This is a genomic window from Bartonella sp. AP36NXGY, from assembly GCF_042195865.1.
Lineage (GTDB): Bacteria > Pseudomonadota > Alphaproteobacteria > Rhizobiales > Rhizobiaceae > Bartonella.
This window is the reverse complement of record NZ_JBHIPD010000013.1, coordinates 1-57671: the sequence shown is the minus strand read 5'-3', so window position 1 is coordinate 57671 and position 57671 is coordinate 1. Positions and strand designations below refer to the sequence as shown.

The 57671-nt window shown below is 38.4% G+C and carries 46 protein-coding genes, 1 tRNA gene and 1 pseudogene (1 of these 48 running past the window's edge); 15 read left to right on the top strand and 33 right to left on the bottom strand.

Translation table 11 applies throughout. The features are described 5' to 3' along the window. The 6 genes from sdhA to rimM all read right to left on the bottom strand — a co-directional run. On the bottom strand, positions 1-167 hold the 5' portion of the coding sequence (sdhA, locus tag ACFINX_RS06770) for a succinate dehydrogenase flavoprotein subunit (RefSeq protein WP_375668536.1). The gene continues 1678 nt to the left of window position 1, outside the view; 167 of the gene's 1845 nt are visible here — the first part of the coding sequence; the start codon lies at positions 165-167; its stop codon lies off the left edge, out of view. A 6-nt stretch (positions 168-173) separates the two neighbouring features. Next, the gene (gene sdhD / locus ACFINX_RS06765) at positions 174-560 is read right to left on the bottom strand and encodes a succinate dehydrogenase, hydrophobic membrane anchor protein (protein WP_375628616.1); all 387 of its coding nucleotides are present in this window, start codon (positions 558-560) and stop codon (positions 174-176) included. 18 nt (positions 561-578) lie between these two features. Beyond that, on the bottom strand, positions 579-980 hold the full coding sequence (gene sdhC / locus ACFINX_RS06760; protein WP_375606014.1) for a succinate dehydrogenase, cytochrome b556 subunit: 402 nt from the start codon (positions 978-980) through the stop codon (positions 579-581). A gap of 495 nt (positions 981-1475) precedes the next feature. Next, positions 1476-1916: a 50S ribosomal protein L19 gene (rplS, locus tag ACFINX_RS06755; protein ID WP_375612245.1), complete on the bottom strand. Its 441-nt coding sequence runs from the start codon at positions 1914-1916 to the stop codon at positions 1476-1478. 209 nt (positions 1917-2125) lie between these two features. Then, positions 2126-2824, bottom strand: coding sequence for a tRNA (guanosine(37)-N1)-methyltransferase TrmD (gene trmD / locus ACFINX_RS06750; protein WP_375612244.1), 699 nt, complete (start codon positions 2822-2824; stop codon positions 2126-2128). 284 nt (positions 2825-3108) lie between these two features. Then, the gene (gene rimM / locus ACFINX_RS06745) at positions 3109-3666 is read right to left on the bottom strand and encodes a ribosome maturation factor RimM (protein ID WP_375618306.1); all 558 of its coding nucleotides are present in this window, start codon (positions 3664-3666) and stop codon (positions 3109-3111) included. 132 nt (positions 3667-3798) lie between these two features. Here rimM and ACFINX_RS06740 point away from each other — a divergent pair, with 132 nt between their 5' ends. Then, positions 3799-4620, top strand: a complete 822-nt coding sequence (locus ACFINX_RS06740) for a SapC family protein (RefSeq protein WP_375612242.1) — start codon at positions 3799-3801, stop codon at positions 4618-4620. Positions 4621-4623: 3 nt separating this feature from the next. Next, positions 4624-5592, top strand: a complete 969-nt coding sequence (locus ACFINX_RS06735) for a tyrosine recombinase XerC (RefSeq protein WP_375668535.1) — start codon at positions 4624-4626, stop codon at positions 5590-5592. An 18-nt stretch (positions 5593-5610) separates the two neighbouring features. Here the strand turns inward: ACFINX_RS06735 and ACFINX_RS06730 are convergent, their stop codons facing one another. Then, on the bottom strand, positions 5611-5883 hold the full coding sequence (locus tag ACFINX_RS06730) for a BolA family protein (protein WP_375668534.1): 273 nt from the start codon (positions 5881-5883) through the stop codon (positions 5611-5613). A gap of 125 nt (positions 5884-6008) precedes the next feature. Between ACFINX_RS06730 and ACFINX_RS06725 the strand changes: the two genes are divergently transcribed. From ACFINX_RS06725 to cobT, 3 genes are all read left to right on the top strand, one after another. Continuing rightward, the gene (locus ACFINX_RS06725; RefSeq protein WP_375606021.1) at positions 6009-6629 is read left to right on the top strand and encodes a J domain-containing protein; all 621 of its coding nucleotides are present in this window, start codon (positions 6009-6011) and stop codon (positions 6627-6629) included. Positions 6630-6831: 202 nt separating this feature from the next. Beyond that, on the top strand, positions 6832-7812 hold the full coding sequence (gene cobS, locus ACFINX_RS06720; RefSeq protein ID WP_375668533.1) for a cobaltochelatase subunit CobS: 981 nt from the start codon (positions 6832-6834) through the stop codon (positions 7810-7812). Between the two features lie 14 nt (positions 7813-7826). After that, positions 7827-9722: a cobaltochelatase subunit CobT gene (cobT, locus tag ACFINX_RS06715; RefSeq protein ID WP_375668532.1), complete on the top strand. Its 1896-nt coding sequence runs from the start codon at positions 7827-7829 to the stop codon at positions 9720-9722. A 48-nt stretch (positions 9723-9770) separates the two neighbouring features. Here cobT and ACFINX_RS06710 read toward each other — a convergent pair. The 3 genes and pseudogenes from ACFINX_RS06710 to rpmB all read right to left on the bottom strand — a co-directional run. Further along, positions 9771-9917 (bottom strand): annotated as a pseudogene (locus tag ACFINX_RS06710) (HaeIII family restriction endonuclease); the annotation flags it as partial. Between the two features lie 1162 nt (positions 9918-11079). Continuing rightward, on the bottom strand, positions 11080-11763 hold the full coding sequence (locus ACFINX_RS06705; RefSeq protein WP_375668531.1) for a VUT family protein: 684 nt from the start codon (positions 11761-11763) through the stop codon (positions 11080-11082). Between the two features lie 121 nt (positions 11764-11884). Continuing rightward, a complete protein-coding gene (gene rpmB / locus ACFINX_RS06700; protein ID WP_273787609.1) occupies positions 11885-12202 on the bottom strand; it encodes a 50S ribosomal protein L28 in 318 nt (105 codons plus the stop codon). A 297-nt stretch (positions 12203-12499) separates the two neighbouring features. Between rpmB and ACFINX_RS06695 the strand changes: the two genes are divergently transcribed. From ACFINX_RS06695 to ACFINX_RS06685, 3 genes are all read left to right on the top strand, one after another. After that, positions 12500-13282, top strand: coding sequence for an SURF1 family protein (locus tag ACFINX_RS06695; protein WP_375668530.1), 783 nt, complete (start codon positions 12500-12502; stop codon positions 13280-13282). A gap of 620 nt (positions 13283-13902) precedes the next feature. Next, positions 13903-15522, top strand: coding sequence for a bifunctional phosphoribosylaminoimidazolecarboxamide formyltransferase/IMP cyclohydrolase (gene purH, locus ACFINX_RS06690; RefSeq protein WP_375668529.1), 1620 nt, complete (start codon positions 13903-13905; stop codon positions 15520-15522). A 364-nt stretch (positions 15523-15886) separates the two neighbouring features. Then, positions 15887-16039 (top strand): DUF1127 domain-containing protein, encoded by a 153-nt coding sequence (locus ACFINX_RS06685; RefSeq protein WP_375612232.1) that lies wholly within the window; start codon positions 15887-15889, stop codon positions 16037-16039. Between the two features lie 925 nt (positions 16040-16964). Here the strand turns inward: ACFINX_RS06685 and ACFINX_RS06680 are convergent. From ACFINX_RS06680 to htpX, 3 genes are all read right to left on the bottom strand, one after another. After that, positions 16965-18710 (bottom strand): heparinase II/III family protein, encoded by a 1746-nt coding sequence (locus ACFINX_RS06680; RefSeq protein WP_375668528.1) that lies wholly within the window; start codon positions 18708-18710, stop codon positions 16965-16967. A 64-nt stretch (positions 18711-18774) separates the two neighbouring features. Further along, positions 18775-20139 (bottom strand): RsmB/NOP family class I SAM-dependent RNA methyltransferase, encoded by a 1365-nt coding sequence (locus ACFINX_RS06675; RefSeq protein WP_375612722.1) that lies wholly within the window; start codon positions 20137-20139, stop codon positions 18775-18777. Between the two features lie 47 nt (positions 20140-20186). After that, positions 20187-21233 (bottom strand): zinc metalloprotease HtpX, encoded by a 1047-nt coding sequence (gene htpX / locus ACFINX_RS06670; RefSeq protein WP_375612723.1) that lies wholly within the window; start codon positions 21231-21233, stop codon positions 20187-20189. An 83-nt stretch (positions 21234-21316) separates the two neighbouring features. Between htpX and ACFINX_RS06665 the strand changes: the two genes are divergently transcribed. After that, complete coding sequence (locus tag ACFINX_RS06665) at positions 21317-21532, top strand: DUF1674 domain-containing protein (RefSeq protein ID WP_273790074.1); 216 nt, start codon at positions 21317-21319, stop codon at positions 21530-21532. Positions 21533-21667: 135 nt separating this feature from the next. Here ACFINX_RS06665 and rpsP read toward each other — a convergent pair whose 3' ends face one another. From rpsP to ACFINX_RS06645, 4 genes are all read right to left on the bottom strand, one after another. Continuing rightward, positions 21668-22042 (bottom strand): 30S ribosomal protein S16, encoded by a 375-nt coding sequence (gene rpsP / locus ACFINX_RS06660; protein WP_273787601.1) that lies wholly within the window; start codon positions 22040-22042, stop codon positions 21668-21670. 16 nt (positions 22043-22058) lie between these two features. Further along, positions 22059-22388 (bottom strand): chorismate mutase, encoded by a 330-nt coding sequence (locus ACFINX_RS06655; protein ID WP_273790075.1) that lies wholly within the window; start codon positions 22386-22388, stop codon positions 22059-22061. Positions 22389-22412: 24 nt separating this feature from the next. Then, positions 22413-23981, bottom strand: coding sequence for a signal recognition particle protein (ffh, locus tag ACFINX_RS06650; RefSeq protein WP_273790300.1), 1569 nt, complete (start codon positions 23979-23981; stop codon positions 22413-22415). A gap of 230 nt (positions 23982-24211) precedes the next feature. Beyond that, positions 24212-24868 (bottom strand): carbonic anhydrase, encoded by a 657-nt coding sequence (locus ACFINX_RS06645; protein WP_375612226.1) that lies wholly within the window; start codon positions 24866-24868, stop codon positions 24212-24214. 266 nt (positions 24869-25134) lie between these two features. Here ACFINX_RS06645 and ACFINX_RS06640 point away from each other — a divergent pair, with 266 nt between their 5' ends. After that, complete coding sequence (locus tag ACFINX_RS06640; protein ID WP_375668527.1) at positions 25135-29844, top strand: NAD-glutamate dehydrogenase; 4710 nt, start codon at positions 25135-25137, stop codon at positions 29842-29844. Positions 29845-31158: 1314 nt separating this feature from the next. Here ACFINX_RS06640 and ACFINX_RS06635 read toward each other — a convergent pair. From ACFINX_RS06635 to ACFINX_RS06620, 4 genes are all read right to left on the bottom strand, one after another. Further along, on the bottom strand, positions 31159-32145 hold the full coding sequence (locus ACFINX_RS06635) for a DUF2125 domain-containing protein (protein WP_375668526.1): 987 nt from the start codon (positions 32143-32145) through the stop codon (positions 31159-31161). A gap of 797 nt (positions 32146-32942) precedes the next feature. Continuing rightward, entirely contained in the window at positions 32943-33689 is a 747-nt protein-coding gene (locus ACFINX_RS06630; protein WP_375606037.1) for a glutamine amidotransferase, read from the bottom strand. Positions 33690-33836: 147 nt separating this feature from the next. Further along, positions 33837-35396 (bottom strand): heme biosynthesis protein HemY, encoded by a 1560-nt coding sequence (locus ACFINX_RS06625; protein ID WP_375642816.1) that lies wholly within the window; start codon positions 35394-35396, stop codon positions 33837-33839. 11 nt (positions 35397-35407) lie between these two features. Continuing rightward, the gene (locus ACFINX_RS06620; RefSeq protein WP_375668525.1) at positions 35408-36592 is read right to left on the bottom strand and encodes a COG4223 family protein; all 1185 of its coding nucleotides are present in this window, start codon (positions 36590-36592) and stop codon (positions 35408-35410) included. 307 nt (positions 36593-36899) lie between these two features. On the opposite strand from ACFINX_RS06620, the gene tsaD reads away from it, so the two are divergent. The 3 genes from tsaD to ACFINX_RS06605 all read left to right on the top strand — a co-directional run bounded on the left by tsaD (position 36900) and on the right by ACFINX_RS06605 (position 40693). Further along, a complete protein-coding gene (gene tsaD / locus ACFINX_RS06615; protein WP_375668524.1) occupies positions 36900-37994 on the top strand; it encodes a tRNA (adenosine(37)-N6)-threonylcarbamoyltransferase complex transferase subunit TsaD in 1095 nt (364 codons plus the stop codon). Between the two features lie 677 nt (positions 37995-38671). Beyond that, a complete protein-coding gene (locus ACFINX_RS06610; RefSeq protein WP_375632425.1) occupies positions 38672-39106 on the top strand; it encodes an EVE domain-containing protein in 435 nt (144 codons plus the stop codon). Between the two features lie 906 nt (positions 39107-40012). After that, on the top strand, positions 40013-40693 hold the full coding sequence (locus ACFINX_RS06605; RefSeq protein ID WP_375612220.1) for a response regulator transcription factor: 681 nt from the start codon (positions 40013-40015) through the stop codon (positions 40691-40693). 901 nt (positions 40694-41594) lie between these two features. Here the strand turns inward: ACFINX_RS06605 and ACFINX_RS06600 are convergent. The 5 genes from ACFINX_RS06600 to argH all read right to left on the bottom strand — a co-directional run bounded on the left by ACFINX_RS06600 (position 41595) and on the right by argH (position 48055). Further along, positions 41595-42365 carry a class I SAM-dependent methyltransferase gene (locus ACFINX_RS06600; RefSeq protein WP_375668523.1) on the bottom strand — a complete coding sequence of 257 codons (771 nt, stop codon included), beginning with the start codon at positions 42363-42365 and terminating at the stop codon, positions 41595-41597. Positions 42366-42587: 222 nt separating this feature from the next. After that, on the bottom strand, positions 42588-45008 hold the full coding sequence (locus tag ACFINX_RS06595; RefSeq protein WP_375668522.1) for a TIGR02302 family protein: 2421 nt from the start codon (positions 45006-45008) through the stop codon (positions 42588-42590). Positions 45009-45134: 126 nt separating this feature from the next. Then, positions 45135-46415, bottom strand: a complete 1281-nt coding sequence (gene lysA / locus ACFINX_RS06590; RefSeq protein WP_375629071.1) for a diaminopimelate decarboxylase — start codon at positions 46413-46415, stop codon at positions 45135-45137. Positions 46416-46423: 8 nt separating this feature from the next. Next, entirely contained in the window at positions 46424-46603 is a 180-nt protein-coding gene (locus ACFINX_RS06585) for an LPS translocon maturation chaperone LptM (protein ID WP_375668521.1), read from the bottom strand. 51 nt (positions 46604-46654) lie between these two features. Continuing rightward, positions 46655-48055 carry an argininosuccinate lyase gene (gene argH, locus ACFINX_RS06580; protein WP_375668520.1) on the bottom strand — a complete coding sequence of 467 codons (1401 nt, stop codon included), beginning with the start codon at positions 48053-48055 and terminating at the stop codon, positions 46655-46657. 32 nt (positions 48056-48087) lie between these two features. Between argH and ACFINX_RS06575 the strand changes: the two genes are divergently transcribed. After that, positions 48088-48783, top strand: a complete 696-nt coding sequence (locus ACFINX_RS06575; protein ID WP_375668519.1) for a TlpA disulfide reductase family protein — start codon at positions 48088-48090, stop codon at positions 48781-48783. A 2-nt stretch (positions 48784-48785) separates the two neighbouring features. On the opposite strand, the gene ACFINX_RS06570 is transcribed toward ACFINX_RS06575, so the two are convergent. From ACFINX_RS06570 to ACFINX_RS06540, 7 genes are all read right to left on the bottom strand, one after another. Next, positions 48786-49262 carry a YaiI/YqxD family protein gene (locus ACFINX_RS06570; RefSeq protein WP_375612882.1) on the bottom strand — a complete coding sequence of 159 codons (477 nt, stop codon included), beginning with the start codon at positions 49260-49262 and terminating at the stop codon, positions 48786-48788. A gap of 30 nt (positions 49263-49292) precedes the next feature. Further along, a complete protein-coding gene (locus ACFINX_RS06565) occupies positions 49293-50147 on the bottom strand; it encodes a YihY/virulence factor BrkB family protein (RefSeq protein WP_375645317.1) in 855 nt (284 codons plus the stop codon). Between the two features lie 410 nt (positions 50148-50557). Next, positions 50558-51487 (bottom strand): prephenate/arogenate dehydrogenase family protein, encoded by a 930-nt coding sequence (locus ACFINX_RS06560; RefSeq protein ID WP_375612737.1) that lies wholly within the window; start codon positions 51485-51487, stop codon positions 50558-50560. A 1937-nt stretch (positions 51488-53424) separates the two neighbouring features. Beyond that, positions 53425-54465 carry a DNA polymerase III subunit delta gene (gene holA, locus ACFINX_RS06555; protein WP_375648870.1) on the bottom strand — a complete coding sequence of 347 codons (1041 nt, stop codon included), beginning with the start codon at positions 54463-54465 and terminating at the stop codon, positions 53425-53427. A gap of 4 nt (positions 54466-54469) precedes the next feature. Continuing rightward, positions 54470-55264, bottom strand: a complete 795-nt coding sequence (locus ACFINX_RS06550; RefSeq protein WP_375618340.1) for an ABC transporter ATP-binding protein — start codon at positions 55262-55264, stop codon at positions 54470-54472. Continuing rightward, the gene (locus ACFINX_RS06545) at positions 55257-56153 is read right to left on the bottom strand and encodes an ABC transporter permease (RefSeq protein WP_375639923.1); all 897 of its coding nucleotides are present in this window, start codon (positions 56151-56153) and stop codon (positions 55257-55259) included. Before ACFINX_RS06545 ends, ACFINX_RS06550 begins: the two co-directional genes overlap by 8 nt. A gap of 63 nt (positions 56154-56216) precedes the next feature. Next, entirely contained in the window at positions 56217-57194 is a 978-nt protein-coding gene (locus tag ACFINX_RS06540; protein WP_375668518.1) for an ABC transporter substrate-binding protein, read from the bottom strand. A 186-nt stretch (positions 57195-57380) separates the two neighbouring features. Here ACFINX_RS06540 and ACFINX_RS06535 point away from each other — a divergent pair. After that, a tRNA-Gly gene (locus ACFINX_RS06535) sits at positions 57381-57455 on the top strand. Positions 57456-57671 lie beyond the last annotated feature (216 nt).

Genomic DNA, 57671 nt, shown 5'->3' with positions numbered 1-57671 from the left:
AAAACCTTCGTAATACAAGCTGTCTTTAATCCTTGTTCTGCCATACCCAGTGTCGCACGTAATCCTGCACCACCTGCCCCAACAACAACAACATCAAATTTATGATCCACAGTGCGATAAGGGGCGTTACCTGCTTTAGCACCCAGAGATGATCCTGTACCCGCCATACTTGTTTAACCCCCTAATGCAATTTTCAAAAGAGAAAAAATAATGATACCACCTATGAGAAAACAAAATAAAATATTTAACGTCAAAAAGAATATCCGAAAACCTTCACGTGGAATATAATCTTCAATCACTACCTGCATACCAAGTTTCATATGATAAAGGACCGAAAAAGTCATCAATCCCATCAAAACAGCAACAATAGGATGTGCAAGTCTTGCACGCACAATACTATAATCCTTTCCCACAAGCGAAAGAATAAGAACAATAAAAAATATCAAAAGTGGTAGATTGATAAACCCCGTCAAACGTTCTAGCCAAAAATGCTCTGTTCCTTCATGAGCACTGCCACGCCCCCGTACTTTTCCAAGTTCCGTTCGAAAATCTTTTTTCATGTCTCTTTTCACCCCCAGCTAAACAACGGTATATCCAATAATCCAAATCGCAAAAGTAACAATAAGAGAAATAAACACTGTCGCCCAAGCAGTGACTGTTGCCTTTTCTTTTGCCAAAAGGCAAGGCTTCAGATCCCAAACAATGTGGCGAACACCACCAACCATGTGATGAACCCCTGCCAAAGTATAAAGAAACAAAATACACAATCCAAACCAAGAACTATAAATTTCGTAAACTGTTCTAAATGTCTCCTCGCCACACGCAATAGCAATTAACCAAACAGCAAGAAAAACCGTTCCAACATAAAGTGCCATACCCGTAATGCGGTGTGCAATGGACATGGCCATAGTAATTGTCCAACGATAAATACTTATATGAGGGGAACGAGGGCGCTCTTTTATCCTAGTTGTCTCTATCATAAAATATCCTGACCTGGTTTATCATAAAATATCCTGACCTAGTTTTTGCAACCGCAATGAACGAGAAAGTTCGCGCAAAACGACTAAACATACTCTCTCGTTTTTACTTGTTTGGCATCTCAAGATACCGATATTACAGGTCGGTTGTCTCAAATAACGGATTAAAGGTCACGCATAAAAAAACCGATTACTCCCTGGATATGATCCGCAAAACTCGCCTTAATCTAATACACTTTTATCTTCACGTCAAAGGTCTAAAATCTTTTCCAAATATAAACAGACATTTTTTCAGATTAAACTTATCCTTTTGAGTATTCACGATATACGCAATAGTCTCTTAAACTGCACCCATAATTAAGAATAAAAAGAGGAAAAATTGATAGATTGAACATTTTTATGTCCACTCCAAGCCTTTTAAAAGGCAAAACGAATCAAGAAAGACACAAATAAGCGGCATAAAAGCCGCTTTTGCATAAAGTTTAGCCGATATAATCTTTACTCAGAAACTTGCTTTTCAACATCTGTGCTGACAGATGCTGCTTCTACTTTCTCAACAACCTTTTCAGCTTTTTTCCGATAATCTCTCTTTTCAGCTATACGTGCAGCTTTACCTCTCAAGCCACGTAGATAATAGAGTTTTGCACGGCGCACTTTACCACGGCGCACCAGCTCAACACCTTCAATCAAAGGAGAATAAACAGGAAATACCCTCTCCACCCCTTCACCATAAGAAATCTTGCGTACTGTAAAGGTCTCATTCAACCCACCGCCTGAACGCGCAATACAGACACCTTCATAAGCCTGAACACGCGTCCGTGTACCTTCTGTCACACGCACCATAACACGGACTGTATCTCCTGGCTGAAATGCTGGAAATTGGCGCTTTTCTTCAATTTTTGCACATTGTTCAGCTTCAAGCTGTGCGATAATATTCATTTCTTTTATCCTTCATGTTCTTTATCGAACAGTCAGAGCGCTCAACTCTTACCAAAAAAGCCTTTATTAAGAATAAGGAGCTCTTTAGGCTATGTCTTACACAGGAGCGAATACACCATTCCTTCATTTTAATTTTGGAACTACAGAAAACCTTTTATAAAAAACTCTCTAAAAAGAGAGCCATGCAATACACCACCTTATCATATGAATCAAGTTTTCTGATGATTTTTATTATAACGCGCATAAAGATCAGGGCGACGTTGACGTGTTAACAATTCGGCTTGGCTTTGACGCCAATCTGCGATCGCTTTGTGATGACCTGAGAGCAATACAGGCGGAATACCCCGCCCTTCGAAAAGAGAAGGGCGGGTATATTGCGGATGTTCCAGCAAGTCATTTTCAAAACTTTCACACCTTGCAGAAGCTGCATTCCCCATCACTCCAGGCAGAAGACGTATAATAGCATCTAAGATAACCAATGCAGCTGTTTCACCCCCTGAAAGAATATAATCACCAATAGAGACTTCTTCTAGTTCTCGTGCCTCTATGACTCGCTCATCAACCCCTTCAAAACGTCCACAAACTAACGTTACACCCGTATCACGAGCCAAGCTATGCGCGTAAGCTTGGTCAAAAGGACGCCCACGTGGACTCATCAACAATCTTGGCGAATCCTGTGGACAGCAGTCAAGAGCAGCCGCCAATACATCCGCCCGCATTACCATACCAGCTCCCCCACCAGCAGGTTTATCATCAACGCTATGGTGTTTGTCTAAAGCAAAATCCCTAATCTGTACCGTCTCCAGTGACCAAATTCCACGCTCTAAAGCTTGCCCTGCTAAAGAATACCCTAAAAAACCAGGAAACATTTCAGGATAAAGGGTTAAAACGCGCGCCTGAAATTTCATTTTATTTCTTATCCTTATTTTCTTAAACAGACTCTTAATAGCAAAAATAGCACAAACAAGACTTTTAACGCTATAGCGTTAATCTGAGTCTTCTTGATCTGCGCCATATTCAATACGATCCTTCTAAATACTTGCACTAAAAAAGACTCTAAAAATTCAGGACTATTTCGAGATAAAGTGCTTACAATATCTGCTCAAAAGAGCATTTTTAATATTTTCACACATTCCACTTTTTATTGACGAAATTCATCTGTTATTTTTTACCTTCATCTTTATTTTTAGATTCAAGCTATTTCCTTTTTATCATTGTCTCCCCCATCAATTAAACCAGCGGCCATGGGATCAACAACAAGAAAACCAGAATCCATACAAATTTCTGGTACCGCCGCCTTACTAAAGGGAATAAGAACTCTTTTACCTGTATTCAAACGTATTTCAAGCAAATCACCAGCCCCGAAATTAAAAAAACCACACACTTCACCTAAGATTTTCCCCCCACAATCTTGGACACACAAGCCTATTAAATCGACTTGATAAAACTCATCCTCCATCAAATCATCAATTAATTGATCACGCGTCACATAAAGGCGAATCCCTTTTAAAGACTCAGCCGCATTACGATTTTCTACCCCTTTAAAACGTACAATCGCCTTATTTTTTTGTATGCGAAGAGTTACAATTTCATAAGAACGCCCCATATCATCATAAAGAGTGCTGTAAAACTTGAAACGCTGTGGCTCAGCACTTAGAATTTTAACAAAAACATCTCCTTTTATACCATGAGGCATACCAATAATGGCAAGATAGACTTTATTTTTAAGCTTTTCTTTATTATACTTCATGCAAAAATATTATCTCTCAAAAATGAACCCTTCAATCTTATAGTTTTCTATTCAATCTTGTTGCCATATGAGACAATCTTCTAAAAGACCTTTCTTGGTAACAAAAAACAAATTAATAAAGGAGAAAGTCTTATGGCAAATATTATGCTATTTTACAAAGATATCACACCAATCAACAAAATTTCCCATAAAAATCTAAAATTTGCTCCTCCAACTGATATGTCTTTTGCCAAGGATACTCATTGGGTTCCTTTAGCAAGTACTGAATATTTTCAAGCAGCGCTAGACTATCCTATTTTATTTATGTGCGCCGAAGATGAACAAAAAAAACGGCACTACACATCCGCAGCTCTTGTCGGTCTTTCTAATGACGAAAATGACTATATCGCTTCTGATAAAAGTTGGAAAAACAATACTTATGTTCCAGCTTTTGTCCGTCGCTATCCTTTTGTTTTGGCACAAATTAGCAATGAAAAAGAACTTTCTGTCTGCTTTGATCAACAGTCCGGTATGTTTAATGAAGTTGCAGGAACAGAACTTTTTAATTCCGATGGCTCTATTTCTCCTTTTATGGAAGAACGTATTCGCTTTCTTGAAAGTTTTAAAATCGCTATGGAGAAAACCTCTGAGTTTATTGATGCTCTTGTAGAAATGGATCTTCTAAGCCAAAAATCCATCAATGTGAAAAACGATAAAGGTCTCTCAGCGCAATTGGAACATTTTTGGGTTGTTGATGAAGAAAAATTGAATAAATTATCAGCAAGCCAACTTGCCAAACTTCATAAAAATGGCTTTTTAGGATTAATTTTTGCGCATTTGATGTCAACACACAATCTTGTGAAAATACTCTCTCTCAAAGGTGAAAAGCAACTTATCAATCGTGAAGAGCAACCCCAAAACAAGAATGGTCATTCTAACGATGAAAAATCTAAAAAGAAAGAAACTCTCAACTAGATAATGCCCATCAAAAACGACAAGAGAAAAGATGAAAATATTCCTCTCATTCCAGCAGACCATGCAATTTTAAACGCAAGGAAAAATTGGTTAGAGTGTCTTACCCAAACACGTCGTATGTCAGCACAAACAGTGCAAGCCTATGAACGTGATACGCGGCAATTTTTGTCTTTTCTCTGTCAACACTTAAGCCATACACCAACCCTTACAGATCTTGCTCATTTACGCATCAGTGACTTGCGTGCTTATCTTGCTTATCGGCGTACAAACAATGTAAGTGCGCGCTCTTTAAGCCGCGGAGTAGCAGGCATCCGTTCTTTTTTCAAATACTTATCACGTGAAGGAATCGTCAATGTTCCCGCGGCTCAACTTATCCGAAGCCCTAAACACCCCAAATTGCTCCCAAAACCTTTAGCGATAAAATCAGCACTTCACATAGTCAAACAAGAAAATCAACTGGAAAATGAACCTTGGATTAGCGCTCGTAATGCTGCTGTCCTCATGCTTCTTTATGGCTGTGGAATGCGAATATCAGAAGCCTTAAGCCTCACACCAGAACAATTTTCTGATCCTAAAAAAACAAGTTTATTTATAACAGGAAAAGGCGGCAAAACACGCCTTGTTCCTCTCATCAAAATTGTTTACGAAGCTGTACAAAATTATCTCAAATGTTGCCCATATCCTTTAGTGGATAACCAACCCATATTTCGCGGGGCGCGAGGCGGTCCCCTACAGCCCGCCATTATTCAGAAAACTGTACGCAACTTACGAACAAGCCTTGGTTTACCAGAAACTGCAACGCCTCATACACTGCGCCATTCTTTTGCCACCCATCTTTTATCACGGGGGGGAGATTTGCGCACGATTCAAGAACTTCTTGGGCACGCTAGTCTTTCCACCACACAAATCTATACCCACGTCGATACAGACCATTTGTTAAAAATCTATCAAAAGGCCCATCCCCGTTCCTAAAAACGTCTCATCAAAAAATTAGACTGTTTCAACCTCAAGTGCCAAAGCATGAACACAAGTAGCTAACTCTTCTTGTAAAACTTTATAAATCGCTCGATGTATTTCTACGCGTGTCATATTAGAAAAAGAAGAAGATAAAATTTTCACTCGAAAATGTGTTTCTCCTTTACCATCAAAAGCATGTTCATTATGAGGATGCCCCTCATGAAGATGACTTTCGTTAATCACTTCAAGCTTTTGCGGATGAAAAGCATCCTGAAGCTTTCTCTGAATTATTGTTTCTATAAACATTTTTCATTCCTCAAACAAAATGAACGTGCAAAAATACACCTTTTTCATAATAGAATTAAGTGTGAAAACAAATTTTTCAAAAGTCAATTCTTGTAAAATTAATCAATTTTGCATAAACCAATAATATGACAATAACATCTAAATTATTCGATTCAATTCGCATAAGCTCAAATAAAAAACAAAAAGCTGAGCCAGAAGCACAACAGTGTCAGTGGGAAGGTTGTGAAAAAACAGGGTCCCATAAAGCACCAGCAGGTCGAAATCACGAAGGACAATATTTATATTTTTGTATTGAACACGTACGCGCCTATAATAAAAATTTTAATTACTTCTCTGGTCTTAGCAATAAAGATATCGCAAAATTTCAAAAGGATGCTCTCACAGGACATCGTCCGACATGGCCTACAGATCTGAGCAATGGTACATCGAAAAAAACAGCCGCGAATTATGCAAAGATTCGCTCTGGCACAGCTGCCTATCAAAATCGCATGCGCGATCCCTTCACGCTTTTTACTGGGCAGCATTCAAGCAATAAGTTCTCACGAAAATTAAAGCCCTTAGAAGCAAAAGCTTTTGATACACTGGGACTACAGGCAAACGCTTCAGCAGAAGACATCAAAATGAAATATAAAGAGTTGGTAAAAAAGCACCATCCTGATTCCAATGGTGGTAATCGTGCTTCAGAAGAGCGCTTTCGTGATGTTTTACATGCTTACAATTTGCTAAAAAAGTCTGGTTTGTGCTGAAAACATGCGCTTATATGAGTCTATTTTCATTTAGACCATCATTATTTGCGCAAAATGTTACTTTTTTTGCAAAACATTATAGAATACGTAAAAAAATCTTTCTTCAATATCTAAGGCTCTCATTATAGAGCATTGCATAAATACTTTAACTCTTGTATCGTTTCTAATGAATAAATAGCGTCCTCTCCCTTCCAGAAACATAATGACAAATCTTACCGTTGAAAATTTGCCCGATATTACACTTTGTGCTCGCGATCTATTTCATATTGAAACAGATCTGAAAGTCCCTGCTTTTAGCACAAAAAGTCCCCATGTTCCTGATATCGATCCTGATTATCTTTTTGATCAGCAAACAACTTTAGCGATTCTCGCAGGTTTTACCTTTAACCGCCGTGTAATGGTTTCTGGCTATCACGGTACAGGGAAATCAACGCATATTGAACAAGTTGCTGCACGTCTTAACTGGCCTTGTCTTCGCATTAATCTCGATAGTCATGTAAGTCGTATCGATCTTGTAGGAAAAGATGCTATCGTTTTAAAAGATGGCTTACAAATCACTGAATTTAAAGAGGGCATTTTGCCATGGGCTTATCAAAATAATATTGCTCTTGTTTTCGACGAATATGATGCGGGGCGTCCCGATGTTATGTTTGTCATTCAACGCGTTCTTGAAACTTCTGGAAAACTAAGCTTACTTGATCAAAGCCGTGTCATCTCTCCACATCCAGCGTTTCGTCTTTTTGCAACAGCAAATACCATTGGTCTTGGTGATACAACCGGTCTCTATCATGGTACCCAACAGATCAATCAAGCTCAAATGGACCGCTGGTCTATTGTTACGATACTCAATTATTTACCCCATGATAAAGAGGTTAATATCATTTGTTCAAAGGTCAAATCTTTTCAAACGGCTGAGGGAAAAAAGACAATTTCACAAATGGTTCATGTTGCTGATATGGTACGCCAATCTTTTATCAATGGAGATCTTTCAACTGTCATGAGTCCACGTACCGTCATTACTTGGGCAGAAAATACAACAATTTTTCAAGATGTCGGCTTTGCCTTCCGATTAACCTTTCTCAATAAATGTGATGAACTCGAACGTGCCACTGTTGCAGAATTTTATCAACGCGCCTTTGGACAAGAGCTTCCCGAATCACTCATTCATGGTGTTTTGCCTTAAGGAATCTGTCACTCATGGCTACCGATATTGGCGACAACAAAAATCCGGCAAAAGATTCTTCCAACAACACTCTTAATGCTGAAGCTTTTAAAAAAGCACTTTCCACCTGTATGCGTGCGATTGCAGGCACAAACAACCTTGAAGTTTCCTTTAGTCATAACCGACCATCTTTAAGCGAAAGTTGCGCGCGTTTACCAGAATTACCTCAATACGCAACGAATAAAGACATCACTATTACCCGCGGACTAGGTGATTCCATGGCTCTGCGCAAAGCATGGCATGACAACCGCATTCACATGCAATTTTCTCCACTAGAATCAGAAGCACGTGCTGTCTTTGATGCCCTCGAACAAACACGTGTTGAAGCAATTGGTACTTTAGCCATGGAGGGACTTGCAAAAAATCTTGATGTCATGCTCGCCGATAAATACAAAAGAGCCCATTATCATAAAATTAGCAACCAAAGTGAAGCCCCCATCCAAGAAGCGATTGCACTTTTATTGCGTGAAAAAATAACAAAGCGCGCAGCTCCAAGAGAAGCGGGTTCTGTCTTAGAATTGTGGCGTAAAGAACTCGAACAAAAAGCAGCATCACAACTCAATGAACTCCCACATCATATTTACAACCAACAAGCTTTTGCACAGATTGTTCGCCAAATGCTTGTTACACTCAAAATGACAGTGCAACAAGCTGAAGCTTCTAACAGTGAAAACAATAAAAAATTAAAAAATGCGTGTGAACCTCAAGACCAAAGAGAAGAAGAGAGTAAAAACAAAAAACACGCTCAAAGTGAAGAACAAACCAGCACTGAACAAGAAAGTGATGTGCAAGACGAAGGAAAAACACAAGCGACACAATCAAACAACAATGATCAAGCTGACGGCGAGCAAAAAAATGGACCTTGGCAAGAAAAGCCGAGCAAACCCAAACACCTTTTTTCTGATTCGGAACAAATGGAAAGACTTGGCAATTATAAAATCTTCACCCGTCAATTTGATGAAATTTTGGAAGCAACAGATTTTTGTTCTGAAAACGAGTTAGATCACTTACGCCGTTATCTTGATAAGCAAATCAATCATCTCCAAAACATCGTTGGACGTTTAGCAAACCGTCTCCAGCGCCGCTTGATGGCGCAACAAAATCGCAACTGGAACTTTGACCTTGAAGAAGGATATCTTGATACAACACGGCTTCCACGTCTAATTATTGACCCCATGCAACCTCTTTCTTTTAAAATGGAAAGTAATACCCAATTTCGAGACACGGTTGTTTCACTTCTCATTGATAATTCTGGTTCAATGCGCGGACGCCCCATTAGCGTTGCTGCAAGTTGTGCCGATATTTTGGCACAAACTCTTGAACGTTGTGGTGTCAAAGTTGAAATTTTAGGTTTTACCACCAAAACTTGGAAAGGAGGAAAGTCACGTGAAAAATGGCTTACCCAAAACAAACCTCATAATCCTGGACGTCTTAATGATTTATGCCATATCATCTATAAAAGTGCTGATACCCCATGGCGTCGCGCACGACGCAATTTAGGTTTGATGATGCAAGAAGGATTATTAAAAGAAAATATTGATGGAGAAGCTTTGATTTGGGCGCATCAACGCCTTTTATTACGGCGTGAACAACGTCGCATTCTTATGGTCATTTCTGATGGTGCTCCTGTTGACGATTCGACACTATCGGTCAACTCCAGCAATTATTTAGAAAAACATTTACGTGCAGTGATTCAAGAAATCCAAACCCATTCCCCCATCGAACTCATTGCCATTGGAATTGGTCATGACGTCACACGTTATTATCAACGTGCTGTAACAATTATGAATGCTGAAGAACTTGCCGACGCTATAACAAAACAATTAGAAGTACTTTTTAGTGATAAAAGAACTCATATTCATAAGAAATAAACCTGCTTTGAATCAGCAACGATTACATTTAAAAAATTATTTCTATCATTAAACCATCGGAATTTGATGGCTAACAACCTGAGAAGATAATCCCACAAATTGAATATCGAATTTTAAAGAAGCTTCTACTTTACTGGATGCATTATGAGCTCTAAAAGAAATGCTCCAACCATCTTCAAAAATTGTAATGAGTTTGTTTTTACTTTCTGGTTATATTGCGACTGATAAAGTTTTGCTTAGAACTTTCCATTTACGACCATATCCCAGAGTACCATTCAAATTCAAAGACTGAATAATCACTCATTTTTGTCTCGATCTTGTGTTATTTCATTATATTGAAATACACGTATATAGAAAAATATCTCCACTAGACATAGCTCTAAAATGCTGCTCTCACAGAAAATATAATGCCTAAACTTCCACCTTCAGTAATACAAAAAGATAAAAGTTGTATTTATTATACGCAAAAAAAGAGGATATTTTAAACACTAAGAATTTCTTTATAAAAGAATCGGCATAAATGGATTCATAGCAATTTTTCGGCAAAAATCGCTAAAGCAAGAGAAAGCCAACCTGTCCCCTAACCTTCCCAAAACAGTACTCACCACGGGTGATCTAACAACATAAGCTCCCATCTCATGGATAAAAGAAAAAATCTTTACTCACATAAAATATAAGAAAAACACGAAAAAAAATATTACTTCATTCACGAAAAAGAACACACCATTATATATCTTATCCGCACTCCTACATTCTTCCTTGCTTCCAAGCTTATTTCACGACAGCGCCCATATATGGCATAATGCAAAATCCAGAATCATCCTTTACTTTACAAGCTACAAGCCAAAAGCAGAATCCTACTTTCAAGTTTCCAATGTTTTTAAGATAAATCAATATACTTTCAGCGCCTAATATTGCACTTTTATTGCATTAAAGCTCTTCATAAGAAGTATTTCTTTCTCAAATGACGTTGTCCGCACGCCAATTCCTCTTATAACATAGGCAAGCAAATGATTTTTATTAACTCAACATAAGAGTATTTAAAACGCGTAAAATTTTATGATATTGGGCTCTTTCACTCAAATGAAAAATATAAGTTATCATTTTAAATCAATCTATTAATAAACATCAGTTGCAATTTCTGTCACATTGAATCATTTGTAAAAGCATATTTAGCCCCTTCTCAAACAAATGACTTTATCTTTTCCTCACAAGAGAATTTTGAAATAAAAAAGCGTTTTGTGTTGGAGTTCTTACTTAAGTTGGTAAATGATAAAGTATCCATTATAACTAACGTGTCACACCAAGCATAGCGTACAATTTTCTTGGCTTCAGGAAAACAAAAAGACAAAAATCCTTATTTGTGACAAACAAAAGAGGAATCATCTTTTGAATGACATTGATAAAGAGGAAGCTTTACGATGTTAAGAATTGTCCCATAAGGAATCAACATCAACAGACTCATAATAATTTTTACCGAAAAATCACCAAAAGCAAGCGAGAGCCAAACTGGCATGCCTACTCCTCCCAAAACAGTACTCTCCACCAGTGAACTATCAGCGTACCCTGTTATCTTATCAAGAACAGCAAAAGAGCTAGAAAAAGCAAGAGCAAAAAACAGCACTGTATCCAAAGCCGAACCAACCAACGCTGCTGCTAAAGGTGCTTTCCACCATGTTTTACGTCGTAAAGGAGTAAAAACAACAATATCAAGGAGTTGTCCAAATAAAAATGCAAAACTAGAAGCAAGTGCAAGCCGTGGTGTCGCCAATATCCAAGAAACAAAGACCCCCGCAAAAAAACCAGCATAGACCACACGCCGCGCCGCAGATGGACCATAAAAACGATTGGTTAAATCATTGATTAGAAAAGCAAATGGATAGGTAAAAGCCCCATAAGTCAACAGCTCATTTAAATCAAACCAATAGACAGGATATTGAACCAAAATATTAGAAGCCGTAACAGCAAGGCACATTGCAAAAATAGAAAAAACAACATACCTTTTCTTTTGCTGTTCTAATAAAGGACCGCTTGAAGACATTTTTTTTAACCTGGGATATGGAACCAAATAAAATGAAACGATCAACCTGCAAAAAACTTAACTTCTAGAACAGAAAACCGAAATCAAAGCGTTAATAAACCAAAAAGAATGGCGCTAACAATTACGCTGCCTGTTCAGCCTTTTGCTCACCTTCTTGCTCAGCTTTTTTCTTAATGATTTGGCGTTTTAGCAAACGCGCACGTTGCGACAACTCTTTATCATCTGCTTTGACTAAAAAACCATCAAGGCCACCACGATGCTCAACAGAACGCAATGCACTTGCTGAAATACGCAAGCGATAACTTTGCTGTAACACCTCTGAAATCAATGTCACATTGCAAAGATTTGGTAAAAAACGACGCCGAGTCTTATTATTTGCATGGCTAACATTATTACCATACAGAACTGTCTTCCCTGTCAATTCACATGCACGAGACATAAACTTCACCCTTAAACTCTAAGAAACTTTCAAATTCCCATACCCAAAAGACACAATGAACGCAAAACACGCACAATGCAACCTTGAACGGGCATCATTGGGAAGTTTCTTTCTAATAGGGGGTCGACAACAAAAGGTCAAGTCTTTTATAAAACCTTTTTCATCTCTTACGGGCTCATTCTTCATCTTTTTTCTCAATTAAGGCGTGCAAATTCTGCCAAAAAGCGTACAAAATGTTTTTTTAAATACATACCATGTTAGAATAAAAGCCTATTGTCCCGAAAGGAAGCATAAATCATGAGTAAACAAGAGTCCCCCATGACAAAGCTTCAGGGAAATTCTTGCCGTTTTTCTTCTTTTTTATTTGGAACTTTATGTATTTGTTTTTTTCTTCTCTTCAGTGCATTAGGTATATGGCAAGTACAACGGTTAAACTGGAAAACAAATCTTATCACCAGTGCTAATCAGCGCATTCATTTACCCCCCATAAAAGCCCCTCCAAAAAATCAATGGTCAGATGTTACTTTTGAAAAATATGAATATCAACCTGTTATTATCACAGGAAAATTTTTAACAGATAAAAATATTTTAGTCACTGCTGCCGCTCAAAATACTACAGGCTATTGGGTTTTGACTCCTTTACAAACTGCTGATAATACACTGATCTTTATCAACCGTGGCTTTATCCCCATGGATGAACGTAACAATTTTCAAAACACAGAGCAATCACATACAAATGCCTTATCTCAGCAAAATTCTACCACAGACACAGAACAAACAACGATTATAGGTTTATTACGCATGAGTGAAAAAAATGGATTTTTCCCGCGTAAAAATAATCCTGACAAAAATTTATGGTATACGCGCGATCTCCCCGCTATGGCACAAAAACTTGGTTTGTCCACTGTTGCCCCTTATTTCATTGATGCCAGAAAAACATCTCCACAAGCAAAACTTCCCGTCGTTGGTCTTACGATTATCCATTTTCGAAATAATCATCTCGTTTATGCAATCACGTGGTTTATTTTAGCTGCTGGTGTGTTAGGAGGTTTTCTTTTTCTGCTACGGCAAAAAAACTAAAAAAATACCTCTTCCATCTCAAGTAACAAAAATTTTTAGAATCTTGAAAACTGATAAAGAGAATAAAATCTACCAACTTGCGCCTTTGTTAAATAAAGATCATAGGCATACAATGAACTTTATACCATCTACAAAAGATTTACGCGACACTCTTAAAAAACATTGTCATAAACGCTTTTGAAAAACATAAAGTCAAATTTAAAAATAATAGGAAAGATGAGCACTCATTTTTGCCTTTATAATTTTATATTCTTGCTTCATTAGATTGTTTCCCATTTCAGAGATTACTCCAATTTATATACGCAATACTTTCGCCTTCATCTAGTATAAAGGCTAATATAGCAGAGAACATACGGATGCATTTTTTGTTTCAAAACTGCTATGAAGATGAGATATTGAGTTATAAGCAACAAAAAAATATTTAATGTCTCAATGAGACTTTTATACCTATCACCACACCTCAAATGAGAGGTTTTTACAGGATAATAGAAAAAGGTGAATCATCCTATATTCTAAAAAGACAGTTTATCCTTTCAGTGTATTTTGCTAAAGGCTTATGCTATAAACGTATAAGCGTGTTTTACTAGAATTTTAACTCTTTCATTTTTAAGGCTTCTGTTATGGGTGTTGTTGCCAAAAATTTTCCCATACCTGATCTTCATCGGGTTCGTCGTGTTCTCTTTTCTGTGTCTGATAAAACGGGTGTGGTTGCTTTTGCACAAGCCCTTCATGCTACTTACAATGTTGAATTAATTTCAACAGGAGGAACAGCAAAAACCCTCATAGCAGCTGGTTTACCCGTAAAAGATGTTGCTGAAGTTACTGGATTTCCTGAGATAATGGATGGGCGTGTAAAAACACTCCATCCTTTGATTCATGGTGCTTTGTTAGGAGTAAGAGAAGATCCTAGCCATAGGGAAGCTATGGAAAAGAACAGCATTTATGGAATTGATCTTTTGGTGGTGAATCTTTACCCTTTTGAAGAGACGATCCTTTCGGGAGCTGATGGGCAAACGACTCTTGAAAATATTGATATCGGTGGACCGGCGATGATTCGCGCTGCGGCAAAAAATTATGCTTATACCGGTGTTGTAACAGCGATAAAAGATTATGATTCGATTCTAGCTGAATTAAAGCAGCATAATGGATGTTTAAGCTTATCTATGCGTCATCAGCTAGCAATGCGCGCTTATGCACACACCGCTGCCTATGATACGGCAATAGCATCGTGGTTTGCACGGGATTTAAAAATTGAAACTCCATCATGGCAGAGTTTTTCCGGTCATCTTGAAAGTGTTATGCGCTATGGGGAAAATCCACATCAACAGGCAGCATTTTATCGCAATAATGAAAAACGTTTTGGTATTGCAACAGCAAAACTTTTACAAGGCAAAGCGCTTTCTTATAACAATCTGAATGATACAGATGCAGCCTTTGAACTTGTGGCAGAATTTGATCCGCAAAAAACCGCTGCTGTCGCTCTTATTAAACATGCCAATCCTTGTGGTGTTGCGGAAGGAGAAAATTTGAAAGACGCTTATTTGAAAGCTCTTATGTGTGATAATGTATCGGCATTTGGTGGAATTGTTGCTTTAAATCAAACCCTTGATGAGGAATGTGCTGAAGAAATTGTTAAAATTTTCACAGAAGTGATTATTGCTCCTGATGCCACAATGGCGGCACGTGAAATTATTGCCAAGAAAAAAAATCTTCGTTTGCTCATTACAGGTGGAGTTCCTGATCCACGCTGTGGAGGACTTCTTGCGAAAACACTTGCAGGAGGCATTTTAGTACAATCACGTGATAACGTGGTAGTCGATGATCTTAAATTGCAAGTAGTGACAAAGCGGGCACCAACTCAAGATGAAATGCGTGATCTTCAATTTGCTTTTCGTGTAGCAAAGCACGTTAAATCAAATGCTATTGTGTACGCGAAAAATAGCGCAACAGTTGGAATTGGAGCCGGACAAATGAGCCGCATCGATTCAGCAAAAATTGCTGCAAGTAAAGCAGCAGAAAGTGCGCAAAGAGCAGGCTTAACAGAAACTCTCACAAAAGGATCTGTTGTTGCATCAGATGCATTTTTTCCTTTTGCTGATGGTTTATTAGCAGCAGCTGAAGCAGGAGCAACAGCAGTTATTCAACCAGGAGGCTCCATGCGTGATGAAGAAATTATCGCCGCAGCGGATGCACAGGGGTTAGCGATGGTTTTTACAGGAACACGTCACTTCCGCCATTAATAATTTTGCTGCTTTTCTTTTCGTATGAGACAAATGTTTCAAGGAATTTTTCATAATTATCGTATGACTATTGATAACTGTTGAAATGGAAGCAGTTATTCAATCCAAAGAAGCTACACGTGAAGAAGTTTATCACCGCAGAAAATGCACATAATTTAGCCAATGCACATAATTTAGCCATTGGTTAGGGATAAGATGTTCTTGTTGATATTTTTAATGGTTACCCTTTCGCATGAGGAAAATGTTAAAGGGACATTATCTTGTATGTAGATGCATACCTGCTATGATATTATAACACAACTCTTTTTAGTAATATACTCTATTCTTAAACTAAAGAGTGTAATGAAAAGTTTGAGTAGGGGATATGAATATTCTACGTTTTTATAGTAATTGGCGCCGTTATCGTCGAACCGTTAATGCGTTAAGTCGTCTTTCAACATATGAACTCAACGATCTTGGAATTTGTCGAGGTGATATTGATTCAATTGCACGACGTTATTCGCGTAGATCTTTATGAAAGTTGTTTGAGATATTTGAGAGAATGCTTTGCTATGAAAAAGCGCGCATTTTGTGGTTTGTTATTATAACTTCATTTTTAGTATAATAACAAAGAGCAGAAGAGTTATTTTTCTCGGCCATTGTTATGTATTGTTTCTCGAATTTTCAATGCTTCTGTGATGTACAACATTTGATTTGTAATAATAATTTAGCGTTATTCATTTAAATTAGAACCCCGAATACCGTAAGATTCTCTCATTTCAAATCTGTGTATGTTGAATCAACAAAAACCATTCGCCTGCACGTTACAAGCGGGGAGAGCTGTATGGATAAAAGCTATTAAGAAAAGGCTAAAAATGCCTCTTATGAACCATCTCTAGTGCCAAGAACTGTTACAAACATTGGGCACTGATAAATAGTGTGATAGTGCCGAACTGCTCCTTCATAAGCATAAAGATGGGGGGTGCTTAATGGATTTACCGTTATACCCATCACGGGCATCGTCGCAAAATAGGCTTGGAATCATTAAGGGATTTTTCTTTAAAATAAGTCCGTGAATATACAATACAATAGCGCTCTGTTTTTCGTGAAGAGCGTAATCCTATTAATGCAACTCTCTCAGAGAGAAATATTGATCCCAACAGCACACTTAAAAACTTATAGAAGATAAGCAACGGCTTAATTTTCTCTCCATATCTTTAAAGGATCAAAATCCTTAACTAGTACTCATCTGTCAACAATGGTCTTTCAAAAAACCTTTTTTCTGGAGCCAATCCCTTTTAGCATCACCTCATGAGATTCTATGAGCAAACCTTGCCTAAAAACATCCAACCCATACTCTAACAAAACTCTTCATGTATAAAATTGATATGATCTTCAAATTTTGAGAATATTACCACAATAAACAATAATGTTTTGCGACACGCAAAATAAAACGCAATATACTATGGGTTGGAACAATGTTCTAATTTTTTATTAAACGCTTTACGGATAAAACGCCAACGAACTTTTTCCTGAAATGCAGGACGAAAATATAAAACAATCTGTTGTGTCCGTTGTGGACCTGTTAATTCTGCAAAATCAATCGAATCTTCAAGACAAATATCTGCGTCAGGCGATATAAAATACCATATTTGTTCACTCTTCACGTTCTCGTTCTTTACGGCTAAACACACACGTTTGCCATCATAGTTAACTTCAACTTGTGGATGAAGATGAAACCGAACAGCAACATAATTTTGTTCATTTTGCACACTCTTGTGTCTCTTTCTCCCTTTATTTGGCATAAAAAAGCGATCAAAACCTTCGATCGTATCTCCATTTGTCGCCAAAATAAGACCACGCTCATGAATAAGATTAAAGGGTCGCACATAACCATTATGACTCGCAATAAAACCTGTCTTCTCTGAATCCTCTATACGGCACACTTGAACATCTGTTGGTCCATCAAACAAAAATGGCGCGCCATTTTTCTTTTTATGATAAAAAGCACCCACTGAACAATCATTAAGCGTAGCTGTTGAATGTGCTGCAGTAACACGCCCTAAATGTCGATACTCTTCCCGCCCATCAGGATTAACACCGGCATTGATAATAAAACGGTGCCCTTGTGAAGACATTTCAAAAGACAAACACCCCGAACAAGCCTGCTGTGCTACAGAGCGAGGTGGAAACTTTCCTGTATCTGCAAGCACTGTTGTTTGATTGGCTTTTAAGCGCTGAAATCCTGAATAACGGGCATAACTAAAAGGATGACCTCCTGTTTCATCAAGCTCCAAAAGTGATGATAACCGTTCCGATACAAGGGGACCAACCCCATTAAAATGGGCCAACGTTTGATCCTCATGGATAAAGAATCGTAAAGCTGGCAACATACGCTCAACAGAATCAATCAAAATACGGGGTGCTGTTTCATTGCTACGCATAAAAAGATGCCGTAACGACAATAAATCCGATAACAAATTCAGCAAAATAACAGGACTACGGGAAATATGCCCACCATCAACTAGGATTTGACGGGAAAGCTCCTCTATAAGTGTGGTTTGTACCTTTTTTTTCACTGCCGCTGAAACAGGCAAAGCAAGAGATGCGAATGTCAAAGCCACTGCTGCTTGTAAACGTTGATCATTGTGCTCCATACTACAAACTGTTACGCGCAAATAACGAAATTGCAAACCAAGTGCACGTAAAAAGCGTTTTTCAAACCGTTCACTTGCCCCTTCTAACAACATTTTCGAATGACAAATCCATGAAATCAAGCGCCGCGCCACAACAGGATCACTCCAAGCAAGCCCTTTTACCTTCTTACCAGCATGGTCAAACCAGTCTTCTAAAAGAGAGCGTGCATGTGCAGAAGCTAAATCACTTCCTGCTGCCTCCATATGGCGCAACCAATGAAAATCATGTAGAGCCGCTTCCCATTCTAGCGTTGGTGGAACCAATGAAAACGGCGAAACAGCACCAGAATGAACAATGTGACCAGCAAAAGCAAAACGACCATGATAAAATTCATGCGCCATCATCGGATCAGCTACATGCAAATCCATGGGATGCGCTAAAATTTTATGAGGACGAAACCCTGAAAATCGCCAACGAAACAATGGTCCAACCCATAAACGCCGCATAACATTCTGTATCGTATCGATACAGGCTGCCACTTTTACCTGAGGAGCTTTTACCGCAACCGCCAAAATTTCATCTCCATTTATGCTGAATCAAATACAATTTCGACCATTTTTGTAAATGAAGCGTTAATTAAGCAATTTTTCGTAAGCGCGCAGCGAAAAAACCATCCATTCCTAAAAATACGGTTTTCTCAGCATCAAAATTTTTATGACAAAAATCCGCAGGCGTTGTCCGTAACATCCCCCCACAAAGCAAATGTTCCAGTGCTCCCATTTCCTCTGGATAAATAGGGTCTAAAACAATGTCATTGCGTATCGATAAAATTTTCTCAATAAGATCTTCACCTTCTTCTCTTGCCAATGAACAATTGGAAAAAACAATCCGCCCCCCCTCCTTCACCAAAGAAATTGCTGCAACAAGCAAATCATATTGCAACGCCGCTAACTTGACGATATCTTCCCTCGATTTCGTCCATAAAATATCTGGATGACGACGGATTGTTCCTGTAGAAGAACAAGGAGCATCAAGAAGAACCGCATCAAAAAGCTGTGTTGAATGGAAATTTTTCACATCGCCCTGCCAAATATGAACTGAAAAATGAAGCCGTTCCATATTTTCTTTTAAACGCTTTATGCGGTTAGCAGAAAGCTCAATTGCAGTCACCTCAGCCCCTTGCAAAGCCAATTGTGCTGTTTTTCCTCCAGGGCTCGCACAAAGATCAGCAACGCGTTTACCCTCAATACTCCCAAGTAAACAAGCAGGCAAAGCTGCTGCAAAATCTTGGACCCACCAAGACCCTTCACGATAGCCTGGTAAATCAGAAACAGAACACTCCAGACGCTTCAATCGAACAGAACCATTGGGCAATACCACACCGCCAAGCCTTTCAGCCCATCCACCACTATCAGATTTCACTGTCAAATCGAAAGGAGGTTCCACACTTTGAATTGCGATAATCTGATGTACCTTTTCTGTTCCATAAGCTGATATTAAAAGCTGTCCAAACCACGCTGGCACACCTTCAATGGTAGGAACTTGTTGGCGTAAAGGCTCTGCCTCACGTGCAACATTGCGCAAAAGAGCATTCACCACCCCTGAAAAACGGCGCATTCGAGGATCAAGTTTCGCCACACGCACAGCTAAATCAATAGCCGCATGATCGGGAATATCAAGATAAAGAATTTGTGCAACACTGATATGCAAAAGATGCTGAAGTGAAAGTGCTTGTGAAGGCAAAGGACGCGCCAAAAAGCGTGAGAGAGCCGCCATAATCTGCCCTCGATGACGCAATGAAGCTGTTAAAATAGCCCGACATAACAAACGATCTCGTTGTGAAAGCTTCAAATATTGTGGATGTCCGTGTTCATTATCCGTCAAACCAGACAGAGGCGTGTACTTATCAACTACCGCCCCCAAAAGACGCACACACACCTGTCGAACAGCTAATCCTGGAACATTTTTTTCAGACACATGCCCCGCTTTTTTGTGTTTCAAAACACCACCTTTATATCACAGTTTTCTCAAGAGCTCTCTCAATAATTCTATGAACGAGATCTTTTTGAATTTTCATAACGAAGCCAAGAAGGACGTTTTGTAACACGCTGAAAAGAACTGTTTTCTTGCTCACCTAATGCATGAGCCTGACCACTATGAAAATCTCCATAGTTCATCCCGCTGCTTTTTTCATGTATAGCGTCTTCTTTATTCCATCCCACACTTTTGGCAAGAGCCCCTTTCATCTCTTCTGCTTGCCGATAAAGAGCAGCGATACGATTTGCAGTTGCTGGATGTGTCGAAAAAAGACTATCCGCTCCCTCACCGCTCAAAGGATTAATAATAAACAGATGCGCGGTTGCTGGATTATGCTCTGCTTCTTCATTATATACCCCACGTCCCCCATCAGCAATCTTACGCAATGCCGAAGCCAACCATAAAGGATTACCACATATTTCAGCCCCTCTACGATCCGCAGCATATTCCCGTGTACGGCTAATCGCCATTTGCACCAGCATCGCTGCAAAAGGCGCCACGAGCAATGCAATAAATCCTCCAATTGCCCCAGCGCCATGAGAATCTTCTGAAGAATTACGCTGTCCTCCCATAAAGAAAGCAAAATTACCAAGCATTGAAATTGCCCCTGCAATCGTTGCGGTTAGAGTCATTGTTAACGTATCACGATGCTCAATATGTGCGAGCTCATGCGCCATAACGCCGGCAATTTCCTCAGCGCTTAACCGCTCTAACAACCCAGTACTTGCAGCAACAGCTGCATTTTGCGGATTACGTCCCGTTGCAAAAGCATTTGGCTGTGCATTCTCAATAACATAAACCTTTGGTTGAGGAAGAGAAGCCTTTTGTGCTAAATCGCTTACAATCTTATAATAAACTGGTGCTGAATGCTGATCAACTTCACGCGCCCCGTACATGCGTAAAACGATTTTATCTGAATTCCAATAAGAAAAAAAGTTTAAACCACTTGCCATCAAAAGAGCAATGACCATGCCACCGCCCCCTCCAACAAGATAACCAACTCCCATAAAGAGAGCAGTTAAAAAAGCCAAAAGCATAGCTGTACGCATTATATTCATTACTCAAAAAACTCCATGATAAAAGTCAATCAATACTATATGATGGTGTTTTCTTTCTGCTTCTTCAATGGAATAGGTGTAAAATGAATAAAAAAGATGAGAAAACAAGCAAAAAAAATGCAACTGTCGTTAAACAGCAATCTCTTTCTCCCGCAGCACAACGCGCCCTTAAAGAAGCTGAAGAAAGACGAAAACGCGCAGCAAAAAAAGAACAACCTTTAGAAAACGGCGGACGCGGCGGCAAAGACCCTTCCCGCTATGGAGACTGGGAAATTAAAGGCCGCGCCATTGATTTTTAAAACCATTGATTTAAAAAAAACGGCGCAATTTAAACAAGCAGCTTTTTAATGAAAATCCGTTTTTGATAGACAAAAACGGATAATATTTATTTTTCTAAAGCTTTTAAAAACACATTGATTAAACAATCATGCTTCTTATGCTGAAGCAGATTCTGCTTCAGCCGCTGCCGCTGCTTCTTCTGCTGCTTGCTTTGCTGCTGCTATACGTTCTTGTGCTTTTTTACCCGGTTCACCTTTATGTGGATTATTACGAGTTGGACGCTTTTTCAAGCCAGCTGCATCTAAAAACCGTAAAACGCGATCTGTTGGTTGAGCCCCTTGCCCAAGCCAATATTGGATACGTTCTTCATTAAGTTTCACCCTCGGTCCATCTTTAGGCAACATTGGATCCCATGCACCAACACGTTCAAGAAACCGCCCATCGCGCGGACTACGAACATCTGCAACGACGATATGATAGTAAGGACGTTTTTTTGAACCTCCACGGGACAAACGAATTTTCAATGCCATATTTTATCTCCTATTGTCAGCTCTGGCTTTCGTTTAAATTGACTTTTTTTGTTTTTTGCTCTTCAGCAATAACTTCATGATGACTCACAACTTCTTTAATAATAAATTTTAAAAATCTTTCAGCAAAATCAGGATCAAGATCACTATCCATAGCCAATTGCCGCAAACGCGCTACCTGATATTGCTCACGCAGAGGATCTACTTTAGGTAAATCATAACGCGCTTTTAAGCGCCCAACAGCTTTCGTACAACGAAACCGCTCTGCTAAGATATGAATCAAAGTTGCATCAAAATTATCAATGGATGCTCGTAAATGTGCCAATTCGTTTAATACTGTTTCCTGCATTATATTCCTTTCCCTCTTTACATCTTATTTTTTCTTAGGATGCTGAGGAAAATTTCCCCCATCGACAATGCCATTGGAAAGACCAGGAAATGTAGGTCCACGCTTAGGAAGTCCGGGCAAGAGCTTCCCTCCATTACCATTTTCAATTTGCTTTTGAAGCGTTGAGAATTGCTTTGGATCCAATCCCGACAAATCCGGCATAGCTGGAGAATCCCCTCCCAAGTTTCCCATACCACCAAAACCCATTTTGGAACCAAGGCCTCCCAACATCTTTCCCATAAAACCACTTTTTCCTTTACCACCCATGGCTTTCATCATATCAGCCATTTGGCGATACATCTTCAAAAGTTTATTAATATCAGCCGCTGTCGTACCAGACCCCTTAGCAATTCGTTGTTTGCGGCTATGTTTTAAAAGCTCTGGATTCGCCCGCTCTTTGGGTGTCATAGATGAAATAATGGCCAATTGACGATCAAACAAACGATCATCAAACCCCGCAGCCGCAATCTGCTCTTTGACCTTCCCCATTCCTGGCAACATGCCCATAATACCGCCCATTCCACCCAGTTTTTTCATTTTCTGCAACTGTTCTGCAAGATCATTCAGATCAAATTTTCCAGCTTGCATTTTTTTTGCAAAAGCAGCAGCTTTCTCGTGATCCATTGTTTCAGCAGCTTTTTCAACCAAAGAAACAATATCCCCCATTCCGAGAATACGATCAGCAATACGACTGGGATGAAATTCTTCTAAAGCATCTATTTTTTCACCAGTTCCAATTGCTTTAATTGGTTTACCTGTAACAGCACGCATAGAAAGAGCAGCGCCACCACGCCCATCACTATCCATACGTGTTAAAATAATCCCCGTAATCCCTACACGCTCATCAAAAGAACGAGCAAGATGAACGGCATCTTGCCCCGTCAAACTATCAGCCACCAACATAATCTCATGAGGAAGGGAACATGCTTTAATTTCAGCCAATTCGAGCATCAAAGCTTCATCAATATGATTACGTCCTGCTGTGTCAAGAAGAAGCACGTCATAACCACCCAATTTAGCAGCCTGTACGGCACGTGATGCAATATCAACAGGCAGCTGACCCGCAATAATAGGCAAGCTTGCAAGTTTTGCCTGTTCTCCCAATTGGCGCAATTGCTCCTGTGCAGCGGGACGGCGTGTATCTAATGACGCCATGAGAACTTTTTTATTGTGCTTATCAGTAAAACGTTTTGCAAGCTTTGCTGTTGTGGTTGTTTTTCCCGAACCTTGCAAACCAGTCATCATGATAACAACTGGAGCTGGTGCATTTAAATCACTCAGAACGCTTTCATTTCCAAGAATATGAACCAATTCATCATGAACAATTTTAACCACCATTTGGCCTGGTTTAATTGATTTAACGATTTCGGCCCCAACAGCTTTTTCCCGAACTCTATCGGTAAAAGAGCGCACAACATCAAGAGCAACATCAGCTTCCAATAAAGCGCGACGAATTTCACGCAGCGCCTCTACAACATCCTGATCCGATAAAGCGCCACGTCCCGTCAAATGAGACAGGATAGAACCAAGTCGCTCTTGCAAGGATTCAAACATCATTTACCTCATTGTTGCATAACAAACAAACCAAAATAGCATCCGAGAACGCATCGCGCCGTCGGATGTTGACCTCTGAGATCTCTTTATACCCTTAAACTGGGGTCTCAGTCGGTGGCTCCAAGTTAATTTTGTCACTGAAAGCTTGCTCCTTCAAACAATAAAACCCCAGCTTTGTCAAGTTTTATCATAAAATATCTTTTTATACGAAGAAATAAAAACAACAAATACTATACTTCAAAACTTTCAACTTCAACACGCATAAAACAACCTGTTTCCTGTTCCATGCTCCATAATTTTCCGCTAGAGATATCAAACCAAACACCATGCAATGTCAAAAAACCTTGATCTTTGCGAAGCTTTATCCACGGAAACGTCTCTAAATTTCTCAACGAATGGCGAATAGAAAGCTGCTCTAATGCCGTCTGTTTTTCTGGCCAAGACAACGACTTATTATTCAAAACGATTTCTGCTGCTGGTGCTAAGAGACTTATCCATTGACCGATAAAATCATTTGATAATAAAGATTTATATGTCTCATTAAGAGCAGTACGAATGCCTCCACAATGGGCATGACCAAAAACGACAATATGTCTCACCTCAAGCAATTGCACAGCATATTCAAGAGCTGCTGATGTTGCGTGATATTGGTCATCAGGAGAAAAAGGAGGAACCACATTCGCCACGTTGCGCAGGGTGAAAATTTCCCCTGGCTTAGCATCAAAAATCATTTCTGGTACTGCACGCGAATCACAACAAGCAATGACCAAAACTTCAGGTTTCTGCCCCTCAATCGCCAATTGCTGATAATCTGCTATTTTATATAAAAAATGATTGTTTATAAAGTTTTGGTAACCACTTAAAAGTCTTTCTGGTAAATGCGCCATTCTCTCTTTACTTTTGCTTATTTTTTTACTTTTATTTTGTATATTTAAAAAAACAAACTATTAACATACAAAAATACTAAAAGTGCCCTTTCCTTGAAGCAAAATATTTCTTTAAAGTACAAAATATTACTAAAAAATAGCAAAAACAAACTCATTCTTTCCAAATAAAGAGCTATTTTCTTTAGAAAGAAGGTGTTACAGTATATAAAAAATATAATGGTCTGCTTTTAATAAAGACCCCTTAAGAGCAAAAAGGGAGAGTGAATGTGTTGCAACAAAAAAAAACAGAGACAAAAAACACCCAAGATAAAATAGAACAAATCCTTTTTGCCCAAACCGATAAAGAAGATATTGCTTATTACGAAAATGAAGAACTTCAAAAAGCCACAGCCATCGCGGTAAAAGCTTTTAATCTCCATCAGACGGGAAAAAATACCATCTGCTTTGAGCAAAATTTAACCCGTAGTAACAGACCTATAACCGTTATCACGCTTGTCAATGATAACAAACCCTTCCTTCTCGATTCTATTTTAAATGTTTTTAATCAACACAAAAACCATATCTATTTGATTGCACACCCCATTATTGATTGTGCTTCTGGAAAACGCATCAGTCTGATGCAAATTCACATCGAGTCATTAAACAAACAGCAAATACAAAAACTTGAAAATGAACTCACCTTAGTTCTTGAACAGGTTAATGCTGCTGTACAAGACTGGAAACCTATGCTTGAAGAAGTTGAAAAGCAGATTCATGCCTACCAAATAAGTCTTCCCCCGCACTACAAACAAGAAGGCGAAAAGGCCATTGAGTTTCTTCACTGGCTAATGGACGATAATTTCATTTTCCTTGGTATGCGCACTTACAACTTCATTAAAGACCAAAAACCCCTAAAATCCTTTACGGCAAGTAATATTGAACTTGGTATACTCACGGATGCTTCTATTCATATTGTTGACGATAAAAGTATGAAAGAACCTCCTCAAGAAGTTTTATCCTTCATGGAAAGCGATAATCTGTTTATCGTGACAAAAGCGAACAGCCGCTCCAAAATTCACCGTTCTGTTTGGCTCGATTATATTGGTCTTAAAATCTTTGATAAAGAAAACCAACTCTGTGGAGAATTACGCATTGTAGGGCTTTTTACCTCCTCAGCTTATACACGTTCTATTTTGCAAATTCCTTTCTTAAAAGAAAAAGCCCGAACTATTATTCAACGTCTTGGACACAATCACGCCGATTATTCAGGAAAAGTACTCATCAGTGCTTTAGAAACCTATCCAAGAGATGAAATGTTTCGCTCTGATGTTGATACATTGACAGAAAACATTAAGCTTATTCTACAATTAGATGAGCGCCCACGTTTACGGGTTCTTGCCCATACTGATTCTTTTGGGCGCTTTGTTTCTATCCTTGTCTACGTACCGCGTGACCAATATAGCAGCAGCCTGCGTGAAAAAGTTGGCGAACATTTTGTAGAGCTTTATAAAGGTGACTTTTTTGAATCTTATCCGCTATTTTTGGAAAGCACCCTTATACGTGTCTATTATATCATCCATCGCAAAGGAAACGAAACTGTTCCCCTTCACGAGCGCTCCACACTTGAACAACATGTACGTTCGATTGCACGAAGTTGGGAAGACAGGGTTCAAGCCATCGCTCTTAACAAGAAAATAACAGAGCAACAAACACGTCTAGCCAGTGAATTCCCCAACAGCTATCGTGATTTATTTTCAGCTGAAGACGCTATTAACGATGCCGGACATATTCTAAGTCTTCATGATGAAAAGCCCCTTTTCGTGATCTTTTATCACGCACAAAACAAAGAAAAACAGTGCATTTCTCTTCGGCTTTTTCACCGCCATGAAGCACTTGCCCTTTCCAAACGTGTACCACTCCTTGAAAACATGGGGTTTCGCGTTATTGCTGAACAAACCCTTGAATTACCAGATGGCAATGGGCGCTCTGTGTATCTTCATGATATGCAGCTAGAAAGTACTTTCCAACACTGTATCGATTTTGAAAAAGACGGTCAAAAACACGCCGAAACCTTTGAAGCCATTTGGGCACAAAATGCTGATAATGACGGCTTTAATGCTCTCACCCAAACAGCTGAGCTTGATTGGCATGAAATTGTTATTTTGCGCCATTATGGGCGCTATCTCCAACAAGCTGGAATTCCTTATTCGCAAGATCGCGTTGCCCAAACTTTAAATGCTTATCCTGACATTACCCAAGATCTTTATGCTTTATTTCATTTAAGATTTCATCAAAGCCATACAGAAAAAGAACGGGAAAAAAACCAACAAGTCATTCAAAAGCGCATTGAAGAAAAATTACGGAAAGTCTCTGGTTTAGATGATGATCTCATTTTACGCCGTTATTGTAACCTTATCGAGGCGAGTTTACGAACGAATGCCTTTACGCCTCTTCCTGATGGAAGTCCACGGCGTATTTTAGCCACCAAATTAAATCCGCGCCAGATTGAAGGTTTGCCTGAACCGCGCCCTTACCGAGAAATTTTTGTTTATGGACCAGAAGTTGAAGGGGTCCATTTGCGTTTTGGACCTATCGCTCGTGGCGGAATTCGTTGGTCTGACCGTGCATTAGATTATCGCACCGAAGTGCTTAGCTTAGTCAAAGCCCAACAAGTTAAAAATGCGGTTATCGTTCCTGCAGGTGCAAAAGGTGGATTCTATCCCCATCGGCTTCCCCAAACAAATGACCGTGCTGTCATCATAGAAGCAGCACGACAAGCTTATACAGACTTTATAACAGCTTTGCTCTCCATTACAGACAATCTGATTAACGGCAAAATAAGTTCTCCCCACAATGTCATCTGTCATGATGACCCTGACCCCTATTTTGTTGTTGCGGCAGACAAAGGAACAGCAACTTTTTCTGATACAGCCAACGCCATCAGCCAAGCAAACCACTTTTGGCTTGATGATGCTTTTGCCTCTGGAGGCTCAGCAGGTTACGACCACAAAGACATTGCTATTACAGCTAAAGGTGCATGGGAAGCCGTCAAAAGACATTTTAGAGAGTCATTTAATCACGATATTCAAACAACGCCCTTCACCTGTGTCGGTGTTGGAGACATGTCTGGTGATGTTTTTGGCAATGGGATGCTGCTTTCCAAACAAACAAAATTGATTGCCGCTTTTGATCACCGCGATATCTTTATTGATCCAGATCCGAACATAGACGAAAGCTATGTAGAGCGTACGCGTCTCTTCAAACTGCCTCGCTCAAGCTGGCAGGATTACGATAAAACCAAATTATCAAAGGGCGGTGGCATCTTCTCACGAAAAGAAAAAACCATTACTCTCTCACCTGAAGCAGCACAAGCCATTGGTTTCGAAAAACAAACAGGAACACCCTTTGAAATTATCTCTGCTCTTCTCAAAGCCCCTGTTGATCTTTTATGGTTCGGTGGCATTGGTACTTATATCCGTGCTGCAACAGAAAACGATGCCCAAGTAGGTGATCGAGCAAATGATGCAATACGCATTACCGGAGAACAAGTGCGTGCAAAAATTATTGGTGAAGGAGCTAATCTTGGTGTTACACAACGTGGACGGATTGAATATGTCTTAAATGGTGGTCGATGCAATACGGATGCCATTGACAATTCTGCTGGTGTGAATTGTTCTGATATTGAGGTCAATCTCAAAATTGTTCTTGCATCAGCACTACGTGCCAAAACGTTAACCCGCGAAGATCGCAATAAGCTCTTGAAAAAAATGACGCCTCAAGTCGAGCAACTCGTCTTGCGCAACAATTATCTACAACCCCTTGCGCTTTCTTTGGCGGAAAACCAAAGCACTACTGATTTGCCCTATCAAATACGCTTTATGCACGATTTGGAACAAAAAAAGCTTCTAGATCGCAGAGTTGAAATACTCCCTGATGAGCAAATTTTACGACAAAGAACAACCCAAGGCAAAGGTCTTCTCCGTCCAGAACTCGCCGTTATTTTTGCCTATGCTAAATTGACCTTAAAAGAAGAAATTGCTAATAGCCCCATTGTTGATGATCACTATTTCAATACAGCCCTGCTGAACTATTTTCCAACCCAAATTCAAGAAAATTTTAAGAAGGAAGTTATTAACCATCAATTGCGTCGTAATATTATCGCAACGCTGATTGCCAACGATATTGTAAATCGTGGAGGCCCCACTTTTGTTAATAGACTACACGATGCAACAGAACAAAAGACTGAAAATATTATTCGCGTTTTTATTGCCATCCGCGATGGTTTCGAAATTCCTCAATTGTCTGAGCAAATTGATAAGCTTGATAATAAAATACCCGGTCTTGTCCAAAATAAATTCTACGCAACAATGACCCCAATGCTCTTTGAAACAACCAATTGGGGTTTGCATAACATAGATCTCTCACGTCCATTAGAAGAAATTGTAAAAACAATAAAGCAAGCCCGTAGCATTATTGAAAAAGAGCTTATGCATTCTCACGACAACGATATTAAGCAAAAGATTGAAGAAAAAGCATTACACTACAGCGAAGAGGGAGCACCAAAAGCATTAGCGAAACAATTAGCTCTCTTGGAAGCTGCTTCAACAATCTGTGATATTTCTTTAATTGCAAAAAAAAGCAACAGTGATCTTATTAAAACCGCAGAGATCTACTTTTCACTTGCGCAAATCATTCGTATAAACCGTATTAACGAAGCAATTCGTATAATCCCTGTAGTAGATTATTATGATAGTATGGCTTTAAGCCAAGCCAAAGAAAATGTTTCTGAAAGCTTTCGGCAAATCGTTATGAAAATTCTCAAAAATTATGGAAAGAAAAAAGATCCTTTTGACACTTGGAAAAAAACAGAAGAAGATCATATTCACAACATTACAAACCGCATTAGCGCCCTTATTGAAAATGATCTCAATATTTCTCGTTTTACTTTTGCAGCAGGATTGATTTCTCAGCTTCAAAATATTGGCTTTCAAACCTAAAGTAAATACAAAATGACCCACTCAATCTCCCGTTCTATCCCACCACCACAACAAACTAACAAAAATAGAGAGCGGGAGTTTGCATTTTTAGGCAAGGTTCCAAAAATAAAAATCTCGCTATCTATCATAATAGAATTGTTTGCAACAATTTCAAAAAAACAACAGGATTGATTTTTCACCCTAAAACATAAACTTTCAGACTTAAAAGCAGTACAAAACAGCTAAGCTTTTGCTCTGTTCTATCCATCCGTGACTAATCAGCAAGGGAAGAACGGAAACCCTATCCCGCATTTTTAGACAGAGCACTCAAAATAAAAAATAAATTCAAATTTTACTGTCAAATATCCTTCATCATAAAAATATAATATATTGATTTACAATCATAATTTTATCATTTTTATGATAATCCGATATTCTAAATTTGTCTCATTTAAAATCTATTTATATTCAATTAATTAACCCCATTTCCCCTTGCATATTGCAAATGGGAAAGCCGAATAGATAAAAACAGTAAAGAAAGGACTAAAAATGCCCCTCATAAACCGCCACAAGTGCCAAAAGCTGCAGTAAGATTGAGAATTAGCAAATATAAGCAAATATAATATGATGATGTTTTCCCCTAGCTTGTTACTCCGTAACCGAAAAGATGATGGTGCTTAATGGCTTTATCCTTATACCATTCACAGGCGACATCGTGAAATAGGAAGCACTGAGAAATATTTTTTTAACAAATGCGTAAATATACAATACAAATATATTCTGTTTTACGTGGAAGGCATATAGCTTCATTAAAAAATATCAGAAATAAAAGGATAAGCTTAATCCATTATTTAAAAGATATAACTGTAACTGCTTTTGAAATGCGTAAAATCGAATAAAAAATGACAGTAAAGATGGATGTTGATTTTCCCCTTTACAACTTCATATCTTCCTCCAACTAGGCTATTTACTTGTTTTAAGAGGTTACACCCAAACAGATATATGCAATATGCTCATTCCATATATAAAGAAAAAGGTTCCTAACAAGTACCATACCACCTGTATAAAAAGGCAATTCAGCATACTTTAAAATGCCACTTTTTCCATAGAAACACTGTTGCTATATGTAGTTTGACATAAGATTTTGTACTAAGTGAAAAGAGGTTGGACGAGTTAGGAGTAGGTGATAATTTTTTATTTTTATAGCTATTTTTTTACCATTAAATACGCATTTTGTTAAAATAGATTTTGACACTCTAAAATTGCAAAAAAGTGTGAAAATCAGAAAAAGTTGAAATTTGGTAGTAAAAATGAAAAAAGGCTTTGGTACAACACCTAAAGTGGAGCAAGACGACCAAGTTTTAAAAATCCCAGTTTTACCCACCCATTGTTAATGAGCAAGGAAAGAACGGGAGCGCCGTCCGCATTTTTAGGCAAAGCACCCAAAATAAAAAATAACGCTTGAAGATTATTGGCTTGCGCGGGAAATAAGCGCTGCAGAGTGTTAAGAAGCTTCATGGACTGAATAAGGACAAGTTCAAATTTTGCTGTCAAATATCCTTCATCATCAAAAGAAAAAGGTCCACTAATACGCACTGCACCACCTGTATGAAAAGTCAATTCACCTTGCTTTAAAAGTCCACTTTTTCCATACAGTCGCTGTTGCCAATTTTTTTCTTCATGTTCAAACAGAAGAGAGGCATCATTTAAAATCCATTTCAAATTGCCATCAATTTTAGGAATATCAACAAAAGAAGATTTTAAAAAGGGAGAAGCATCAAAACCGTCAAAAGTTATATGTCCCGATAAATCATTCTTTTCATGTTTAAGATCAAGTCGAAAAAATTCTGCCGTTATTTTTTGAAGCATATCTTGTGGTTCTAACGGCTGAATAATCACGTCATGCGTATTTTGCAAAGATGCCGGATCTTCAATATTTTCTTGTGTCGTTTTTTTATCTGTCGTTGGTGCTCTTAATGCTTCTTGAAGCTTTTGATCTTCAGGGGAAGAGGAAAAAGATGAAATCTCAAGCCCTTCAGCTATAAACTTCAATGTTTTACCCGTTTTCCAATAAGGCTCTGTTTCAATCACCAAATTGCGCCAATGCGATACTATGGGAGTTTTTCCGGAAAAAACAATTAATGCAGGAGAATGAACATTAAACTCGACCAAATGAGGTGCGTAAATTGGTGCACCAGCTGTCAAACGCCCCGTCGATAAAGAAACCCCATGTAAAGGCCAAGAAAATTGAAACTTGTCACAAACAACACCGACACGTAAAGGATAACCATCCTTGTGCACATTCTCACATACCGCCGCCATATTATGGGAAGATACTTTTGTGAATATATTAGAAACATAGTCTTCTATTTTACGCGAAAAAAAAACCAGAGTGCGCTATAAATAAATATCAGAGCAAGACAAAAGAGCCCACAAATTAAATAACTCAAAGAAAAACTTTTTTGTGATGATGGTATTTGAAAGGATTTAGACAATATTCAAACTTTCTTTATCTCTTAACTTCCTCCCCACCCTAAAAAGGATAAAGATTCCCAACCACGTTCAGTTTATACACAATCCAACTTCTTAATCCACCGGATTTTATCTACTGATCACTTCAAGAAGTCCCTATACATCGTTCTAAAGTACAGTATCTCATAAGCTCAATAAACAAGATTTTCTTAAAAAAACCCATTACACCCTTTAACAAAAAACACCTCATGTGTAAAGTTTTACATAGATTTTCTACCTCTAGCTTAAACCATACTGTTTTACAGCACAACAAAAATGATAATGAATAGTGTTTCTTAACGATAAAGCCATTGAGCCCCCCATCTTTACGCTTATGGAGACCCCAAAGCCAGCACCATCATTATATTTGGCTAGCCCCCAAATGTTGCGACAGCCCTTGGCACTTAAGACAGTTCATAAGAAGCATTTTTAGTCTTTTCTTATACAGTTTTTACCCACACGCCAGCCCTACTTGTGACATGCAAACAAGAGGTTTTTATTGAGTCAACATACACAGGTTTGGAATGAAAAAACCTTACTATATTCGGGGTTCTCATTCAATATACAAAACCGTGAATTACCTATATAAATCAATTCGTTGTCAACAATCACACAAGTACGGGCGGTGTACAAAAAATCTGGTGTAATGCGCTTTCAAACCATTGGCTCAAAGCTCGATCATAGATTAAACGACCTTTCAAATGTGCACAAGCAGGTTGAGCACCTTTTTCAGTCAATTTATGTGCCGAACGCACGACCAAACGCCGCATCATAGCGCGTGTAAATTCAGCATGAAACTGCAAACCCCATGCATTGTTTCCATAACGAAAAGCTTGTGTAGGATATGTATTCCCTGTTGCCAAAAGCATTGCCTCTTTCGGTAAATCATAAATACCTTCATCATGGAAATGGTAGACCATCTCTGGCCAATTCATCAATTCCTTCCCTTGTGGGGTTGCTTCTAGTGGATACCAGCCGACTTCAACAGTCCCATCACTTCTTGTACCAACGCGCCCCCCTAGATTTCGCGCTAACATTTGTGCTCCAAGACAAATACCCAAAAAAGGCTTATTTTCCTTTAGTGATAACGAAATCCAATCAATTTCCTCACCAATATAGGCTTCGCTGTCATTCACACTCATCGGTCCCCCTAAAATAACAACGCCGGCATAATGCTCTAATGTATCAGGGAGTTTTTGTCCAAAAATAGGACGATAAATATCAAGAACAAAACCATTTTGTTGTAAAAATTTTCCCAACCGACCAGTATAGGTAGAGCGCCGATGAATAACGACAGCAATCCTTGGTTTGTTATTTTTTTGTTTTTTATCAAGACATCTCTGATTTAAAAACATTTTTTAACCAATCACCTCTGCTACCAAGCAAAACTTTATTTTTAAAGCATAAGAGAATAATTTTATTGGACAAGACTAACGATATTTTTTCTTCTAGGTCAATTGTTTCTTCTGAGAAAACATTCGTATTATCAACATTGGTGCAATTTAAAATAAACGAAATTTTTTCCTCGATAAAGATGTTTCTTCTTCTGTTTTAACCCCTGGATCATCAACATTTAAGTGAGTTTGACTGAACATTTTTACATCTTTTTCTTTTATATCTTGTTTCTCCACCTGCACATTATGCAAAAGAGAATCATCTACAGGTGTTAATTTTTCAAGCTTCTTATCTCCAACATCATCACTTTTTCCCATAACATACTCTTTGTCTTGCCTTTTCGACACAATATTGTCCGCCTCTAATGTGAGAGAAGGCATACAAGGAGGCGCCTTCCATTCAAAACAGCCCAAACGTCCACTGATTGGAGAAACCACTGACCAAGAAGAAAAAATGGCCCCATCACACATCCACACTGGATCACGTTCAGCACGAAGTGCTAAAGAAAGCCATTGACGCACAGCACCTTGATTGTTTCCCTGTGCCTCTTCAATATCTGCCAACAATAAATAAACACTTTCCCGTGGATGACATTGTAATGCTTTTTGTGCCTTCTCTCTTGCTAATGCTGTTTCACCAGCATCCAAAGCTGCTTTAGCAATAAGGAAAGCCGACTCAAATGCATCTTTATTATAAGAAGCAAGTGTCTTAGCCCTTTTCAATCGCCCAATGGCTCCTTCTTCTCTTTCAAGATAAAGCGCTCCCAAGTCAGGATGAGGCTCCTTTTGCCAAGCCGCTATAATCATTTTATCCGCTTTACGCGTTTCGTTTAATTTATAAAGAATATCAGCAGCAATAACTATTATTGGAACAAAATCAGGCGCCAATTTATGGGCTTTCAAAATAGCTTCACGTGCTTGTACAGGATGTGTATCAAACAAAGAAAGTGCCTGCCCACTTAGTAGTAAAACCTGTATATGCTGCCGCTCTGGAATCGCGCGAATAGAACGCGGGAGAGCTTTTTGCGTTCTTTCAAAAATAGTAAGTGCCTTATCCCATTTACCCTCAGTACTTAACCGATCAAGCACCGCCTGATGCGCCCATAAAAGTGCTGGCGATAAAGTCAGTGCCTCTTCAGCATATTGTTGCGCTGCCTCATAAGCTTTACTCTTCATTGCTTCACGAAACAAACCATAAAGTCCAACCAGTTTTGTCGGATCTTCCTTTCTCATCTCTTCATAAAGACCGATGGCGCGAACAGAGTCATTTTGTAAAGACAAGGTTTGCGCTTGTAAGAGTTTTACCAATGGCTCTTGTTTCCCTGCAAGATATTTAGCAACACGTGCTTCCATTTTTTGCGCAACCATACTATCACCAGCAAAAGTTGCAAGAATCCCCTTTGAAAGAGCTTCGTAACCACGCTTTTGATGGCGTTTATAAAAATAATTGGAAAGAGCATTCGGTATGGAAAAAAAGAAAGACAATAACCACCATAAAAGCACCAGCGTTACAAAAAATAAAATAAGCACACTTAACACTGTAAGAAATGAAGCAGAAAATCTGAAATGCAAAAATGTGAGAACAAAAATACCATTGTGATTAGCAACCCACGTGAAAGCTAAACCGAGGATACAAACAACAAAAATATAAATAAAAACACGTATCATCTTGGGCCTATTTACATCTTTGTTGCTTTAAAAGATCCTTGTTGCACAGACAATAACAATTGCTGCAACAACTGTTGAATAGCAATATGTCTTTCAAGCTGCTTAACAAAATCCATTGAAACATCTTTTGCACTTTGGGGCAATGATTGCCATTCGCTCAAAGCCTTTTCGTAATCACCAGCTTGAATGGCAACTTCCATGCGTGCCGCAATAGCCCCCAGCGTTGTCCCTTCAACATTTCCAATCGGTCGCGAAACAATGAGCCCTTTTATCCACGCTAAAATTCGGTCAAAAAAACCAGCATCTGACGCAACAAGATTTTGCGTACCAACAATTGCATCAGCAACATGAGCAAAATCAACTGAAAGTTGTGCTGAACTTGGAAGACCCACAGTAGCTGTTTTTTGCAACACATCAAGTCCATTAATCGAAGGCGATAATTGCCGCAACAGCTTTAATTCATTATTATAAGATCCACCACGCTCTACAGCATTTTTTAATGAACTAATTGCAGTAAAGAGCGCGGTATCTATTTCTTTTTTCTCACTATTTTTAACAGCAGTTTCTTCCTGTAGTGCTTCTAACTGTTGTTTTAACGCAGCAAGATCATTTGCATTGCTCTGCCCAACAGACAAAGCCGTCTCTATCTCTTTCGACTTTCTAACAAAAGTTTGTACAGTTTCTTCAAGAGCTTTTACTTTTTCCTCTAAAATCGCAAAAGCTTTTTTGCTTTCTTCTTTCGATAGTTCATCATTTTTCGTTGTTTTAAACTGTTGTGATGAAAAAGAAGAAAACTCTGTTTTTAACGTATCAATTTCTTGAAAGACCCGCCTCAATTGTTCCTTTGTGTCTTCACCTTGACTTTTTGCGGCTTCAGCAATCTGCAAAGCTTTTTCTCCTCCAGCAGAATTTTCCACAAAAGGAGAAGGAAAAAAACCAGCCCATTGAAGCCCCATAAAAACTCCCAAAGCAATGAATCCTCCCAAAATCCCAGAAAGGGACAAGAAAAGCCAAGTTGTACTAGAGATACTTTTATCCTGACCTTGCATATTCTGTTCTTCTCGCGCTTGAGATTCTACAGAATTATGGATTTTTTCCTCTGAATCATGGGGAACAGCTTCATGTTCAATAACTGGTTTCTTACGGCGCGTACCAGCATAATGTGGTTTAACTTTTGGTTTTGAAGAATCGACCATCTCTGTCACTTTTCGTGCACACTTTTTTTAATGATAAAATAATAAAATGAAAAAAGTTTTAAAAACGCAGCTTTTCTCAATAATATTTACAATTATCGCCTTTAATAGACAAGTTTTTAAAAAACATTTGCATTTTATACTCGAAAATACAGCTTTATTTTTTAATCAACGATATCATAAAATTCAAAGAAAATGCCAAAACACATATTTTTCATAGAAAAAACAATTCTAAGAGAAATACTTTGCATCTTTTTCTGTTCATGGTACGCACGCAGGAAAGAAGCTTCAATATAAGGTTTTGTTTAAAATGCGTCTGCTGGGAATAGAAACAAGTTGTGATGAAACGGCAGCAGCTGTCATTGAATATAACAATGAATCAAACAGCCAAATTCTTTCCAATGTTGTTTGGAGTCAAATTGATCACCATGCACCTTACGGCGGTGTTGTTCCTGAAATTGCTGCTCGTGCCCATGTTGAAGTTCTTGATCATTTAATTCTGCAAGCACTAACAGAAGCAAACACAAAATTAAAAGATATTGATGGCATTGCAGCCACCAGTGGACCTGGTTTGATAGGAGGATTATTGGTAGGCGTTATGAGCGCAAAAGCACTCTCTCTTGCCACTGGCAAACCATTTATTGCGGTAAATCACTTAGAGGGACATGCTTTAACAGCTGTGTTAACGCACAACGTCAGCTTTCCTTATTTATTACTTTTAGTTTCAGGGGGTCATACACAAACAATCATTGTTCATGGAGTAGGCAACTACCAACGTTTAGGAACCACTATTGATGATGCATTAGGAGAAGCCTTTGATAAAACAGCAAAACTTTTAGGTCTTCCTTATCCTGGTGGACCAGCACTTGAAAAAGCAGCTTTATTTGGTGATAAAAATCGCATCCCTCTTCCACGTCCTTTAAAAGGTGAAAAACGATTAGATTTTTCTTTTTCAGGACTCAAAACTGCTGTTCGACAAGCCGCAACAGCCATAGCTCCTCTTACAGAAAATGATATTGCTGACATTGCCGCAAGTTTTCAAGCCGCCGTAACCGATACAGTACGTGATCGCGTTCACCTCGCTCTACAACACTTTGCCCACCAATATCCTCTCTCTCATGATCAAGAAAAGCGTTCTCCTGCTTTGGTTGTCGCAGGCGGTGTTGCCGCAAACCAAGCCATTCGCTCTACATTACAAGAACTTGCCCATCAACATGGCTTTGAATTTATAGCCCCTCCTCTTTCCTTGTGTACCGATAATGCTGCAATGATTGCTTTTGCCGGTGCACAAAAGCTTGCACGAGGAGAAACAAGCCCTCTTGATATTGCCCCTCGCTCACGCTGGCCATTAGATGAAAAAGCCCCCCCCTTGATTGGGATGGGTCGCCGTGGAACAAAAGCATAATAAAATTGACGTCCTACACACATCTTAAAGAACGAAGATTTCTACTCAATCCGGTCTATAGATAGTCCGAATTCTCTATCGAGCAGATTCCACCTGCTTCCCACTCACACAATTCACTTAACCCAAAGATCGATACGTAAACCTAAATATTCACCACACATTCTTAAAAACTTCATGTTTCAAAAAACTGCCTTATATCATTACACTTCAAATGACGGTATTTTACAGCATAATAAGACGCACTCTATCCCACAAAGCATAGATATGAATGCCATTCGTTGACCTCATCATCTTTGACCATTTATTCGTTTCATTGTCATTGTAATTTTAAAGCTTTTTAGAACCAATTTTCTTGCTAAATTCTCTCCAACGCAATGCTCCAATGATCCTATAGTAACTACATTTCAAACAGCAGCTGAAAAGATGATTAAGCTTCCACATGGCTGAGCAATTTTAAGTCTATTACTTCGATACACTGATATATTTTTCTGCTACAAGATAAGCAAAATACCTTTATACAACATAAAATATCAATGGAGCGCATTTTTCTATATACAAGTTATTTTGAAATAAGAAATTCTTTACCCCATTTTTAAAATTATCGTTAAGGATATTACGAAAATACTTATAAAAATCCGTATGATAAATACATAACAGTCTATGAAAAAGGAGAACTCATGGCTTATTGGCTTTTTAAATCTGAACCCCATAAATGGTCATGGGAGATGCAAAAGAAAAAAGGAGCTGATGGCGAACAATGGGATGGTGTACGCAATTATCAAGCTCGTAATAATATGCGCGCTATGAAATATGGTGATAAAGGTTTTTTTTATCATTCAAATAAAGGTTTAGAAATTGTAGGAATTGTAGAAATATGTGCTGAAGCACACCCTGATTCTACAAGCTCTGATCCACGCTGGGAATGTGTGGACATCCGTGCACTTTGTGACATGCCAACACCTGTTTCATTAAAACAAATTAAAGCTAATCCCAAACTAGCAAATATGGTGCTGGTCAAAGCCAGCCGCTTATCAGTGCAACCCGTGACAGAAGATGAATGGAAAGAAGTCTGTTTGATGGGCAACCTTAAGAGGGAAATGCTTTTATCTTAAAACAATAATTTTTATTCATTAACTCATATAAAAAGATGCTTCATAGCGCAGAAGAATAAGCACAACACCTCCTTCTGTTGAGGTATTCTCATGCTAAATGCATAAATATGATATTTTTTTGTCATTTTTTATCCTGCACTCTTTCTCAATACAGTCTCCTTCCAAATTACACAAAAAACCTCTTTATGATGCATCTTTTCGGCATTGCTAAAGGCAAAGCTTGCTCAACAATTATAATAAGCAACACCACGAACATAACACACAGCCCCTTCACACACAAATGCAACAAAAAAACAAAACTGAACGTGGATAAAAAACAATAAAAATGATCGTGAAATTCTCCTAAACAGTGCATATGTGCTAGGTGTTGCACAATTCTCTTCACGCTTAAAAAACGCATCATATTGCGTGTTCATTGTTTTGCATGTTGGACGAGTGCGCCTCATACCGCAGGATTCTCTCATTCCCAACCTGTTTATATTGAATCAATCAAAGGCTATTTGCTTGCACATTCTAAACGGAGAAAGTCCCATATGGAAAAAACCGTGAAAGAAAGGACTAAAAATTCCTCCTATGAATCGTCTCAAGTGCCAAGGACTGTCCGCAACACCCACGAGCTGACAAAGTGAATGATAGTGCCACACCTTGTTTCTCCATAAAGCGTAAAGATGATGACACTCAATAGCTAAAACACGTTCTAGAACATAAAAAAACGCTTCCAACCAATACGTAAAATACCCTGCAGACGGAATACCGTCTTTTCAGCAAGCAACCATTAGAAATTATAAAAGTTTATTTTTTAGAAGCGCTCTTTTTTAATTTTCCTCTTTTAATTTTTCTTGCATGAAATCTTATTTTTCATGAAACTATATCAATCAGTGCATCAACATGCCTATAAGGAAAAACATGAACCACTATACTCTTTTAATCGTTGAAGACGATGATCTACGCCCTATTTTAGTAGAACAATTGCAAATGCATCAAGAGTTTAAAATTTTCCAAGCAAAAACAGCAGAAGCGGGAATGAGAATAATCCAAGAAGAAAATATTGATCTCACTATTTTGGGATTTCAACTTCCTGATCTTGATGGCTACAAAGCCGTTAAACAATTACGCACCCAAGGATTTCGTGCCCCCATTATCATGATAATAAATTATGATACAGACTGTGATAATATTTTAGATCTTGAAACAGGCGCCAATGATTATGTAACAAAACCCTTTCGCTTTGCGGTGTTATTAGCGAGAATTCGAGCACAGTTGCGCCAATATGAACAAAATGAAGACGCAACCTTTCATATTGGTCCCTATACTTTTAAACTAAGACAAAAACTTCTTCTTGATCAATGCAACAATAAAATCTGTCTCACAGAAAAAGAAGCAGCGATCCTTAAATGTCTCTATCATGCCAATGATAAAATTGTCAGCCGTGAAACATTGTTAGAACAAGTTTGGGGATATAATGAAAATATTATCACCCATACTTTAGAAACCCATATCTATCGTTTGCGACAAAAAATCGAAAACGATCCCTCCAATGCGCAAATTCTCATAACAGATCAAAATGGTTACCGTTTAAATCTTTAATTCGAGATTTTCTGTTTCAAAAATAATTTTAATATTCTAAATGAAAACAGAAACGAGATGAAAAAACCTTCGCATATAATTCGAATGCTATTACATAGAACTTACTCTTATGACAAAATATATAACATTATGAATAAAAAACGAAATATTCCAACATGAGAACCAAAAACAAAAATGCTTTCAACCCTCACGATATACTTTGTAACTTCTGTTTCACATGCTTTTGTTCTTTCTAAAGTTTTTAATATGTTTCGCATATAAATAATCGTGATATCTTTTAGCAACATTCTTGATCATAACTATCATCTTTAGATGAGTGCTATTTATGATTATTTTTTTCAGAAAAACCGCTCCACGCACTGCTTTATCTCACATTCACTAACCTAACTTGAGAGATGTTTTTTATCTTTATAGTTTTCCTCCATTCTTTATAACTTTATCTCCTCTTAAGAGGTTATATAATTCATGATATAACGCTAAATGTTTATCCTAACGATAAAGCCACTGGGCATCACCATCTTTACGCTTATAAAAGAACAAGCCAGCACCATCACACACTTATGTTAGATCTCTATGTTGCAGAGGAGCCCTTGATACTTGAGATGGTTTATAAGAAGCATTGTAATCCTTCCTTGTACAGTTTTTAACCACCATAAACCATATTATGTAAGATCTCTTGGACTCTGCTATTTTTACGTTTACGAAGATACCAGCATTTTTTTCTTTTAAAATGTTTCCACTATTCATGAAATATGGTTCGGTATATAGATACTTGAGATTTTTATTCACATACCAATTCCACATATTAATGTACAAAAGAATATTTTTTAATTGTAAATGCAAAAAATTGAAATAAGAGAATGCCTCTATATTTGCGATTCTTATGACAATGACAAAATGATTAATTATCTTTATAAATTAAAATATTTCTTGTCTGTGGTGATAAAGCAGGAATAAAAATACGTCGCGACTGACGACGCTGTACGAGCAAACCCTGATAAACACGTTTTTGTGCCTGACACATTAAGAGTCCACCAAAATAAGGCAAAAGATAGCGAGCAAATGGCTCGTAAAAAAATGAGAACAACCGCGAAAAATACCCCGTAGAGGGCATATAGTGTACAATTTCTTGTATTGGTCCAGAAATAAAATTTGTTTTTTCGAACAAACGAATAAGCTGTTGTTGACTATAAGGTTCGCCATAACCAAAGGGCGTAGTCGTATTGCGCGCCCAAAAGCCAGAGCGATTAGGAACAATAACGATCAAATGACCATTGGGTGCTAAAACACGCCATATTTCATTCAACGTTTCAAATGAATTTTCTGTATATTCTAATGCATGTACCAATAAAATACAGTCAACTGACGCATCAGGAAGTGGCAAATCTTCTTCAAAAACAAGCGCTGTAGCAACTTGCTCAGAACAAGGCCAAGGCGAAACACCCTGAGAAGCTGGCATAAAAGCAAAACATTGTTGGGCACGTTCACGCAATGTAGAAAGATAAGGAAGTGCATAACCCAATCCCATAATCCGTTTATCCGTAAGATCAGGCCACCATAAATTCAATTGGTCACACAGCGTTTTTTGCACACGCAGTCCAAGTGCAGAAGCATAAAAATCTTTCAGCGTAACGATATCCAACTCAACATACCATGTAGAAACAAATTTCAAACATTACAGATTTTCATATACCAAACCTATATGGACTTCTGCTTTTTTTCCGCAATAGCGAACATTTCAATATTGCATATTTTAAACTTAAATGATTAAAAAATCAGTACAACAGGATGATTATTGCCTTACAAGCACTTTAATCATTTTTTTGGAGATAAACCCCATAGAGGTTCTTCATATACTGTTTTTGACATCAATTAAGAAAAAAGCCAACACTGGTTAATTAAAATGAAGCAATCTTTCAAGATAGTTTTTTTCTTCTTCTGAAAGATGCTCTTTACCAAGACGTTTGCGAATTTCATCCAAAATCTGCCGCGTACGCATTTGATCACTTTCTTGTGGTAGTGCCTCGCCTTCTTGTTCTTCATCTGTTTTTGAAGAAAGTGGACGTCCTAACGGATCTTTAGGACCAGAATCAGCATTTTGATCATCTCCCGTTTCTTTAAGTGTTTCGCGCATTTTTTTCAAAACATTTTGTGCACCTTGCCTCAAAGATTCCAAAGCATCAGACTGATTTTGTATAGATACCTGATGATTTCCATTATCAAGCGCATTTTCCGCAGAATTCATTTTTTCTTCTGCCCTTTTCAACGCCCCCCCTGTTTCAAATCCTTGTTCTGATAATTCTTTTTCTAATGTTGATAATTCAGATTGCAATTCAGCTTGACGTTTTTTTAAAGATTTTTTTTGTGTTTCCGGTACATTTTCTCCGCGTTTTTGTTCCATCTCTAACTGATGTGTTTCATTGAGAATTTCTTGCTGACGACGCATTAAATCTCCAAGCTGGTCCATCTTTTCTTTCATTTGTGCAGATTGGCTTTTTTCTCCCTCATTTTGATTGCCTTTTTGCACATGCAAATGATCAAGCGTCTGTTCAACTTCTGCCAAGAGTTGTTCAGCTGCTAAAGAAGAGCCTGTTTTAGCCATTTCCTCAATTAAATTTAGCTTTTCTTGTAATGTAGCTTCAGAAAGATTAGGACTTTTTGAGCTTTTAGAAACTTGACTATCCGGTGCTTTTTCAGCCAAAGCACGAATATACTCATCCATAGCTTGACGTAAATCTGCCATAAGCCGTTCAATTTCTGCCGCTGAAGCACCGTAACGCAATGCATCACGTAAAGCAGCTTGTGCTTGTTTTAACTTTTTTTGCACGGATTCAAGTTGATTGCCTTCAATACCCAAAGCAATTTGCCATAAATAATCCACCACATCGCGCAAATCCTCGTCTGTTTGTGCTAAAGAAAGTCTTGTCCACGCACTTTGTAGAACAATAAAATGCGATGCATTTTGCAACCCCTTTTCTGGACGTACAAGCAAAGCAGAAAGCATATCCAATACACGCTCTTTCACAGAAGCATCAAGAGCTAATAGACGACGCAATTCAACCACTGCGCGTGCAACAGGATTCGAAAAAACACGCTGTGGTAATATCATAACAAAAGTTTTGCTACGCCCTTTCTGCCCCGCACCATCTTCTGCCACCAAAGTAATTTTGACTTGCGAACCTGCCCATGGATGCGCTGATATATCCTGCACCATTCGCATTTTCCCCTTTCCACCACGCGGAAGAAGAAGTTCTATTTCCGGAGCATTATAAAGAGAAGAAGCACTTTTATTCTGAGGAAGAAAAGGCTCTATTTCAACAAAAGCCTTTGTCACACCATAATCATCATCCACCACATATCGTAACTCCAATGATCCCGTTAAAATCCTCCCTGGTTTTTCCAACCAATGAATTGTTGGAAGCGTGTCCTTAATTATCTGCAAATGCCATTGCTGTTTTTTACGACGTGATGATACAAATAAATTTATTGGATGCTTTAAATGTGTTTCAAAATGAACAATTGGATCATTCAAAGCTGTTTGTTCCGTTTTCTCTGAAAACGAAACTTCCCTCCCATCTTCTACAGACTTTGCTTTTACTGTAATGCCAGCCCCATTGACAACACGCACAACAACATTACTCCCTTCAGGGATTTCTAGTTGTGTTTTCTCATCTTTTGTCAAATAAATCGGTGCCACACCGGTATAAGCAGGTGGTGTTACCCAAGCATCAATCCGCATGAGTTTTTCATCAACGATAGGACGAAAATCAAAGGCATCAGCCAAACGCCCCCCTTGTGAACCAAAAGAAAAACTAAAAGCGCACACAAAAAGAAGAGCACACAAAGCCCTCAAAGCCAAAGGATCATAATCCGCATTATTAAGAGAGATAAATCCAGTTTTTAAATGGTATAATTGCTTTGCCATTCGGCGTTGATGTTCACGCCAAATAACAGCACTAAAATCTTCATCATTTTCAGAACATAAACGATCTGTCTGAATATTCAAAGGCTGGTGTCTAAGATCATTAACGCGTTCAAGGCGGCAATTTACTTCCCGCATTGTGGGAAACCGAAAACGAATAAGAAAAAATAAACTCGCCCCAGCACAAAATAGTATAACCCCAAGTAAGAGCAAATGTGACCAATAGCCCAAAATACCAAAAAGTCCCAACCAGCTAAACGAACAAAAGAGACTAAGAACGAGGAAAAATGGCAACAACCGTACCCACATCCGTTCAAATGAAAGGATCCCCCACATCAAAATGCGCACACACAAAAGCTTCATTGCAAAACCTTTGATGTTTTTATTTTTCATAAACAAGCATTTATCCCCTTTTATCGTGGTGCATTAAGATCATAAACCCCATACAAAACAATTTCTAGAAAATAAATTGTTTCATCAAAGTTTAGTAAAAATAAGACCCAAAATATTTAATAATGCTCAATCTAATTTGGGCTCAATCCAATCTGGAATATGATCACAGCCTATCAATTGTGCATAATCAAGGCGTGGACGAATGACTGCATAACGTGTATCCTGAACCAAAACTTCCGGCACCAAAAGTCGACTATTATAAGTGCTTGCCATCACTGCGCCATAAGCCCCTGCTCCTGTTAACATCAAAACATCACCCGCTTTCAACACTGGCAAAGAACGTTCCAAGCCTAAATAATCACCAGTTTCACAAATAGGACCGACAATATCAGCATTAATCAGAGGGGCATCTATTGGTGTTTTTTTCACTGGCATTACATTTTGCCACGCATCATAAAGCGTTGGACGCATGAAATCATTCATCGCCGCATCAACAATAACAAAATTTCGTCCTTCCCCCTTTTTTAAATACACAACCGATGTCACCAACACACCGGCTTCACCAACAATACTACGCCCAGGTTCTAGGATAATATTGATCCCTAAAGGCGCAATATGTTTCTTTACCAGTGCTGCATACTCAAAAGGAGAAGGTACTGGATTCTGCTCATAACCATAAGGAATACCAAGCCCGCCCCCAATATCGATATGGGTTATCGCATAACCATTATTCCATAATTGACGCACAAAATCTGCAACAATAACAAATGCATCCTCAAACGGTTTTAAATCACAAATTTGACTGCCAATATGGAGATCAACACCACACACATGAAGACCAGGCAATTGAGCTGCTTTTTTATATGCATCACCCGCCAAAGACAGTGGAATACCAAATTTATTCTCAGACTTACCTGTTGTAATTTTCTTGTGAGTCTTAGCATCCACATCAGGATTAAGGCGTAAAGAAATACGAGCTGTTTTTGAAAGCGCAGCAGCCCGCGCCGATAATTGTTCAAGTTCTGGCTCTGATTCAACGTTAAAACAATAAATATCTTGTGCAAGAGCAAAATCTATTTCTCTCACTGTTTTACCAACACCAGAATAAACAATATTCTGCGCAGGAATACCAACAGCAAGTGCACGCCGTAATTCCCCTTCTGAGACCACATCAGCTCCCGCTCCATTGTTAGCTAAAAGTTGTAAAACTGCTTGATTGGAATTCGCTTTAACCGCATAAGCAATTAAACTCGGCATATCATGAAATGCATTCTGATAATCTTTAAAATGTGCAACGATTGCGCTAGCTGAATAACAATAAAAAGGTGTTCCAACTTCCCGCGCAAGTTCCAAAAGAGAAAGACCTTCAGCGTGAAGCACACCCTGATGATAAGAAAAAAAACGCATAAAAATTCCTATTGTATTAACCGATCAAGAATAAAAGGTTTATCTGTTTTGCCTTGAGAAACAAAAGTTCCTTGTGAAGAATTCACTCCTGTTGAAGGAGGCATCTCCAATGACCCTTTACGCCCACACCCAACGATACCCAAGCCCCCAAAAAGGACAACCATCAACCCCTTTATTATAATTTTCATCTGTCCTCTTTCCTCATCTCGATTTCTTTTTTACCTTTAAAATACAATCACTCAAGCGCTCACGAGACGCTTTTTCCAATACGCAATTTGTCGAAGAACCTCTGAAGGCGCTGTTCCCCCAAAGCTTTTACGACTTTCAACAGATTTTTCAACGGTCAAAACATCAAAAAGTGTCGCATTGATATCAGGACAAATTGCTTGAAGTTCATCTAATGATAAATCATGAAGGCGACACTGTTTTTTTTCTGCCAATGCCACAGCACACCCTGTGATGTGATGTGCTTTGCGAAAAGGAATCCCTAAATTGCGTACAAGCCAATCCGCAAAATCTGTAGCTGTTGCATACCCTAAATCCGCTGCTTGTTTCATAGCTTTTTTATTCACTTTCAAATCAGCAATCATCCCTGTCATTGCTGCGAGTGATAATTCCAAACTCAAAGCCCCATCAAACACATATTCCTTATCTTCTTGCATATCCTTTGAATAAGCAAGCGGTAATCCTTTCATCACCGTTAACAATCCCATAAGTGCAGCATTCAATCGACCTGCTTTCGCTCGTACTAACTCTGCCGCATCAGGATTTCTCTTTTGTGGCATAATAGATGAACCCGTTGAAAAAGCATCTGATAAATGAATAAAACAAAACTGTTCACTTGACCAAAGAATTATTTCTTCTGCTAAACGTGAAAGATGTGTTGCACAAAGAGCGCCAGCGCTTAAAAATTCCAATGCAAAGTCACGATCTGAAACACTATCAATTGAATTGCGTGTAGGTTCCCGAAAGCCTAGCGCTTTTGCTGTCATAAAACGGTCAATTGGAAAGCCTGTCCCCGCTAAAGCAGCCGCCCCTAAAGGCGATTCATTCATTCGCTCAAGAGCATCACGCATCCGCGATAAATCTCGACCAAACATTTCAACATAAGCCATCATATAATGACCCAATGTTACAGGTTGAGCCAATTGTAAATGCGTAAAGCCTGGCATAAAGGTATCAACATGTTGTTCTGCGCGAATAAGTAATTGCTCTATCAATCCTTTTAAAGCTTGTGCTATCTTTTGCGTTGCTTCACATACCCACAAGCGAAAATCAACAGCAACTTGATCATTGCGTGAACGCGCCGTATGCAAACGCCCAGCTACAGGACCTATCAATTCGCTCAGCCGCGCTTCAATATTCATATGAATATCTTCAAGCTTTCGTGAAAAAACAAATTTACCGTCTTCAATTTCTTGGCGAATAAGTTTCAAACCATGAACAATTTTTTCATAATCTGATTGTGAAATGATTTTCGTTTGCGCTAACATAGCCACATGAGAAAGAGAACCTTCAATATCTTGTCGATAAAGTTTTTGATCAAAATCAATAGAAGCATTAATTTCTTCCATAATTGCAGCAGGGCCTGCCGCAAACCGACCACCCCACATTTGGTTCTTTAACTTCTCATCTGTCATATTCTGAAAACACCCATCCAAAGGACAAAATTATGATTTTTCAAATTTTCATCAGCAAAAAAAACAATAAAAAAAGGCAACTTTCCCTTGCATTCTTTATCATTGCATTGAGTTTATACGCAACCATAAACTACGATACCAAAAGAGAGTTTTTTCTTTTCAATTTCATTTCAGCAGCACAAGCACAAGAAATAAATACTGATAAAGCACGAGCAGAAAAAATGATGGCGATACGAAAAGCAGCAAAAGGCTTTTTTAGCCACATACGATTTGCTGATACGCCCTCAGATATGAATAAACTCTCTTTCAAGGATATTCTAGGAAAAGAGCACACACTCAGCGAATTTACTGGAAAACCAATGCTGGTCAATCTATGGGCTATTTGGTGTGCACCTTGCCGCACAGAAATGCCTGAACTTGCGCAATTAAAACGTGAATTAGGTGGAGAAAACTTTGATGTCATAGCTATTAATATCGATAAAACTGCTTCTCCTGAAAAAATTCAGCAATTTTTACAGAATATTCATTCAGATAATTTGCTTTACTATCGCGATGAAACAATGGATATTTTCAACAATGTTAGAAAACAGGGGCTCGCTTTAGGACTCCCCATTACATTACTCATTGATAAAGATGGATATCTCATTGCTTCTTTCAATGGTGCAGCTCCGTGGGCCAATGACGATGCCAAAGCACTTATAAAAGCAGTCATTAAAGAAGCCCTATAACTTTAATAACCGCGTCTTTTTAAACGTTGTATAACAAGATCCAGTGCTGACAAAAAAGCAGAACGGTCTTTACGAGAAAAAGGACGGGGACCACCTATTATACTGCCCTGTCCACGCAAATCTTCCATCAAATTGCGCATCGCCAAAGCCTGACCAATTGAATTTACATCAAAAATACGCCCCGTTGGCGAAAGACAAAAACCCCCAGCTTGCACAACCCGCGCTGCTAAAGGAATATCACTGGTAATAACGATACTTGCCTCATGCACATGTTCTACGATCCAATCATCAGCACCATTGAATTCACCAGCAACGACCACTCTTTCAATGAGTGCTTCATCTGGAAGGGACAAAGAACGATTTGCCACAACAAATGTCTTAAGCTGATAACGATTCATCACACGATAAACTTCATCTTTTACAGGACAAGCATCTGCATCAATCAACAAAGTGATAGCAGGCTTTATTGGGATAATCATACCTTGGCTTTCAAGCAATAATAAGCTCTTTCATTTATCTGAATGTTGCAAATCCTTGCGATAAAACATTATCGCCGCGTTTATTTCTCCTCCCAAAATAAAAATTGCACTCAATATGTACAGAAAAATAATAGCAACCATAATAGATGCCAACCCTGCATAGGTAGAAATATAATCAAACATCGTTAAATATTGCGCAAAAGCGATAGAAGCCATAAACCATATAAACATTGTCACCACTATTCCTGGTAAAATATCTATAATTTTCCGCCGCCCTGCTGGAAGCCATTTATGAACAATCAAAAGACTGATAAACAAAATAACGATTGCAACTGTATAACGCCATACACGAATAACAGCAATATATTCAGTCATAAAAAAAGAATGATTTTGCATAATTTTGATCAACAAAGGCGCCAAAATCAATAAAAAACTAATCACAACAAGACCAACAGCTCCAAGGATTACAAAAAACAGACTTTGAAAACGACAAAATAACAAACTCCGTCGATCAGTAACACGGTAAGCTTTATTTAAAGCCGTACGCAAAGCCTCTATCCCATTAGAAGCAAAATAAGCCGTTCCAATGACAGAAAGCGTCAACACACCTCCTCGATGAATGGTTAAAACATTAACAATTTCCTGAGATAAAGGCTCTGCAATAACATCAGGCAATAACTGCACCAGTGCTTTAATTTTCTGCGGTGTATAAGTAAAAGCACCTAGAAAACGAGCAAACGATGTTCCAAAAATAAAAAAAGGGAAAAATGCTAAAAGCCCCGATAGCGCAACATGGCTTGCAAAAGCACTCCCACTATCACGCCAATAATGACTTACTGCGTCACACAAAATACGATAGCTATACCAAAAGATATTTTTTAACAAAACTCAATACTTTCTGGTAAAACTCTTCCTCAGTCTATTTCAAGTTTTATAAAAATCATCAAAACTCTGCAAATAAACATTTTGCAATGTTGCAATATAACGGTCAATAATCAATACGGTCAAGCCCGACTTTATACCAAAACAAAAACAATAACCCACTCTATGAAGTTCTACAACGACCTCATTTTTTTGTTACTTCTACAGATCAGGAACCTCTTCTGTACATCATATGCCCTATAGAGAACTAAGCAAGATGATCGTGCACACATAAAATCTTTTGAAGTCATGGTTATCTATATCGGAGCAATCGCCACTCTTTTTTATTGCAATCTATGACTGAGTAGAGAAAAAACTTCTTATCGGTTTTTAGAAAAAACCAACGAAATTCAACAAAAACCTCTTGTTTTTACTCACCCTTTTTTAGAAACATTCTGACGCCCAAAATCAGGAGCATCAATTTCCTGTCCAGCATCAATAATATTGCGGCGTACAGCACGCGTACGTGTAAAAAAGTTAAACAGTGTCTCACCATCTCCTAAATGAATTGCCCGTTCTAAAAAAGCAAGCCCCTCACTAAAACGGCTCAACATTTCTAAAATAGCATCCTTATTATGCAAACAAATATCTCGCCACATAACGGGATCAGAAGATGCTAAACGCGTAAAATCACGAAAACCGGAAGCGGAATAAGCAATCACTTCCGAATTTGTTACTTTTTCTAAATCACTCGCTGTCCCAACAGTATTATACGCAATCAAATGGGGTAAATGTGAAACAATAGCCAAAACAAGATCATGATGCTTAGGTTCCATCTTTTCGACACGCGCACCACAAGCTTCCCAAAACGCTGTTAATTGTGCGACAGCAGCAGCATCGCTATCCGCAAAAGGCGTTAAAATACACCAACGATTCATAAATAAATCAGCAAAACCAGCATCCGGTCCTGAATATTCCGTTCCAGCAATTGGATGCCCTGGAATAAAATGAACCGTTTTTGGCAATAAAGGTGCCATTTCCGCAATAACCAACGCTTTCGTAGAACCAACATCACTCACAATCGCTCCAAGTTTTAAATGATCACGAATGGTTTTTGCCACTTCTGCACTAGCCCCAACAGGAACAGAAAGAATAACCAAATCTGCTCCTTCAACAGCTTTTGCATTATCTGTCGTATAAAAGTCCCCAAGCTCCAATTCTCGCGCTCTTTTCAGGGTTTCTGGACGACGTGTTGCAATAGAAATCTGAGCCGCAAGATTTTTCTTTTTAATCACTCTTGCTAAAGAAGACCCAATCAGACCGATCCCAATGAGTGCTATTTTTTCAAACTGAGTATGGAGCATCTTTCACCTTCAAAGATTCTTTGCAAATGGCAATAAAGACTAATTGTAAAATCACAATTTTCTTGTTTGTTTGTTCAAGAGTTATGCGTAAAACATTAAAAAATGACAACTAGGGAATAAAGAATAACGCAGTTTACCAATTATCACCTGCGCAAGCTGACAACAGATCACTTTACCTAGAAAACACATAAAAAACAAATGACGAGAAATCTAACATCACGCTCTAAAACTCCCTCTTAATTACTGATCAAAGCGCATCACCGAAACAAAATAAAATGCACTCTCAATTAGGATAACAACGACTCTACATAAAATCCCATCAGTTTACTTTATCTTACTAATTTACTCACAAAAAAACACATCAAAAGCGTAAGCAGATACTAACTCTTCTCCAATTATCCCGATACGTTCATTAATTTGTACATTAGACCTATATAAAACGTATTGCGCCTCCACCTACAACATCAACATAAGTTTCGCGAATATTGAAAACACCGTAAAACAACGCATACCAAAAGATACCATTAAAAACATTTTCCTCTCCCGATTCCGGATACCGTAAATCAAATAAATATGAGAAAAACACGCCCTCTCAATAAAGAAAAAGTTTGATAAAAAAAAACACCGAATATCCCTTTAATGGAATCACACCCCTCACGTAAAACAGAACGCCCTCAACAGAATAAATTTGGATTACAAATTCATGGGTTTGTTTTAAAAGACATCTCGCTCCCTAGCCTATCTCACGACAGTGTTCGTAAATGTTATAACTATAAATCTATTAAGCACGACCCTCTTCACACTTAAATAAAACACTATCATTATATTTTCCTACCCCCAATGTTGCAAAAAACCTTGGAATTTGAGAGCATTCATAAGAGGCATTTTTAGTGCTTTCTTGTACAGTTTTTATCTACACGCCCCCCACTTATGACGTGCAAAAGACATTGTTCTGATTGATTTAATATGAAAAATAATAAATTATTAATAATAAACAATGACTAGCTCTGTTTATGAGACACATTCATTGCTAAGATAATCATCTCTGTATCAAACATAAAAGTTTCCCCATAGGTGCTGTGGTTTTCATCATAATCTATTTTGACTTTCTTCTCATCCCATGAAGATTCTTAATTCATACCGATCTGCAAACAATTCATTTTCTTGTCTAAAAGATTCCTCTGGCTCACTATTGTAAATGATTCAATTAATCTATAATACATTGATTTATAAAAATAATACTTTTTTTCAATTTGAATCATAACTTCGAATACTGTAAAATTCTTCCATCACAAACCCTCTTATCAATTAAAATCTCTTGGCTACACGTCACAAGAAGACATGTGAGAAAAAATGATGAAAAACGCTCTCTAATGCTAAAAACTGTAGTAACATTAGAGGCTAGCAAAGTATATAATGAGTGTCGACTTGCGCTTTTATTAAGCATAAAGATAGAGTTGCTCTATGGGTTTTATATTCTTCACAAGGAACTTTACTTCTACACCATTCATAAACACCGCCGCGAAATAGATATGACGCGCATTGAAAAATATTTCTAAGAAAGCGTATGAATCTACCATACAAGTGTCTTCTGTTGTTTGAGATACTCTGTTTTACATGGGGGTGTTACTCCATTAAGACTCTATGAACCAACCTAATATTCACCAAATACCCACACAAAAAAACATCGAACACATAAAATTTCACCTGAGCCTTATATTACTAACCTAAAGAACAGTGTTTTGCGGCACAATAAGATAATAAAACTGTATCAAGATTGTCTTTTTAAGGAAAGTTTTTATCAAACTTTCAAGCTCTTAAAACGCCTTCTCAAAAATAGCGTTCCTTTAACCTCTACCTGATAACGCAAAAGCTGTAATTGCTGAAAATGCTTCTGTATTGTATTTAAAATAAAAAATCATAATATTTTTAAAACACTAAGCGGCCATCTGGCGTCGTGCAATAATTGTAAGCCCTAACAAAACTTGACGAATGATAGCTTCGCCCAAAAGTGGATTTTTACGACTGTCTAAAACAGCACTCTGAATTCTTTCCATTGCATAAGAAATTTGTTCTAACTTCCAATATTTTAAAGCTTGTTCAACGATCTTTTTCCGTTGAAAAAAAATGGGAGGGCGTGCCTGAGAAACCACCGTAAAAGGTGAATTTCCTTCAACCTCTACCTGATAACGCAATAGCTGTAATTGCTGAAAATGCCTTTGAGCTGTACTCAAAATTAAAAAAAGTGCCCCCTGCACTGCTGCATGTCGGTTAAAATGCGCTTCAAAGCCTGATATATCGCCCAATAAAAGAGCATCAATGACTTCATCTTGAGAAAGAGCACTGACATCGCTTACAACAGCTTTCACATCTTCAAGAGTAATATGAACATTTGCAGCGTAAAGACAAAGCTTTTCTAATTCACCTCGTGATACAAGGCGATCCGCCCCTAAACATTCATGCAACCATCTACGTGCATCTAAAGAAAGAGTCTTCTTAAACTGTCCTAAAACCTCATCAATCAAACCGTCAAGAGACCGCATATCATCGGCAAAACAGGGTAAAGCCATCGCTTTTGATGCTGTTTCAACAGCATTGCGCAACCCTGTTCCTTTTTTTAAATCCCCTGCCTCAATGAGAATAAAACAAGCTTCTGGTGGCTTCTCAATTAAAAGTTTTAAAGCAGCAAGAAAACCTTTTTGGTTAGCAGCATTAGAGATCCATATCAAACGATCTCCCCCAAAAAGAGATAACGTACGCGCTTCGTTTTCTAAACGTGCAGGATCTTTATCAATTTCAGCAGCATCCAAACGAATTGTCGAAAATGGATCTTCTATTGCTACCCGTGTAAGTTTTGCAAAACATTGTGCACGCTCACAAATAAGACCACGATCTGGCCCATAAATGAGAACAATAGGAAAAGCACGTGAAAAACGCATTAGAAACTGATCAACTTCATGTGCTTTTTTCTGAGCCACACTATTAATCCATTAACAGTTCATCATCATCAAGAACTTCCCCGCGAACTTTCTGAAACATGCCAATTAAATCATTGACATCCAAGCCCTTACGCTCTTCATGACAGACATCCAAAATCACTTTTCCACCATGCAACATCAAGGTACGATCGCCATAATCAAGAGCCTGACGCATAGAATGAGTCACCATGATAGTCGTTAATTTTTTCTCTTCAACGATTTTTTCAGTCAACCGCATCACAAAATCAGCCATTCCAGGATCAAGCGCTGAGGTATGTTCATCAAGCAATAAAACATCCGCATGTGCTAATGTTGCCATCACAAGACAAACTGCTTGGCGTTGCCCACCTGATAAACTATCCATAGGATTATGAATATATGCTTCAAGACCAATGCCTAATTGAGCAATTTTCTCTCGAAAAAATTGCCGTTTCTCATGATTTAAAGCCGCACGCAAACCACGACGACTTCCTCGAAGAGCAGCAAGAGCCAAATTTTCTTCAATTGTTAAAGAACCACAACTTCCCTCTAACGAATCTTGAAAAACACAAGCAATCTTTCCAGCGCGTTCACTGACTGATTGCCTAGAAACATTTTGCCCATTGATAACCACTTTCCCTGTTGAAGGAAGCGTAGCACCCGCTAAAACACTGAGCAAAGTTGATTTACCAGCACCATTTGAACCAATAACCGTAACAAAACTACCCTGATCAATTTTCAGGTTAATATCAATTAAAGCCTGTTTTTCCAAAGGTGTTTGCGGTTTAAATGTGACCCCAACATGAAAAAACTCAATCACGTTTATGCCTCCTCCAATAGCGTGGCACAATAAGGGTTAAAACAACCAACAGCGAAGTAATCAACTGAAGATCTGTCGACGTATCAATGCCAATGCCATTTGCTTCAAATGCAAATTGCACCGCCACACGATAAAGCACAGACCCTACAATACAGCTGATTATAATCCAAAAAATATTGCGCGTACGAAAGAGAGTTTCACCGATAATCACGGCTGCCAATCCAAAAACAATTGTTCCAATTCCACCGGTAATATCTGTTGCAATCGCAGTTTGAATATAAAGAGAACCACCAAGTGCCACACACGCATTGGAAAGCCCCATTCCAAAATATATCAATGCTGATGTATGGACACCTTGCGCCGTCGCCATGCGTGGATTAGCGCCCATTGCACGCATAGCAAGACCAATTTCACTTTCCAAAAAGCGCCAAATCAAAAACGCCATAACGAGCAACACAATACCAACGAAAAGAGGACGCACAAAAATATCAGACAAACCAAACAGATTATAAAAGGGGGTTAACGCCGTATCAGCAAGTGCTAAATTAACATTAGACCCTCCCATAATTCCCATAATACGAAGATTAACCGTATAGAGTGCTGACATTGTTAAAATAGAAGCTAAAAGATTCAAAATGCCAAAACGCAAATTCAATAGAGCTGTTAATAAACCAGCCACCATACCTGCACAAAAAGCGCATGCCATAGCTGTCCATGCATTGAAACCCAAGAGAATCAAAACACCACAGACACAGGAACCAAGAAGAAACGATCCATCAACTGTTAAATCAGGAAAATCTAAAACCCGAAATGAAAGATAAACCCCTATAGCAACAAACGCATAAATAAGGCCTAATTCCACAGCACCAGAAAACGCAAATATATTCATGTAAAGACAATCCCCATGAAAACTTAACGTATTTTTATTGTATCAACACTCTATCAATAAAAGTTATTGAATCACTTTTGTTGCACGGTCAATAACTGCCTGCGGAATAACAATCCCTGCTTTTTGGGCTGCTTTCAAATCAATTCGAATGTCATTATTAGCCGCCTGCACAACATCAATATCACCAGGCTTTTCACCCTTTAGAATACGCACAACCAATTTCCCAGCATCAACCCCTACATCATAGAAATTCACACCTTGCGTCATAAAAGGCCCGCGCCCGATAGTATTAGCATCAACAGTAAATACAGGCATATTGGCTTCCTCTGAGACCTTTATTGCACCTTCTAAAACAGATAAAATCGTATTATCAGCAGGAACAAAAATAATATCGACCTTACCGATTAAAGCGCGTGCTGCTGCCTGCACATCTGAAGGCTTTGGTGCCGATGAGGGAATAATTTCAATTCCAGCTTTTTTTGCTACATCCTTTAACGTTTTAAGTGTCGAAACAGAATTTGCCTCAGAAGCATTATAAAGATAACCAATTTTTTTCAAATCTGGTTTTACTTCTTGTAAAAGTCTAACACTTTCTGCAACATCTATACGATCCGAACTCCCTGTTACATTACCGCCAGGTTTGGTAAGCGAAGAAACTATTTTAGCTCCGATAGGATCAGAAATCGCTGCAAAGACGATAGGAATTGTTTTTGTTGCCGCAAACATCGTTTGTGCTGAAGGCGTGGTAATTGCTACAATAACATCGGGTTTATCACCAACAAATTTACGTGCAATTTGCGTTGCTGTTGAAATATTACCCTGCGCTGATAAAAAGGTAAGTTGAAAATTTTCACCTTGCTTATAACCATTTGCTGCAAGCACATCTTCCACACCTTTACGAACAGCATCCGCAGCAGGATGGACCATAATTTGCGTTATTGCAACTTTAACGTGTTTAACTTGGTCATCGGCCTTTGCAACACTGTTCATCATAAAAACAGTTGCAATGATAATCCCTAATATATTTATTCTCTTCAACATTATATTCCACCCCTCTCCATGCAAAAATTAAAAAAGGAATAATTTATTACTGAAGAATTTTCTAAAATCAATCTTTATTTCATTTTATCGAAACATGGACAAAATAAATCAAACTAAAATGATATTTTTTTGTTGCAATTCGTAGAAGCCTACGCCATACAGGCAAGACATATATCGAATCGGTAAGCGGGTGTAGCTCAGGGGTAGAGCACAACCTTGCCAAGGTTGGGGTCGTGGGTTCGAATCCCATCGCCCGCTCCATTGAATTTTGTATTTATTCGTTCTTGTATGGAGTTATAGTGTAGCTTGCCAGCAGGTTTTGTATATTTTGCCACTAGGTTTTGTACCAATTTATTTTTTTCAAAGAGTTTTTAAGGGGTTCTCAAAGGGTCTTCAAAGGCCTTTCAAAGATCATTTAAAGCCTCTTTTTCTTTTCTGCTCAAAATCGCAATTTGAGATGATCAATCATTGAGTTGG

Excerpts from the sequence above, each read along its gene's own strand:
- ACFINX_RS06545 (WP_375639923.1), bottom strand. The coding sequence starts at position 56,153 with ATGAATATATTTGCGTTTTCTGGTGCTGTGGAATTAGGCCTTATTTAT.
- ACFINX_RS06730 (WP_375668534.1), bottom strand. The coding sequence starts at position 5,883 with ATGTTTATAGAAACAATAATTCAGAGAAAGCTTCAGGATGCTTTTCAT.
- ffh (WP_273790300.1), bottom strand. The coding sequence starts at position 23,981 with ATGTTTGAATCCTTGCAAGAGCGACTTGGTTCTATCCTGTCTCATTTG.
- ACFINX_RS06610 (WP_375632425.1), top strand. The coding sequence starts at position 38,672 with ATGGCTTATTGGCTTTTTAAATCTGAACCCCATAAATGGTCATGGGAG.
- ACFINX_RS06655 (WP_273790075.1), bottom strand. The coding sequence starts at position 22,388 with ATGCAGGAAACAGTATTAAACGAATTGGCACATTTACGAGCATCCATT.
- ACFINX_RS06595 (WP_375668522.1), bottom strand. The coding sequence starts at position 45,008 with ATGAAAAATAAAAACATCAAAGGTTTTGCAATGAAGCTTTTGTGTGTG.
- ACFINX_RS06735 (WP_375668535.1), top strand. The coding sequence starts at position 4,624 with ATGCCCATCAAAAACGACAAGAGAAAAGATGAAAATATTCCTCTCATT.
- ACFINX_RS06630 (WP_375606037.1), bottom strand. The coding sequence starts at position 33,689 with ATGTTTTTAAATCAGAGATGTCTTGATAAAAAACAAAAAAATAACAAA.
- ACFINX_RS06585 (WP_375668521.1), bottom strand. The coding sequence starts at position 46,603 with ATGAAAATTATAATAAAGGGGTTGATGGTTGTCCTTTTTGGGGGCTTG.
- rpsP (WP_273787601.1), bottom strand. The coding sequence starts at position 22,042 with ATGGCATTGAAAATTCGTTTGTCCCGTGGAGGTTCAAAAAAACGTCCT.
- ACFINX_RS06665 (WP_273790074.1), top strand. The coding sequence starts at position 21,317 with ATGAATAAAAAAGATGAGAAAACAAGCAAAAAAAATGCAACTGTCGTT.
- ACFINX_RS06695 (WP_375668530.1), top strand. The coding sequence starts at position 12,500 with ATGAGTAAACAAGAGTCCCCCATGACAAAGCTTCAGGGAAATTCTTGC.
- ACFINX_RS06605 (WP_375612220.1), top strand. The coding sequence starts at position 40,013 with ATGAACCACTATACTCTTTTAATCGTTGAAGACGATGATCTACGCCCT.
- ACFINX_RS06705 (WP_375668531.1), bottom strand. The coding sequence starts at position 11,763 with ATGTCTTCAAGCGGTCCTTTATTAGAACAGCAAAAGAAAAGGTATGTT.
- argH (WP_375668520.1), bottom strand. The coding sequence starts at position 48,055 with ATGACAGATGAGAAGTTAAAGAACCAAATGTGGGGTGGTCGGTTTGCG.
- ACFINX_RS06560 (WP_375612737.1), bottom strand. The coding sequence starts at position 51,487 with ATGCTCCATACTCAGTTTGAAAAAATAGCACTCATTGGGATCGGTCTG.
- ACFINX_RS06740 (WP_375612242.1), top strand. The coding sequence starts at position 3,799 with ATGGCAAATATTATGCTATTTTACAAAGATATCACACCAATCAACAAA.
- ACFINX_RS06575 (WP_375668519.1), top strand. The coding sequence starts at position 48,088 with ATGATTTTTCAAATTTTCATCAGCAAAAAAAACAATAAAAAAAGGCAA.
- ACFINX_RS06540 (WP_375668518.1), bottom strand. The coding sequence starts at position 57,194 with ATGTTGAAGAGAATAAATATATTAGGGATTATCATTGCAACTGTTTTT.
- tsaD (WP_375668524.1), top strand. The coding sequence starts at position 36,900 with ATGCGTCTGCTGGGAATAGAAACAAGTTGTGATGAAACGGCAGCAGCT.
- trmD (WP_375612244.1), bottom strand. The coding sequence starts at position 2,824 with ATGAAATTTCAGGCGCGCGTTTTAACCCTTTATCCTGAAATGTTTCCT.
- ACFINX_RS06645 (WP_375612226.1), bottom strand. The coding sequence starts at position 24,868 with ATGGCGCATTTACCAGAAAGACTTTTAAGTGGTTACCAAAACTTTATA.
- ACFINX_RS06725 (WP_375606021.1), top strand. The coding sequence starts at position 6,009 with ATGACAATAACATCTAAATTATTCGATTCAATTCGCATAAGCTCAAAT.
- sdhC (WP_375606014.1), bottom strand. The coding sequence starts at position 980 with ATGATAGAGACAACTAGGATAAAAGAGCGCCCTCGTTCCCCTCATATA.
- rimM (WP_375618306.1), bottom strand. The coding sequence starts at position 3,666 with ATGAAGTATAATAAAGAAAAGCTTAAAAATAAAGTCTATCTTGCCATT.
- cobS (WP_375668533.1), top strand. The coding sequence starts at position 6,832 with ATGACAAATCTTACCGTTGAAAATTTGCCCGATATTACACTTTGTGCT.
- ACFINX_RS06635 (WP_375668526.1), bottom strand. The coding sequence starts at position 32,145 with ATGGCGGCGGTATGTGAGAATGTGCACAAGGATGGTTATCCTTTACGT.
- rpmB (WP_273787609.1), bottom strand. The coding sequence starts at position 12,202 with ATGTCTCGTGCATGTGAATTGACAGGGAAGACAGTTCTGTATGGTAAT.
- rplS (WP_375612245.1), bottom strand. The coding sequence starts at position 1,916 with ATGAATATTATCGCACAGCTTGAAGCTGAACAATGTGCAAAAATTGAA.
- cobT (WP_375668532.1), top strand. The coding sequence starts at position 7,827 with ATGGCTACCGATATTGGCGACAACAAAAATCCGGCAAAAGATTCTTCC.
- purH (WP_375668529.1), top strand. The coding sequence starts at position 13,903 with ATGGGTGTTGTTGCCAAAAATTTTCCCATACCTGATCTTCATCGGGTT.
- ACFINX_RS06570 (WP_375612882.1), bottom strand. The coding sequence starts at position 49,262 with ATGATTATCCCAATAAAGCCTGCTATCACTTTGTTGATTGATGCAGAT.
- lysA (WP_375629071.1), bottom strand. The coding sequence starts at position 46,415 with ATGCGTTTTTTTTCTTATCATCAGGGTGTGCTTCACGCTGAAGGTCTT.
- ACFINX_RS06625 (WP_375642816.1), bottom strand. The coding sequence starts at position 35,396 with ATGATACGTGTTTTTATTTATATTTTTGTTGTTTGTATCCTCGGTTTA.
- htpX (WP_375612723.1), bottom strand. The coding sequence starts at position 21,233 with ATGAATATAATGCGTACAGCTATGCTTTTGGCTTTTTTAACTGCTCTC.
- sdhD (WP_375628616.1), bottom strand. The coding sequence starts at position 560 with ATGAAAAAAGATTTTCGAACGGAACTTGGAAAAGTACGGGGGCGTGGC.
- ACFINX_RS06620 (WP_375668525.1), bottom strand. The coding sequence starts at position 36,592 with ATGGTCGATTCTTCAAAACCAAAAGTTAAACCACATTATGCTGGTACG.
- ACFINX_RS06685 (WP_375612232.1), top strand. The coding sequence starts at position 15,887 with ATGAATATTCTACGTTTTTATAGTAATTGGCGCCGTTATCGTCGAACC.